Origin of the sequence: Caproicibacterium sp. BJN0003, from assembly GCF_026314295.1 — a bacterium.
Lineage (GTDB): Bacteria > Bacillota > Clostridia > Oscillospirales > Acutalibacteraceae > Caproicibacterium.
In genome coordinates, this window is the sequence record NZ_CP111108.1 from 2,360,787 (window position 1) to 2,417,339 (window position 56,553).

Genomic DNA, 56,553 nt, shown 5'->3' on the forward strand with positions numbered 1-56,553 from the left:
CCAAAAATCAATCGATCTCGGGCTAGTTGTTTTCCTAAAGCCTGAAATGCACAACGAGAGCAATTATGCAGTGCATTGCAAATGCGGTCATAAGTTTGACTTGATGCTAAAGCAAGCCGGGCAAAAAGCTGCAATGGAAAAGTACGGTTGGGACACACAAAAATTTATTGAAGAGTTTGGGAGGTCTTATTTGTAATAATGAAAACAATAAATTTGCTTGGAAAAAAATTCGGTAGGCTTACAGTAATTAGTCGAGCAAGCAACAATAAGCATGGGAAGGCACGGTGGCTATGCCAATGTGAATGTGGCGAAAGAAAAGTTATTTTGTCAGACAGCTTACTATCAGGGAAAACAAAAAGTTGCGGTTGTTATAGAAAAGAGGTTACCCCACATAACCATTTGCCTAAGCATGGAATGTCTGGAACACGGCTTTGGACTATTTGGTGCGGTATGAAAAGCAGATGCTATTATCCTAAAAACATTGCTTTCAAAAACTATGGTGGACGTGGAATAAGAGTTTGTTCTGAATGGAAAAATAATTTTTTAGCGTTTCACGAGTGGGCTTTAAATAATGGGTATGCTAGCAATCTTACGATTGACCGTATCAACTGCAATGGAAATTATGAGCCAAAAAATTGTAAATGGTCTACATATGAAGAGCAAGAAAACAATAGAAGAGACACTGTTTATTTAACAATTCAAGGGCAAACGCTTTCGATCTCAGAATGGTCGAAGAAAGTCGGAATATCCGCTGCTACATTGCGAAACAGGATTTCAAGTGGATGGAAAGAAAGTGAAATGCTTTTGAAACCAGATTTTAACAACAAGAATATTAGGAGGAATTTATATGCTTAATTCTGTGAATCTTCAAGGCAGATTTACCGCAACGCCGGAGATCAGGAAGACTTCAAATGATATATCAGTCACTTCTTTTACTTTGGCAAACGACATTGGGTATGGGGAGAAGAAAAAAACTGCGTTTATAGATTGTGTTGCTTGGCGCGGTACTGCGGAACTGATTTGCAAGTGGTTTAAGAAGGGAAGCATGGCTATTGTGCAAGGAGCTATTCAGACTCGCTCTTATACAGACCGCGACGGAAATAAGCGCAAGGCATTTGAAATTGTGGCAGATAATGTGCATTTTGCAGAAAGCAAACGTGATCGTTCTGACTATCAGCCAGCAAATAATCCCGGATATGATAATGGAAGCAATGAAAAATTCGAAGATATTACAGATGACGATCTCCCGTTTTGAGGTGAAATATGGAAATTGAAAGCTATTTGCATATAGGCAAAGAAAACGCAATCTCTCGCAATGAACTATCTCGCTTGACCCATAGGGCAGATCGTGAGATTCGGAATGACATCAAAGAAGCCAATATTCGCTTAGAAAAATTCAGTGATTACAGAATCCTGTCTTCCTCTAAAAATCGTGGCTATTGGCTTACGAATGATGTTTCTGAAATGGAAGAGTACATAAAAGAGAGCGAACACAGAATTAGCCAGCAGCGCAAAAACGACAATCCTATTTATAGCCTAGTTGGGAGGTGTAAAGGTGGCTGAAAAAAGAATGTTTGCAAAAAGTGTAATTGATAGCGACATATTTCTTGACATGCCATTATCAACACAAGCCTTATATTTTCATTTATCAATGAGAGCAGATGACGACGGGTTTATCAATAACCCCAAAAAGATTCAGAGAATGATTGGGTGTTCTGACGACGATATGAGGATTCTGTGTGCCAAAAGTTTCATAATCCCTTTTGAGAGTGGAGTCGTAGTAATTAAGCATTGGAAAATACATAATTACATTCAAAAAGACAGGTATAAGGAAACAATTTATCTTGAAGAAAAATCTTCGCTTAAAGAAAACAAAAACAAGGAATACGAGAGGGTTCAAGACCCTTGTACACAGAATGTATACAACATGGATACGCAGATTAGATTAGATAAGATTAGATTAGATAAGGTTAGTGTAGAGGGAAACGCTCCCCAACCAAAAGCCATCACATCAACACATCAATTCAATCCTCCCTCTATCGAAGAAGTGAAATCCTATTGTTCAGAAAGAAAGAATGGGATTGATGCTGAACGGTTTATCGACTTCTATGCTTCCAAAGGTTGGCTGATTGGAAAAACCAAAATGAAAGATTGGAAAGCTGCTATTCGGACATGGGAACGGAGAGATAAGAGCAACGCTCCAAAGCAAAGCAATTTTCCCGATTACAGTAACGACGTTCCGGATTTCTTGGGGAGGTAGACTTGGACGACATTTTGAAAGCTATCGACGGAATAGCAGAAAGACAGCGATCAGCTTATCCGGAGGCTGAGGGCGATTACAGGGTTGACGGAATTCTATATTGTGGCAAATGCAAAACGCCAAAAGAAAAAGAATACGCCATACCGTGGACAGGCAATAAAAAGATTCTTCCGGTTTTGTGCAAATGCCAAAAAGAACAATATCAATCCGATCAGGAGAACCTTAAAAAGACGGATTTTGAAATGCGGGTTGATCGGTTGAAGCGAGAAGGAATCACAGATAGCAAGTATCTATCCTGCAGCTTTGAAAATGACGACAGCCCAAAATCAAAGAATTCTGTGATTTGCCGGCGGTATGCTAGTAAATTCAGCGAGATTGAAAAAAAGAATATTGGGTTGTTGCTATATGGGGACGTCGGAACCGGGAAAACCTTTTATGCCGCATGCGTTGCGAATTATTTGCTAGCAAAATGTATTCCTGCTTCGATCACAAATTTCCCCGACCTCCTGTCATTGATTTTTAAGGACAAGGGCGCGATCGCAAAGCTGCAGTCCTTTTCCCTGCTGGTGATTGATGATCTTGGTGTTGAGCGAAATAGCGATTATAGCATGGAGCAAATATATAACGTGATTGATGCCCGCGTGCGTTCCGGTAAACCAATGATCGTCACCACCAATTTATCAGCAGCAGAATTGATTCACCCTGCGGATTTGGCACATAAGCGAATTTACGATCGGATAATGGAAGCTTGCCCTGTAATGCTCAAATTCGAAGGAAATAGCAGACGTGGCGTTAAAGCATACCAGAAAGCCGCAGAAGCAAAGAAAATTTTAGGAGTGTAATTCATGGGTAAAGGAGAAAACGAGCTAAGAATCGAAAAATTAGCGAAAAGAAAGCTATCGTACATAATTAGTCGATATGGTGATGATAATGGCGAGCGTTTAAAGCCTTATTACCTTGATGACATCAAGGCCATGATAAGAGAAGGTGAAGCAATATGACCTTTGTAATTCCCGGTACGCTCCCGGGGCTGAACGAATACATAAATGAAGAACGCTATCACAGACAATGTGCTGCAAAAATGAAAAAGCAAACGGAACACACGATCATGCTGATCGCTAGATCGCAGCACCATAGGGCGCATTTTGATAAACCCGTTTTCATGCGGTACACATGGGTTGAAAGAAATCGAAAGCGTGACAAGGATAACATATCGTTTGCACGAAAATTTGTTCAAGATTCATTTGTAAAATGCGGAATTCTTGAAAATGACGGCTGGAAAAACATAGTCGGGTTTTCAGATCGGTTTTTGGTTGACCCAAATAATCCGCGCGTGGAGGTGGAAATCGTTGAAAGCAAAGAAAGCTGAATTGCCACCAGACCCCAATAGCCCGAACGAAGTAGCAAAACGGTTGAACGCGGTAGCAAAAAGCTATAGCGCTAATATTTCAGAGTTTTCACCCAACCAGAAAAAATACATTTGGGGCGTTAGAAAAATTTATGAGAAATATTGCGCTGGAAAGATTGATGTTCAACAGGCAGAAATTGAGAGGAAGCAATATCAGCTTGCTTATTTGCAAAACGGAAATGAACTTTAAGGAGGAAAGCCATGAATGAAAAAGAAAGAATTCTAATCAAATATATCTGTGATGGAGATATAAAAAAATCCCAGCAACAAGCAAAAATTATTTTAAATGGAATTTCATCTAAACAAGATGAAACATTTAAGTCAAACATGATCAGAAAGCTTGAAACTAAATCAAATATGATTGAGCTTCCGTATAATTTGCGTGAACTTCTTATTGCAGAAGATGTTTCTAATTTTCCAGAAAAGCGTTTTGTTTTAAGGGCAGAAGAAGAAAAAACGGTAAAATTAGTTATTTCAGCGTTTAAAGCATCTAAACGTTTATCTGAGCTTGGAATATCTTATGTTCCCGCATTAATGCTTTATGGGAAAAGTGGCGGTGGAAAGACAATGCTTGCTAGATATATCGCTTATAAAACAGATCTGCCATTTGTTTATGTGAGATTTTCTAGCATTGTAAGTTCTTATCTTGGAAGTACACAATCAAATATTGCAAAAGTATTTGATTACGCAAGGACGACTCCCTGTGTGCTGTGTTTTGATGAAATAGATTCAATAGGAATGGCAAGAGGACAAAAAAACGACATTGGAGAGATGAACAGAATCGTTATTGCACTTATGCAGGAAATGGACAGACTTCCAAACAACGTAGTTGTAGTTGGGGCTACAAATCGTTACGACAGATTAGACCCGGCATTAGTACGAAGATTTCCTATAAAGCATGAAGTTGTCCCAATGGAATTATCAGATATTAATATTCTTGCAAAAAAGTTTTTTGAAAATGTTGGAATTAATACTTTTGATTGGATTGATAACTGGTGCAAAACAAATTTTGAAAGAGCAGAACCGGCTTCAACTGTTATTGAAAAATGTACATCTGTAATTGTAGATAAGATCATTAAAGAAAGTAATAATGATTTTAAAAAAGTTGGTAAAACCAATGAATGATGAAGGAAAAAGCACATTGAATAGTTTGAGTCGCTGTGTTCCACCACCTGATTATTACATACCGCCGCCACCACCTGTTTATAATCCGGTCAGCAAAAAAGATCGCAAAGAGATCGAAGCAAACGCCATTCTGACTTATGGAAAACAGATGCAGGAAGATATGGCTATTGAGGAAATGAGCGAGCTTATAAAAGTGCTGATTAAAAATCGCCGGCTATCTGACAAAAAAGCCTTAGGTAACGTTTTAGAAGAAATGGCAGATGTGCAGATCATGCTAGAGCAATTAAGATTGATTTTTGGAAGCACGAAGAAAATTGAGTGGTACAAGCTTAATAGGCTGAAAAAAAGATTGGAGGAAAAGAAATGAAAAAAGAAGATATTGAAATTGATGATCTCACACCAAAAGAACTTTCAGATTCTCTAAAAGAAGAAGCAGATCAAGAAATGAAAATTTTTTCAATGTTTGGGATTGATTTTGAAGCCAGAGAGAAAGTTAAAACCTATATCTTGGCTGCTTCCTATCTCCGCAAAATTGCAGATGGAGAGTACAAGCCTGTAATTCATGCACACTGGGAATATGATAAAAACTCATGGCCAGTTTGCTCTAATTGCAAAAAGCCAGCGCTTAGTGATGGAAGTAATGAAATATGTTCCGGGCATTGCCCTAATTGTGGAGCTAGCATGGACGGAAACAAAAATAATGATTGGCTTAATATGAAGTATCGTAACAAACCTATTGAAGTGGAAGCCTTTTGTTTGGACTTTAGAAAACCAATGCCAGAGTGGTTTTTTAATAAGGTTAATGAAGGCGCTATTTCTTATAAAGTTCGCGCAGGGGCATGTGGAGAAAGAGACATAAGTGCAGATATAAAAACTTTAGAAGGCATTATGCACGCAAGCCGAGGGGATTATATCATCAAAGACGTAAATGGTGAAATCTATCCTTGCAAGCCCAATATCTTCAAAAAAACTTATGAGCCTGTATCAGACGAAAGCGTGAATCAAAATGAATGAGTTGATCGATCAGCAAACGGCATGTGATGCCTTAGACGATTTGGCAGACCATTATAACCGCGATCTGCACGAGCCTATTATGGCAAATGGAATTATGGAAGCGAGAGCAGAAATTTCAAAGATGATTCCTGCGAGAAATAAGGAGGGAAACAATGACTATTGATGACCTTCGAAATTATCACGAATGGAAAGCAAGGCTTAAAGTATTAGAAAAAACGATCGTTACCGATACGGTGATCGCGTCATCTGATGAGTACCCTTATACATCTCACCCGGTTCCCCTGCATGGCGTTGCCTGTGATGATAAGTCTCTCAAAGAGATTAGAGAGCTGCAGGAAAAAATAAACGCGGTAGACAGCTACATAGACACGATTGGTGATGTGCGGGCAAGAAATCTGCTAGATTTGCATTATCGGAAGTGCCATAGTTGGGCGAAGGTAGCCTGTGAGACAGGACGGTCAATGGATTCAAATAAGAAATATTTAAAAAGATTTTTTAAGTGTCCCCATTTGTCCCCTTTTGTCCCTATATAATAGAAAGTGGAGAATAAGTCCACATACTTAACTTCCTTTAGTTTTACTTCCTTTTTACCGCAAAGCAGTCGGCGGTATATAAATACTGTGAGTACCGGGCAAAACCGGTATTTCATGTTAGTAAGAGCGCACGAACTCAAAGCTAACACAAGTCAAGAGACAAAGAACTAAGTATTTTGTACAGGGTACTTAGTTCTTGGGGGGGAGACCTTCCTTCCGTGAAAGTCGGACGTTATGACGGGCAACGAAACCGTCTATTTCATGCGGATAGACTGATTCATAGGGCATTGACAATAGAGATGGCGTTATTCTAGTGCGACAACAGCGATTCGTTCGCGGTACTGTGGAATTCCTGATCGATTCTAGATGAGCAGTGACCCGGCAGGCTCATCACCTGCTATTCGCTACAACTGCCGCTTGCCGGACGCGACTTATAAATTCCGGCTTGAAAATTTGGAGACGCAGTGAATTCGTTATGGGCTGCGAATGTTGGTTGACTGGACCGCGGACAATACCAACAAATTATGTAGCAGCGTGATTGCACCACAAAACATGTGGTATGAGGTCGCTCCTCATATGCTACACCAAACAGAGACTGCAACACCTCTTCACAATGTGTCCCAATGCAGTCCACAGGCGTCCAGCAATGGGCGTCTTTTATTATGCTTAGGAGGTGGCATGATGCTACCATGCGATCATTGTCCACAGAGTAACCAATATAAAACAGGTATACCATCATGTTCATTACCTTATTGTCCTATAAGCCTACAACGTATGTACAGGACAAGCACGCTTATAAGGGCGCTAGAGCATAAAGCAGACAGGAGCGCCGAGGAAGAATCAGAGCTAAAGCAGTTAAAGGCTGAACATAAATCTGACCTAATGCTAGTAGGTAGATACCGTGGCTAAGAGATTCTCGAAGCGGTTCTATAATTCCAATGCGTGGAAAGCATGCAGAGAAACATATGTAGCAAACAGGATAAAGATTGATGGCGGTATGTGTGAGATGTGCCATGAGTTTCCGGGAGAGGAATTACATCATAAGATTGTACTGACCCCAAAGAATATCAAAGATACAAACGTTACATTAAACCCGGACAACCTAACATATCTATGCAGGGACTGCCATTTCAAGGTACATAGGGAACTTATCTTAAAGGGGTTTAGGAACAAGGCGTACAGAACGATATTGCATAATGGATATTACTTTGATAGATCGGGACAGATGCAACCAATGAGAGTATACGTTGTTTATGGCGCTCCTGCGTCCGGGAAGAACACATACGTTGAAGAACACAAAGACGATACAGATATGGTAATAGACCTAGACAAGATACAGGAAGCACTAGGAAAGACTGACAACAACAGTAACTTTCTTAATGCTTCCCTTTTTGTTAGGGATTGTTTATACGAGAAGATAGCAAACAGAGACAGCATGATAGACTGCCACAACGTTTGGGTTATAGCAACGTTACCAAAGAAGAAGGAACGCAATGAACTAATAGACAGACTTAGTGCTGAACCTATATACATACAGGCAAGTCAACAACAGTGTGAAGATAGGACAAGACATGACGACAAGAGGAAGGACAAACAGCTAGAGCTAGCAATAGTTGAGAAATGGTTTGAGGACTATGAGCCTTGACTCCCCCCCTTAAAATATTCACGCTTTAAAGTGCTAAAGACCGTTGGCAAAATAACAAAGACTTAAGTGCGCAAAAAAACTGCAAGGAGGTGTTACCTGATGGCAAATAAGAAAAGTAGAAACGATATGACAAAAGATGAAAGAATCTGTGACGAGATAGACCGGCTCCGTGGACTCTTCAAAATCAAAACAAAAAAAGAAGAACAATCCAGCCCACCAAAACTTAGAGTCGCAATTCCTCTTATCAATCGGGCAGCATGGTTGCGCGCTACGATTGAAGATTTGGAAAAAAAGATTGATGAAGAGGGTTGTGTGGAAGGATATAAAAACGGAGAAAACCAGCATGGGATTAAAGTATCTGCTGCCAGTAATGCGCATGACAGCAAAGAGAAATTGTATAACACAATCATGAAGCAACTTTGCGAATTAGCCCCTGAAAATTCTGACAAGGACGAATTGCAAGACTTTTGCAAACTAAATAAATGAACTACATAGAAGAGTATGGAACCGCTGTGCTGGACGGTAAAATTTTAGCGTGCGAAAAGATAAAGAGAGAGTATGAAAATATCCTAAACGATTTGGCTTGCCCTAACAAATATCATTTTGACGAAGAGCGTGCGAACCGCCCGATTGAGTTTATCGAATCTTTCTGTAAACAATCACAAGGCAAATTAGGTTCGTCACTGAAACTCGAATTGTTTCAAAAATCAATGCTGCAGGTGGCATATGGATTTGTTGACGATAACGATTTGAGAAGATACCAGGAAATATTAGATATTGTCGGACGAAAAAACGGGAAAACCACATTGCTATCGACGATCGCGCTATATATGAATTTGGCAGATGGTGAAGGATCGCCGGAATGCTATTTTATTGCGACTGCAAGAGATCAAGCAGCAAAAGGATTTAATGAATGTTGGAACATGATAAGGCAATCCCCTCTTTTGAGAAAGCATATCAAAAAAAGAATTTCGGATTTGTACTGTCATGAAAACTTAGGATTTATTAAAGCCCTTGCCAGTAATACAAATAGCCTTGATGGACTGAATGGATATTGCATCATCATAGACGAATTGGCAGCTATTAAAAATCGTGACATATACGATTTGATGAAGCAGTCAATGAGTGCTAGAAGTCAGCCAATGTTATGGTGCATCACGACTAATGGATTTGTTAGAAATGGAATCTTTGATAGCCAATATGATTATGCTTCAAAAGTAATCAGCGGACAGATCAAAGACAGTGAACATTTTCTCCCGCTTATCTATGAGCTGGACAAGCAAGAAGAATGGTTAGACCCTAAATGCTGGATAAAGGCCAACCCCGGAATTGGTACAATCAAGAAAAGACAATTTTTGTCTGACTGTGTTAATAAAGCAAAAAACGATTTGGATTTTAGGCCAACTGTTTTTGTGAAAGATTTTAACCTTATAGCAAATCAATCTAGTGCTTGGCTAAAGTGGGAAGAACTGAATAACGAAGAAAAATTCAGTGAAAAAGAAAAGTTTAGATATTGCATTGGAGGCTTTGATGGCGCTGACAGCATAGACCTAAACGCTGCAAAGGCTATTTGCAAAAAGCGCGGAGATAACAAGCTGTACATAAAGCAAATGTATTGGATTCCACAAAGGAAACTCGACGATATGAAAAACCGAGTCAGTCAAGATGACGCGCCTTATGACATTTGGGCGTCACAAGGGCTGCTTAGAGTTGTCGAAGGGAACAAGGTAAATAAGCGAGTTATCCTTGATTGGTTTTTGGAATTGAGAGATAAGGAGGATATTTACCCTCTGTATATCGGATATGACCCTTGGCACATTGACGATAGTTTAAAACTATTGTTTCAACAGGAATTCGGAAAAACAACTATGGTCGAAGTAATTCAAGGAACGAAAACTTTAAGTCAGCCAATGAAAGACCTAAAAGCAGAGTTTCAAGCCCATAACATTATTTACAATAACAACCCTATTGACAAATACTGCCTAGCAAATACATACGCGAAAACAGATATAAACAACAATATACAACCAGATAAAGGCGCAAACCATACCCATAGAATAGATGGAACCGCGGCTTTGCTTGATTCTTATGTTGTATATCTAAACAAGCAAGAAGAGTTTGATAGTTTAATTTAGCGAGGTGAAAAAATGGGATTTATAAAAAGATTTAGGAACTTTTTTAATCGATCGCCCACCATAACCAGATACCAGATGATGGAGGATCGCGGAAATGGATTTTTTGAGTTTGATGGAACCTTATATCAATCCGACATCATACGGGCATGTATAAGGCCAAAAGTAAAAGCAATCGGTAAGCTTGTAGGAAAGCATATCCGAGAAACGTTTGACGGAAACAGTAAAGAAGTTATTGCGGTTAACCCTGACGTAAACATTAGGTTTCTGCTAGAAGAACCTAATCCGTTTATGACCGGTCAAATGATGCAAGAAAAGCTTGCCACTCAACTGTGCCTTAACAATAATGCTTTTGCCGTGATTATTAGGGACGATAACGGATTACCAATGGAAATATATCCGGTTTATGCGACCGGCGTTGAAGCAATTTATAATCAAAATATGGATTTGTCGCTTAGATTTACGTTTAGCAACGGACGTCAAGCGACTTTTTTATATTCTGACGTAATCCATTTGCGACAGGATTTTTATGAAAATGATATTTTTGGAACTTCTCCTGCCCTAGCTCTAATCCCGTTAATGAACGTTATAAGCTCTATTGATAAAAGCATTGTTAGTGCAATCAAAAATTCTTCCGTTGTTAGGTGGCTCTTAAAATTTACTTCTAATATGCGCCCGGAAGATTTGAAAACACAAGCGAAAGATTTTGCAGATAACTTTTTGGAAACTGAAAAAGGAACCGGGGTTGCGGCTATTGATGTTAAAACAGATGCAACGCAAATACAGCCTAATAACTATGTTCCAAATGCCGCGCAGATGGACAGAACAGTCGATCGGATTTATTCGTTTTTCAACACAAACAAAAAGATCGTGCAAAGTGATTATAACGAGGACGAATGGACGGCGTATTTTGAAAGTGAAATTGAACCACCAGAAAGAAATCTTAGCGAAGAGTACACGAGAAAAATCTTTAGTAGGAAGCAAAGAGGATTTGGAAACAGAATTTATTTTGAAGCGTCCAATTTACAATATGCTTCCATGCAGACAAAGCTTGCTATGCAAGCAATGGTAGACAGAGGAGCAATGACACCAAACGAATGGAGATCAGTAATAAACATGGCTCCTATTGATGGCGGAGATACTCCGGTCCGTAGACTTGATACCGCCCCAATTAATAATTGATTGGAGGTGAAAGAATGGAAATCGAAATAAAAGGCGTAATTATTCCAAATGACGACAAACCGGTTTATGACTTTTTAGGAAGAGATTCAACTTGTCCCAATGATGTTTTAAAAGCAATAAAGAATAGCCCCGACAACCAGGTGAATGTAAACATAAGTTCCGGAGGAGGAAACGTGTTTTCCGGGACTGAAATCTATACGGCACTTAAAAATTGCGGGAAGCAAGTAAACATTAACGTTAATTCCATTGCCGCTTCTGCTGCATCAATAATCGCTATGGCTGGGAAATCCAATATGTCCCCGGTCGCTATGATTATGGTTCATAACGTAAGCTCTTCGGTAGATGGAGATTATCATGATATGGACAAGGCAAGTGAAACATTACAGCAAGTCGGGAAAGCGATTGCAGCAGCATATGTAGAAAAAACCGGAATGTCTGAAAAAGATGTACTTGACATGATGGATGAGGAAACGTGGTTGACGGCAAAGCAAGCAAAAGATTTAGGATTGGTTGATAATATCATGTTTGAAAACCAGCAAGAACCTTTTGTTAATTCCGTAATCAACATGATTCCAGAATCCGTAATTGAAAAAACAAAGAAACAGTTAGCGAATCAGCGGGCAGAACAGCCCGCTGATTTTTTACGCACAAAAATTAATTTATTAAAGGTAAAGGTGATTTAAATGGACAAAAAAGCATACTTAGAAAATCGAAACAAATTGATTTCCGAAGCAGAGAACTTTATCACTTCCGGGAAGTTGGAAGATGCAGCCGCTAAAACAAAAGAAGTTGAAGCTTTGGACGCTAAATTTGACAATGAAGCACAGGCTTTGGCAAACCTTAACGCATTGAAGGATAACCACAAAATCCCGGAATTCTATAAGGCCTTGAATTCAAATGCTGAAAACGTAATTGGAAACTTTGAAATCAATGGTGATGCAAAGGAAAACGACGTTTTGGACAGCGCCGAATACAAAAAGGCTTTTATGAATTATGTAATCAGCGGCAAGGAAATTCCAAAAAAGTTTCAAAACGTTGATACAGTAACTAAAACCGCAGATGCTGGTGTTGCTATTCCAACAACGACCGTCCAGAAGATCTATGAGAAGATGGAAACTCTCGGAATGGTTTTGCCGCTTGTAACAAAGACAAGCTATAAAGGCGGCGTTATCGTCCCAATTTCCTCCGTAAAGCCAACTGCGACCTGGGTTGCAGAAGGCGCAAGCTCGGACAAGCAGAAAAAGACTATTGGCAACATTGTTTTTTCCTATTACAAACTTCGCTGTGCTATTTCAATGGATTACGAAGTCGAAAACATGGCTTACCCGTTCTTTGAAACGCAGTTTGTGCAGAATGTATCCGACGCAATGGTAAAGGCAAAGGAAACGGCTATTATTAACGGTTCCGGTTCCGGACAGCCGAAAGGAATTTTGAAAGAAACCCCTGCAGGAAATGTAGATATTACAGCCGCTGCCACTGCTATTACATACAAAGACTTGTGCAACGCAGAAGCAGCCGAAAACTATGATTCCGCTGTATGGTGCATGACAAAATCCACATTTATGAGTCAGATTGCCGGAATGACCGATAAAAACGATCAGCCAATCGCCCGTGTGAACATGGGGATTAACGGAAAACCCGAATATTCCATTTTCGGAAGAAACGTAGTTTTGGTTAACCCTGATTACATGAGCAGTTTTGCGGCGACCGTAACTTCCGATACGATTGTTGCTTTCCTTTACCGGTTCGAAGATTATATTTTCAATTCCGGCGTTGGAATGATGACTAAGAAATATGAGGACAACGACACTGACGATACCGTTATCAAAGCGATTGAAATTTGCGACGGTAAATCCGTGATTAATGATTCACTGGTAACAATCGTTAAGAAATCCGCATGAGGTGATCGCTTATGATGGCGACTAGTTTATTGCCGTCTGCCAGAAATTGGCTCCGAATCACATCTAACTCATTAGATGATGAAATTTTGCAGACAATGAGCGCTTGCATCATTGATTTACAAAATTCCGGAGTCAATAGGATTGACACGGAAGATTTTTTGATTCAACAGGCTATCAAACTGTACTGTAAATCTCAATTTGGATATGACAAAGACGCTGAAAAATTCTCACAAGCTTATGAGCATTTGAAGGCGTCTCTTTCATTATCCGGAGATTATAACAGCACAAGTTAACCTAAAAAGCTGTGCTATCAAGGCTATACGGGCGTTCGGGTGATTTTATGTACTTTTCAGATGTTATCTCTCTCGTAAAGCGCGTGTACACAGACGGAAATCCGTCTGAATCCAGTAGAACGGTGTTTTGCGACATGACTAGTATATACGGAAACGAGGATAGCAACGCTCGGCAGAACGGCATTAAGGCGTCTGCACGGGCGATTATAAGGGCAGAAGATTATGGAGGGGAAACAATACTCGACTATTCCGGAGGAAGAAGCACGGAAGCTGTAAGGTACACAGTATACCGCACCTATCTTGACAGGGACAATATCGAATTGTACTTATCGAAGAAAAAAGGTGAGCAAAAATGAGCGATCTTATAAAAATAGATGATTTAGAATCAGCAATTTCTGCAGAACTGAACGCATATTCCGACGTAGTGATTGATGGAACTAAAAAGTTGGTGAATAAAGTCGCTAAAAAATGCTGTGAAAACATAAAGAATGACTCTCCAGCCAGAAAATCAAGCGGAGAAAAGTATAAAAAAGGCTGGAAAGTAAAGAAAACGGAAGATAGTCCATTAAGAACTGTCTGTACAGTGTACAACTCAAAGCAACCTAGCTTGACTTACCTTTTGGAAAACGGACATGCAACCGTTAACGGAGGGCGTACAAGAGCAATCCCCCATATAAAGCAAAATGAACAATCCGCCAATGAAGAACTAGAAGAAGATGTTTCGGAGCTGATTAAGAATGGACATTAAAGAATGGCTGGAACAAGCCGGTGAACCAGTGGCAGATACATGCTTTGTTCCCGACGATTGCCCCCCTCTACCCTATATTTGCTTTTTGGACAAGTCACAAAACGAAGGTGCAGACTTAAAAAACGATTTGGTAAATCACGGGTTAACGGTAGAGCGATATTCCAAAACAACGGACGACAACAAAGCTCTTGAAAATCTATTTGGTGACGAAAATATCAAATATTCAAAAGAGCGAATATGGGTTACAGAAGAATCCGTGTTCGAGACAATTTACAATTTTGACCTATTAGAAAGGATTTGATAAAATGCCAGAAGCAAAAAATAAACATATCCCGGTCGGTTCTTGTCATGTTTATTGCGCTAAATTTTTAAATAACACGATTCCGGAAGATTCCGAAATTGAAACCGAAACCAATAAACTTGGTTACGTTGAAAAAGGCGCAGAAGTCACATACAAGCCAACCGTAAAGACTTTTAAAGATGATTTTGGAATGACAACCCGAACAGTGGTAACGGCAGAGGAAACGACTACAAAATTTTCACTCATTTCTTGGAGCAAACAGGATTTTGCTAAGTTTTCTCCGACTGCACGAGTTGACACTACCAGCAAACCCGGCCATAACATTATTAAAATTGGTGGCATTGGTTTTGCAGACAACAGCCCCTATCTATTCCGTCTTGTACATAATGATGCAGAGTACGGAGATTTGCGTGTAACCATTGTAGGCACTAACACCAGCGGATTTAAACTTGACTTTAAGCCGGATTCTTCCGGAAACATGGACGTTGAGGTACAGTCTCAGTCTCTCGACAGCGAAGGCACACAGATTTTACTTGATGAGGAATTACCTGGCTCGGCTGCAGCGGCAAGCGGATTGTCCGTGTCTTCTACAGCTGGTACAGTATCGGGAACAACCGCCTTGACCGTGACCCCGTCTAAAGGCAGCGGCAATACATATCGCTATAAACTTGGGGCTTATATCCCGAACGTTGGCGACGATTTGAGCGCTTGGAGTACATGGGACGGTACCAGCGCAATCACGGCAACGACCGGCAGCATTATCACGGTGGCAGAGGTTGACTCTACCAATAAGGCAGTTAAGGCTAGCGTTGCGACAGTAGTTGCGAAGGTGTAATAAAATGTATGATATTTTAAGCGTTACAAAAAGAACATTTGCGGTAAAGCTGCATTGTAAAGATGAAGACGGAAACGATCACGCGACCGAACTTGAAATTTTCCCTCCAAAACTGAAAGCCCTGCGTGAAATCGTAGCTTGCAAAAACGATATTTCAGACATGCAGGAAGCAGTTAAAAAAATGTTGAGCAATAACAAAAGCAAATTTGTTGTACCGGATGAATATATCGAAGAAATGAATTTTGATGAATTATCCGGGTTGCTTACAGCCTATTTCCAGTGGGTGGCAGACACAAAAAAGAGTTAGCCCCTCCGTCTTGCCCGGATGATGAAAGCCCGGAGGGGCATTATTTGCCGGAACTGTCCGGCGAAAAAATAGTATACCGATATACAGGACTTAATTTTCATCAAATAGACAATCTTAATGTCTTTGTATATTGGATTTATTTTAGGGACGCTGTCATACATTACGCTATGCGGACCGAAAAAGGCCAGGACTGGCTTGATGAATGCTGGGCGCGTAATCAGACGGAACCCGATAGAAAAGCACTAAGAGAATTAGCGAGAAAATAGTCGTCATGCACTCTTCCATTTTGGGAGGGTGCATTTTTTATGTCATAAGAAAGGAGGGCAAAAATGGCAAACAATATCAAAGGTATTACCGTTGAAATTGGCGGCGATACTACAAAACTTGACACGGCCTTAAAAGATGTAAATAAAACTTCTAAAAGTCTGCAATCGGAACTTAAAGAAGTCCAAAAGCAGTTAAAGCTTGACCCTTCCAACACAGAACTGCTTTCACAAAAATCTAAAATCTTAAAAGAAGATATTCAGGCGACGTCTGAAAAGCTAAAAACCTTAAAGGACGTTCAAGGGCAGGTTGAACAGCAGTTTAAAAATGGAGATTTAGGAGAAGAAAAGTACCGCGCATACAACAGAGAGCTCGAAGAAACCAAAATTAAGCTCAAAGATTTAAAAGATCAGCATAAAGATTTTGGTAGTGTAGTAGGACAACAATTTCAAGTTGCCGGCGACAAGGTAAAAGGCGTAGGAGATAAGATAACAGGAGTAGGACAAAAGCTTACACCTGTTTCTGCAACGGCGACTGGGCTGATTGCCGGGGCTGTAAAGTCGTTTAATGAAGTTGATGAAGGCATGGACACCATTGTCAAAAAGACAGGCGCAACCGGTGACTCTTTAGACGGCTTGCAGGGTATTGCCAAAAATATTTTTGGGTCAATGCCGGTCGACATGGACAAAGTCGGGATTGCAGTTGGAGAATTAAATACAAGATTTGGATTTACTGGTGACACTTTGGAAAAATCGTCTGAACAGTTTTTAAAATTTGCATCAGTTAATGGTGTTGATGTAAATAATGCTGTCAGATTAGTTTCCCGCGCAATGGGTGACGCCAATATTCCAGCAAGCGAGTATAACACGATACTAGACCAGCTTACCGCTGCATCTCAAGCAAGTGGGATTTCGATCGATTCTTTGACAGAGGATATTACAAAATACGGCGCCCCTATGCGAGCACTCGGATTTGATACACAGTCGAGCATTGCAATATTCAGCCAATGGGAAAAAGCCGGAGTCAATACGGAAATCGCTTTTTCCGGCATGAAGAAAGCGATTGGAAACTGGACTAAAGCAGGTAAAGATTCAAAAACTGAATTTGAAAAAACAGTTAAAGGAATACAAGACGGCTCAATATCCGCAGAAAAAGCGATCAGTATATTTGGAACTAAAGCAGGCCCCGATATGGTTGATGCAATTCAGCAAGGAAGATTTAGTTATGAAGATTTTATGAAAGTAATTGAATCTTCAAAGGGGACAGTATCAGATACGTTTTCCGGTACCGAAGATGGCGTTGACAAAATCAAAACGGCTTTAAACAACGGGAAGCTTGCATTCGCCGATTTTGGACAAGTGATCTCCGATTCCCTAGCCCCTATATTAGATAAAGTGATTGGGTTCATCAAGGACTTGACCGATAAACTAAAGGCCATGAGTCCGGAACAAAAAGAGCAGATTGTAAAAATTGTAGCGATTATCGCAGCAGTAGCCCCTTTGCTAATTATAGGTGGGAAAATAGTGTCTTTAATTGGTGGAATAATAAGTGCTATTGGCTTTTTGATGTCACCTGTTGGGCTTGTCATTCTTGCGATTACTGGGATAATTGCCGCTGCTATTGCCATTAAAACTCACTGGGAGCAAATAGGAAAATTCTTTTCTGATTTATGGAGTGGAATACAACAAACATTTGCACCCATTGGCGCATGGTTCCAATCTGTTTTTTCTGCTGCTGCACAGGCTGTTCAAACCGCTTGGGGCGGAATTACCGGCTTCTTCGGTGGCATCTGGAACGGAATTGTCAATATATTCAGCGTAGTTGCTGGGTGGTTTGGCAATATGTTTTCTACAGCGTGGAATGCAATTCAAACGGCGTGGAGTGGAGTAATAGGCTTCTTTGGTGGCATTTGGAACGGAATAACCGGAGTATTCGGTGCGGTTGGTGGGTTCTTTGGTGACATTTTTAACGGAGCCGTTAATATTATTCAAGGCGCATGGGGCGGTATAACAGGGTTCTTTGGGGGAATTTGGAACGGTATAACCGGAGTATTCGGTGCGGTCGGTGACTGGTTCGGACAAGTATTTGGCGCTGCAGCAGACGCGATTCAATCGGCATGGAGCGGAATAGCTGGTTTCTTTCAAAATATTTGGGACACCATAGGGAATGGATTTAGAGGATTTATAAACTTCTTTGTTTCCGGCTTGAATTCTGTGATCGGTGCGATTGATTCTATTCATGTTGATATTCCGTCGTGGTCCCCGATTGGAGCCGGTACAACCCTCGGGTTTAACATTCCAATGGTTCCTTATCTTGCAAATGGCGGCATTGTTGACAAGGCAACCCTAGCAATGATCGGTGAATCAGGACGTGAAGCGGTTGTTCCTTTGGAAAACAATCTGCAATGGATAAAGGAACTTGCAGCAGAGCTTGCGAACGCACTAAAAAACGTTATACCCGATTTCAGCCTTACAAGCATACAAATAAGCACAGCATTGTCTGCGGCTTATGGAACGGCGGCGGAATCGGCGGGAAGGGCGCAAATTGGAACGACTGGGAACCAGGTCCAAACTGGCGCGAGAACAGTTTTTAAGCAGACCGTAAACAACTACAGTCCCGAAGCATTATCACCGTCAGAAACCGCACGGCAGACACGCAACGCCACACGGAAATTTCTTTTAGCAGTGAGGTAACAAATGATTAGGATTGTATGTGAAAATGAACAGGGGCTTCAAATGGCGTTTTCTTACGGCGGAGACCCGATATGCCTTGTTGCGACGGATGGATTTTCGGATTCTGACTATTTAGTGAATACATCAAAGAATAGTGGGCAGGACGGAGAAACATACAACAGTGCTACGGCGCAAAAGCGTAATCCCGTTATTACGGTTGAAATCATGCGTGACTTTGTGGCACAGCGAGAAAAGCTTCATAGTTTTTTCCAGCCGCGCGCACTGGGTACAGTCTATCATTATGATGGCGACACGGGGCGAAAGGCAAATTATTATGTTGAGAAAATTGACATAGTAGAAAGCGGAGCCACAAGGTCCGCAACAATATCGCTTATTTGCCCCGACCCGAAATTCTATGATTTAACGGAAAGCATCACCGCACTTGCGGTATGGAAAGGCTGCGTCAAGTTCCCGCTACATATTCATGAACCGTTTTATATTGCAAAAAAGATTAATACCCTGATCGGAAATGTTGCAAATGACAGCAATGTTACACAGGGTTTGACAATCAAATTTACCGCGACGGGAACGGTTGTGAATCCGTCGCTGTACGACGTGAACCGACATAACAAAATGCAAATCAATATAACAATACATAGTGGTGATACGGTTATCGTAACGACAGCAACCGGGAATAAGCGTGTTCGGCTTGTCAGCGGAGGCGTGACGACAAACATAAATAACCTTATGGCGTATCCCCCCGTATGGCTTCAAGCTTACCAGGGTGACAATTTATTTAGGTATGATGCGGATAGTGGCATAGACAGTTTAAGCGTATCAATCCTGCACACGAAGGCATACTGGGGGGTTTAATATGGACTTGCTAATTTACAGCCCCGCGATTGAACATCAAGGCACAATCGACCAATATTCTTCCCTACGGTGGCGACGGCGCTATTTTGGACCGGGGGAATTTGAATTGCACTGCGCGGCAACGGACTACAATAGAACGTTGCTGGCAGCGGGAAACATTGTTCACCGCCTTGATCGAAAAGAAGCTGGGGTGATCGAAGGCAGAAACATAAAAGGAACTGACAACGGCGACGAATTAACAGTAACCGGGCGTTTCCTTTCCTCAAAACTTGGGCAGAGAATCGTTGCGCCAACTATTAATTTTAGTGGGACAGTGGAAACAGCTATGCGAAAAATCGTTTCAGATAATGCTATTACAGCCCGCCCGATTAGGTGGCTTGTACTGGGCGCGCTGAACGGTTTCAACAATTCATGCGCATTTCAGGTCACGGGGAAAAACGTTCTTGACACGCTGACAAAAATTGCAAAGTCCAGCAACACCGGGTTTCGCGTAAGGCTAGATGTGCCAAGCAAAGCGCTTATTTTCGAAACCTATCAAGGAATAGACCGGACAGTTGTTCAGAAAGCAATTCCTTATGTACTATTTTCGGATACAAACGGGAATATTGATGGTCCCGAATACACCTTTAGCGAAAAAAGCTTTAAAAATTTTGCATATGTTGCGGGCGAGGGCGAAGGCACGGCCCGAATGACTGTTACGGTTGATCAAACAAATGGAGAAGATCGGCGGGAATTGTGGGTTGATGCCCGCGATCTGCAAAAGGGATCGCTTTCTGATGCTGATTATCAGGCGCAGCTAAACCAACGTGGACTTGAAAAATTGGCAGAAGCGGTCCGATCGGAAAGCTTTGAAGCTATGGCAATCAACACGGGAAACTATGAATATTTAACCGATTGGGATTTAGGCGATATTGTTAGTTTCGAAAAATGGGGAATATTGCTTAATCAAAGAGTAACAGAGGTTGAAGAGGTAGACGAAAATGGATATTTGAAAGTAACGCCTACATGTGGCACACCGCTGCCGGAAACACTGGATTTAGGAGATGATACATAATGTCAGAAAAAAGCATGTTCTTTCCCGACGTAGACGGCGACCGGGGATATGACGACACCGATCTTGCGAATTATATTCACAGTTTCATTTCGAATGGTGTTTACAATTTGGAACTTTCCATTGCCGCTGGTGAAAACATGCAAATCATTGTCCCACCGGGGCGCGCGTGGATTAACGGGTATTATTACCGGAATGATGGAAACCTTGCCTTAGCAATCGCAAATGCGGACGGAGTTTTGAAGCGAAAAGATACCGTCGTTTTACGCTGGGACATTAACACCCGTAATATTACAGCGCAAGTGCTTACGGGCACTTTTGCAAGCAACCCGGTAGCGCCGGCGATCGTGCGTGGTGCTGAACAGTACGATCTAAAATTGGCCGAAATTGAAATACCGGCAGGGGCCACGGCCATAACGCAGGCCAATATAACCGACACGCGGCTTAATACCGACGTGTGCGGCATTGTGGCGGGAGTATTGCAGCAGATTGACACAAAAACAATTGGGAAACAGCTTGATAACTTTTTTGAACTTTACAGGCAACAAATTGTAGCAGAATTCACCGTGTATTTAAACCAGCTTTCAAGCAACGAAACAGCGGCAACCGGCAAATATAATTCGCTTGCGGCCCTTATGGACGCTTATCAAAGCAAAGCAAAAAGCGATTTTGAAACATGGTTCAACGGAATCAAAGGACTACTTGGTGCTGATGAAGCGGGAAATTTAGCGAACGAATTAAATGCGCTGAAAGCCCGCATTTCAACACTGGAAACCACATTGTCAAACAACCTTTTGTTTTCCGCTGCGGCATGGCTGGGAAATTCGTATTCCGGCTGCGCCTATCTTTCGGAATCGTAAATTTGAAAGGATGATATTATGAAAGGCTTTCCAAAAACAATAGGAACCGGGCAGGATTTGTTTAATTGTCTTGCAATGGTACAGGCCGGGGAATTGGCGGCAGTAGACCTAAAAAATGCGATTGAAGCAATAGAAGCACAGGCGTACATTCCTTGCCCTATCGGTTCAATCAGTGAGGACAGAAAAACGGTGACAATAAATTATTGTCCCGAAGCGCAAGCATCACAGGCAATAAATACAGCTACGTCTGGCTGCACCGTTTCAGCCGTTGAACACAAAAAAGTGAGCGGCGGGACGGAAGACGCGGGAAGCGAAACCGGCCCAAATCAGACGATTGTAACGCTTTCCACCGCACTTGGGGTCGGTGAAACCGTGCTGAAAATTCCGGCACCGACAAGCCCATATGCAGCGCTGGGAATCACGCAAGAACAGATCGATTCAATAAAGGTGGTGCTTTGCCATGAGTAGATTTTTAACGGATGATTTTATCAACAAAGACCCTCGTGCATTGCTGAATACTAGCAAGATTGCAACGCTTTCCGACGTTGTCGCACCGTCAAAGCAGTATATAAATGCTACTGGCACGGCTGAACTTACTATTGATGCGGATTGCATCATTGCCATTGCGGGCGGCGGCGTTTTCAAGACCGCCCTTACCCGCATAAACGCAAATAGCCTTGACACGGGTTCATTTTCGGTCGGAAAAGATTATTATATTTATATTTGCGATCCTGGAAACAACAACGACGAAATCTATCTTATTTCCCTTAATAGCACATACCCGGAAGGGTACAACGCAACGAATTCTCGCAAAATTGGTGGCTTTCATTACGGCAAGAACCGCAGCATAAATAGTGCGCTGCGTCCCGTTAATGCGTCTGGCTCTGAATTTGGCACGGGCTGGGAAAGCACCGTTTATGATGGCATTGTTCCCCGTTCCGTTTGGACACTGGGGCACCGCCCGAAGTGCGCGCCGGAAGGAATGGTTTACCTTGCAAATAATTTTTGGTGTGACATTTATCTTTCTTCAGACGACGGTGCTGGCGGGCTACAAAGCAAATTCAACGCAACGCCAATGACTGGCACAGAAGGTATGAACTGGTATTCGTTCAACGAACGGGCCGCGAAATCCGGGAAAAGGCTGCTTGATTATAGCGAGTTCTGTGCGGCTGCATTCGGTTCCCCGCAGGGCTTGACAGATTCCAATACGAACGCATGGAGCGCTAGCACGAACACGGGGAGGCAGCTTACCGGGTATGTGGCGAACGCCGTTTCTTCCGTTGGCGTGCGTGACGCGGTCGGGAACGTGTGGAAATGGTTGAATGAACTGGTTACAAAGGCCGAACACACCGTAATTACCGGGGCCGGGACGTTTGACGCAAGTGACGGAAGCCGTGGCGACAAAAACTTTACTTCCGGAAACGGACACGGAACTACCGGTAAATGGGGCTGGGACACTGTTTCACCATTTGACGGATACGGAAATATTTTCGAATTTTACGACTATTCCATCGTCGCTCTCTTGGGCGGCGGCTACTGGAACCATGCCGTGAACGCGGGTTCGCGTACCGTGAGTGCCCACGCTTTCCCGTGGAATGTCAACGTGGTCTTCGGGGCGCTGCTCGGCTGTGACGGTCTGTAATCTGTTTAGGCGCGACTATTATTTCGTAAAATAGGGGGAATAAACTATGATTGAATTAACGGTTACAAAGACATCTGAAAACCCTTCCGTATTTACGCTTTCCCCATCTTCGATAGAAATAGGCGGTAAAGATTCCAGCCTTATCGACTCGTTACATATCAGCATTCCGGACGAATGGCAGGGAAAAGTAATCCGCGCTACGTTTAACCAAAGCACGCTTTACGGTGGTAATACAATCCCAAAAATTCTAAATGCAGACGGAATCATTGAATTAAAAAATGATGTCACGTTATGCAGTGGAGATTTAGTGATTGATGCTGTAGGTGTTGATGGCTCTGTATCGCCTAGCACTGGCTGTAAGTATACGGTATATAGTCACCCCAAATTTGGAGGGACAGAACAAGACGTCACCCCTAGCGAATATCAACAATTTGTTGCAGAAACAAAGGGATATAGCGACTCGGCGCAAGCTAATGCGACGGCAGCAGATGCAAGTAAAACAGCGGCTGCATTGTCAGAGCAGAACGCTAAGAACAGCGAAACCGTAGCGCTAGCAGCACAGCAAGCGGCAGAAACGGCAAAAGAAACGGCAGAAACCAATGCGACAGTTGCACAACAAAGCGCAGAAGCAGCGGCACAGTCGGAAGCAAATTCAAAGACCAGCGAGACAAATTCTAAGACTAGCGAGATAAACTCTGCTAACAGTGCTATAACCGCTTCTGGAAGTGCAACCTCTGCGGAAAACGACGCGGCAGCAGCGGCAGGAAGTGCTACAGCAGCACAGGCAAGTGCAAACAAAGCAATCGAGTATACTACAGTTTTCCAAAATTCCGGTTATCATAACAGTATTTACCGTGGCAAAGATATTAGTGCAAATGAAGCTGACGGCTCCATGTATACCAATATTGCAAGTGGAACTTTTGATGATGTTTTTGTTGGGGACTATTTTCATAAAACAGTAAACGGGCAAAATTATGTGTTCCAAGTTTTAGGCTGTGATATAAAAATGAATCGAGGAAGCACACCGTTAACTGCGCATCATATCGTTGTAATGCCGACTACAAGCTTTGGCTCTTACAAAATGAATGATACCAATACAACAGATGGTGGATATGTAGGCAGTAAAATGTATACTGACGTTTTGCCGGTATGGGCGGGATATCTTGGTGATGCGTTTGGCTCACAGTTAATCACAAGCAAAGAATTATTAGTAAATGCCACTTCTTCCGGTTCCCCTTCTGGTTGGTCTTGGTTCGATTCTACCGTTAATCTTATGACCATTGAGGAAGTTTTGGGTCATGGAACAATTGGGATAAGTCATTACGAATATTATTTCAATATCGGAATTTCTTACGGTCAATTTCCACTATTTCAGCTTTCTCCTGATAAAATCTGCAAAAGACATACATATTGGCTGCGAAATATTCCACAATCCACGTTTTTTTCGACAGTTAGCAGTGAAGGGTATGTACATATTACGTCAGCGTCTTACAGTGCAGAATTACAACCATGTTTTCTTTTAGGATGATAAGGAGGGCTTATGAAAATTTTAGATGAAAGCGGGAATCCGATTACCGGTACGCCTGATTTCAGCACAGGAAGGTATTTGCAAAATTCTGACGGCGATTTAGTTTTTACAAAATATACGGATGCAGAATTAGCTGAAATAAAAAAGCAGCAGGAATCAGACCCAGAATATCGAATATCTTCACTTGAAACACTTGTTCTGCAACTCGGAGGAATTATATGAACGATATAATTTTAGAAATTCTTAAACGTAAAATATCGTCTGGTGAAATTACTGTTGACGAGATAAAAATTGCAGAATATAAAACCGCCATTGAAGAATGGGTGGCAGAAAACGGAGGCACAAAATGACACAGCAGGAATTTGAGATTGTAAAAGCACTTGCTTATGGGGAAACAAACGATCAGATTGCGGCGGCAGAAGGAATCACGGCAGACGAAGTCCAGAAAATCCGCACAGATCATGCGGCAGACATTGAATCCGCTAAAACTGATTTGCAGAAAGCGGGGTACATAAAATGAGTATGAGAGGGATTGATGTATCGGCGCACAACGGACTTATAGACTGGCAAGCCGTAAAAGATGCTGGAATCCAGTTTGCTCTTATTCGTGCCGGCTACGGTAACGACATTAGTCAGAAAGATCAATACTTTGATCGTAACATTCAAGGCGCACTTAATGCCGGGATTGCAGTTGGTGTGTATTGGTTTAGTTATGCGACTTCCGTAACGGACTCGCAAAAAGAAGCAGAGACTTGTAAAACGGTCATTGCCCCGTATAATGATAAGATTACATGGCCGGTATTCTTTGACTTTGAATATGATTCCGTGCGCTGGTGTAGACAAAATGGTGTAAATCCCGGTCCGCAACTCGTAACTGACATGGCGCTAACGTTTTTGCAGACAATGCAAGCGGCAGGGTATAAGGTTGGAAATTATGCTAATTTGGATTATTGCCGGAACTGGTTCCAAATGGAACGGTTATCTGACTTCCCTTTATGGTTCGCACAGTATGGCGTTGATTCGCCGGCGGTTTCCTGCCCTATTTGGCAGTTTGGAGGGACAAGCGTCCCCGGTTGCTCCGGCAGCATTGATACTAATATTGCCTATGCTGACCTTGGCGGTGGAACCGTTCCGGTAGCAACTCAAACAGTCGCTTCGGTGGTAGCTCCAACCCGAGACATTAGCGCCGCATATCGAGTGCACACAGCAGAAAACGGATGGCTCAGCGAAGTTTGGGACGACAATGACTTCGCAGGTGTTGTCGGTCATAAAATTACTGATATTGCAATCGGAGTCACAAAAGGAACCGTTAAATACCGTGTCCATGTATGCGGTGGAGATTGGCTCCCATATGTAACCGGATATGACATCAGCGACAGTAATAATGGCTACGCTGGTAATGGAAAAGAGATTGATGCGCTGGAAGTGTATTACTCTACTCCTGATGGCATAACTACTCATTACGCAAAGTACCGCATTTCACCAAATTTGCAGTCTTATTACGGCTGGCAGATCGACGATCAGACAGGCGACGGTATGGACGGTTACGCTGGACAGTTTGGAAACACCATTGATAGATTCCAGTTGGAAATTACGAATTGAGGGGGTAGTGATCTTTGGGAACTATTGAGATTTCGGGATTGATTGCAATTATCGGCTGTGCTATCGGTGTATTGGGCTGGTTGTCTGGAAAAGACAAACAGGCAACAAATGACGGGCATTGGAGAGGCACGGTAGACACAAAGCTTGACGATATTAAGCACAGCGTGGGAGAGACCGGAAAACAGATTGCCGGACTAAGTGCAAAGATTGATAATCACGCTGACCGCATTAGAGCGGTAGAAGAAAGCACAAAATCAGCGCATAAGCGCATTGACAGGCTGGACAATCTTATTCAGCCGGAAAGTGAGGAAAATCATGAAAATTAATTGGACGGTACGAATGAAAAACAAGGCTTTTTGGATCACTGCTATTCCGGCGGTGCTATTGCTCCTCTCACAGGTGCTAGGACTGTTTGGAATCAGTTTAGATTTTACCGGACTAAGCAATCAGCTATTGGCAATCGTCGGGACGGTGTTTGGCTTGCTTGCCCTTTTGGGTGTAGTTAATGACCCGACCACCTCCGGCACGTCTGACAGCGACCAGGCGCTACAGTACACGGAACCTAAAAAATAATACATAAAGTAATAAGCCTATCGAGGATTTCTCCCCGGTAGGCTTATTTTTTTGCCCTTTTATGTGAAAAATATTCACTTTTGTACTTGACTTGATTGCCATTTTAAGATATATTCAGCTTGCGGTAATTGGCTTTTGTTGCTACGCGGTTGCTACGTATTACTCAAAAAAATCGCATTGGAAAGCCATTTATAAAATTAAAATCTTGACTACGAATCAAGAGGTCCTGGGTTCGAATCCCCGTGGGCGCACCAAAGAATTTTAAGAAATCCGCATTGGAAAGCCATTTGTTGGCTGTCTGGTGCGGATTTTCTTTTCTCTATTTTTGCTTTACTGTAATAATGATCATGAAGGTAAATTTTACGAATGGATTAAAAGGTCCGCCCCCGTAAGGCGGACCTTTTATTTTTTAACCTCATGGCAAAATAGGAAAGCCAGTCACTCAAACACTTTTTATCGGCTATAAAACTCCCTTAGATTCACATCCCGCATCTGTTCTTTCAAAAGCGCCATAAAATCTTTCATATAAGAAGGTACTGTGGCTTTTTTTCGAAAAGCAATACTCCACTTAATATTTAACTTTGGGTCCCCCACAAAAAAGCATTTTGTCGGTTTCGGATAACTAAAATAGCGGTAATAGCTTTCCATTGTAAATGCCGCTCCCAGATTTTCCGCCGCAAGCTGACACCCCAAATCAATATTACTCACCTCTTGCACATGGGCAGGATGAATCCCTACATAATGAAACGCACTTTCGGCAATCAGCCGTACAGAATGCGGACGCGGCAAAATATAAAACAAATCGTCCTGCACCGCTCGCAGGTCCAGATACTGCATATTGCGTTCCCATTTTTCGTGATGTCTTAGTTTGGCGGCTCTGGCGGCACCCAAAACCATCCCCAGACGATCTTCATAAATGGGATGTACAGAAAGCGATGGATTCTCCACCGGCTGGTTCGTCAGTATTAGATCCAAATCGCCATCTTTCAGCATTTTTTCCAAATCTGTTGGACTGGAATCGTGCAAAATAACCTGAATTCCCGGATGAACATTCTGAAAATTACGGATGAGACGTGGAAACAGATACAGATTGCGGTGACGCATGCTGCCCACATGCAGAACCCCTCGATCTTCCCGCACAAATTGAGAAAGCTTCTTATCGAAATCCATCTTCATCAGTTCCATCTGATGCGCACAGGCCAAGTACTCGCGCCCTGCAGCCGTTGGCACCAGCCTTTTTCCAACCCTTTGAAACAGCTGGACCCCCATACTTTTTTCCAGACGATTGAGAAAAACGCTCAGCGTCGGCTGGGTAATCCATAGCTCCTGCGCGGCACCTGTCAGGCTGCCGTGACGGCCAAGTGCCAACATATATTCCTGCTCTTTTAGATTCATCTTGCTCGTCCCCTTCAGGATCATAGTTTTTATCAATGATATTTATAAAAATAATTGTTTTGTTTTTCTTTTTTCACTTTATTATAATTGAGAAAACAGGTGATAGCAAGGCTCAATACAATAAAAAAGGAGTTAGAATCATGTTGGAAAAAGCGGAAAAAACAAAGCCCAAAAGATCTTTTCAAATGCCTCATACCTTTGTCATCCTGCTTATCATCATCTTGGCAGCGGTACTTTTGACTTGGATTATTCCCAGCGGTAAGTACGAACGGTATGATAATGGCAGCGGCATAAAAGTCGTAAATGCAGACAATTTCTCTTATGTGGAGAATACATCGGTCAATCCGCTGTCCATTCCTTTCACCATTGTCAAATCCTTTGTTGACAATGCAGATCTGATCTTTGTAGTGTTATTCAGTGGTGGTGCAATTTACATGCTTACCAGTGCGGGAGCCTTGCAGGCGCTGGTTGCCAAAGTTGCACGCAAATACAGTCAGCGGGTAGAAATTTTTGTTCCGCTGCTGATGCTCGTATTTGCTCTGATCTGTACCACGCAGGCGGTAAATACATTTATTGGATTTGCCCCCATTATGGTCATGCTTTCTCTCAGCCTTGGGCTAGATAGTATCGTAGGCGTTGGAATTATTTTGTTAGGCGGCGCCATTGGCTTCTCCACCGGCACTCTAAATGTCAGCACCACGCTGGTGGCACAAAAGATTGCCGGGCTGCCCCCTTACAGCGGCATTGGCTACCGCTGGGTTTGCTTTGTGGTATTTTATATTATCACTTGCTTCTGGTTGGTTCGTTATGCAAAAAAAATCCAAAAAGATCCTACCCTCAGCCCCATGTACGACCTGGATCAACAGAGCGAATTTAAAAAAGCAAACCTCGATGACTTCGGCCATATGGACGTTCGTAAAAGTCTTTCTATTGCAGCTCTGATCGTTGCACTGGGAATCATCGTCTATGGCTGCATCAATCTAAATTGGAGCTTTTCAGAACAGTCGGCCGTATTTTTGGTACTGGCAGTAGTAATTGGCATTCTAGCTGGATTTAGCGCCAATAAAATCTGCACTGAATTTTTGGCTGGCTGTAAAAAGATGCTCGGTGCGGGCTTTATCATCGGCATGGCCCGCAGCATCGGTGCGATTTTGACTGCCGGCGGCATCACAGATACCATCGTTCACAGTCTGACAACCATGCTTGGTGGTCTGCCCCCAACACTTCTAAGCGTCGGGATGTTGTTTGCCAATACCCTGATCAACGTGGTTTTGACTAGCGGCAGCGGCCAGGCAGCAGCGGTCATGCCGATCATGGCTCCCCTGTCTGATCTACTTCACGTCACCCGGCAGACCTGCATTCTGACGTTCAACTTCGGCGATGGTTTCTGTAACTACATTCTCCCCACCTCCACTGCGTTGATGGGCATTTTAAGTGCCGGCAATGTTCCTTACGACCGTTGGATGAAATTCATGTGGAAACTGTTCTTGGTATGGTTTGTCGCAGGTAGCGTATTAGCCGTTATCGCCCAAATGATGAATTATGGTCCAATGTAATTGTCCAAATATTTTATTTAAAGGAAGCCCTATAAAATGAAAGAGACTCTCTATAGACTTATTGATGAACAACGTGACAATTTGTTTGATATGGCTGATTTTATTCATGACAATCCGGAATACGACGGGCATGAAGAAAAAGCCTGTACACTGCTGACCGATTACCTAAAAAAGCATGGCTTTAAAGTAGAAATTGGTTTGGGTGAATGGCCCACCGCCTTTCGCGCTGTTTATCATCACGGAAACGGTGGCCCACGTATTGGACTTTTGTGTGAATATGATGCTCTGCCAGGCATGGGCCATGCCTGCGGCCATCATCTGCAGGGCCCCGGCATCTGTGCCGCCGCCATTGCGCTAAAAGAAGCGTGTCCAAGTGAAAACTTCTCTCTCGTTGTATATGGCACCCCCGCAGAAGAAACACGCAGCGCAAAAGTTAGTCTACAGGAAAACGGATATTTTTCTGACATCGATGTAGCTCTGATGATGCACGGCGGTCCAGATACCTGTGTCGATATAAAAAGTATGGCTTTGACCAATTACACGGTCACCTTCCACGGCGTCAGCGCACATGCGGCACTTGCTCCGGAACGCGGCCGCAGTGCGTTGGATGCACTTCTGCTGAGTTTTCAGGGCATAGAATTTTTACGCGAGCATGTAAGAGACGACGTACGGTTACACTACACGATCGGGCAGCTTCCAGGCCCCGCAAATGTTGTGCCGGACCATGCGGTCGGTATTTTCTGTGTGCGCAGTTACAGCACCGATGTCATGCAGGAAGTCTGTGGGCGGTTTGAAAAGCTGATAAAAGGAGCCGCCATGATGGCAGATGTGAGCTGCGAGTTCGTCAAGACCAAGACGTTGATGGGCAAAATTCCAGCTTTGCGGCTGAATGATCTTGTAATGGCCAATGCGGCAGCCTGTCATGCACCGGGGATCGCCCCCGCCCGTGAGAAAACCGGCAGCACCGATTTTGGCAACGTAATGAGCAAAGTTCCTGGCTGTTGTATTCGTGTGAAATTTGTTCCTTCCGGTACCAGCAGCCACACTCAAACCTTTGTGGACTGCGGTAAAAACGAGGATGCTCATTTGGCCATTTTGATCGGAGCAAAAACCCTTGCTGGAACTGTCTATGACATTCTCACTACTCCCGATCTTTTGAAAGAGATTCAAACTGATTTTGAACAAAACCGGTTCAAGGTTTGATTATATCCATTACCAATACAAGATAACTTCTTGGTAGGCCATTTTACTACCTGCCGATTTTTCCTCTATTTTTTGCAAAACTGCTTTAACGAGCAAAAAAGGAAGACCGATTAAAAATCGGTCTTCCTTTTTTATTTTTTATTAAAAGCGCTGAAAGGCAGCATAGATACAATATACTTTAAGGTCTTCGTATTAGGATCGCTATCAGCGCAATTCCAAGGCAAATTTTCAAAGACAATATAGAACGTCTGACCCATATATCCTGCTTAAACTTTTCCCGCTTTTCTTTTGTGCTTGCTGCTGCTGGTGCTCCTCCTATTATAATCCAATATAAAATGACACCAATTAAGCCAATTACCATTCCAATTTTCCCCATTGGGATAGAGATCGAATACATCTTAAGCGTTACAAGGATCGCACTACACGCAAAAATAAGCCCACAAAGAAAGCCGAGCAGCGCACATAGATACCATAGACTTTTTGTCTTATTTGATTCTTGTTGCATGGGATTCCTTCTCTCTACTAAAATCAAGTTTTCATAACAGCCTTCTCTATGACAACAATGATTAATGCAGGTAAGGTTCTGTTAATAAAATCGCTAAAACAATAAACCCCAAGCTTTCATTTATCAGATCCAAAATTTTTATTGATTTTATGTTTTCTTCTTGCGTCTGTTTTTTCTTCTGCTTCTGTATTAAAAAAAGCGAAAGTGCAAAATAACTAACAAACGCTGCTATCACCCACGGATTTCCAAATAATTCCACCGCGGACGGCCATAAAAGGAAACTAATCAACACAAGATTCAAAACAAGCAGACCAATCGGAAAAATAAAATTTGTTATTCTTTTTCCACTCATAGGGACTCCTCCCTCTATTCAATGGTTGATGGTATAAAAAACATATTTTCCTAACAGGAAAAACTCGATCGTATAAAGAATTGACAGCACCATCATTGTACTATCGCTCCATAAATCAAGGGTCCAATAACTGAGCCCTGTTTTATCATGTAATTTCTTATTTGGAAGCAATGTTGCAAATATTCCAGCCATCATCAAAATTCGAAGCCAACGCCGTTCTCTAAAAAAGTCTGTTCCATAAAAGTGATCTATTAAAAAAGCAAAAATTGCCAAAGCCGTACATGAAATCACAGAAATTGCGACAGACTTTTTCCATTGCCGCATAAAACTCGGTTCTAAATCAGACTCCTTCATAAATCCCCACTCCTAAAACAAGATATTTAAAAAGAACCATTTTTGATACTCAACGGACTCACTCCTTTCGGCAACGAAAAGATTATTCTAATTGAATAAAATGTTTTAACAATTTATTTCTTAATTATAATAATAATCCATATTTTTTAGATAGTAAATACCATTATAAATGATTAAAGAGAAATATTCCATGTTTTTCTAATTAAATCATTTGTTGTAAAATTCTTAAATCCGTTACTGGTGCCGAGCATTTTCCATTTTTGCAAAGATAAAAGGTGGTCCCTTCGGCTGGAATCGGATAATTTTCGGTATAGGGAACCACATCCATTAATTCCTGCTGATTTGCCCTTGTCTTAATTATGCTGAACGGAAGTTGTTTTTGATAGCGGTGCAGAAAAGAAAGCAGCTCAGAAGACGCCTGATGATCTGAGGTCACGCAAATCAGTTCTTGAGAGGGATATAGTACTTTTGTCAATACACATAAAGCTGCACAATTTCCTGCAGGAAAATCAGAAAGATCACTCGAATAAAATATGGATTGCTTTTCGAAAAGCTGCTGCCACGTAACATCTCCGGTAAGATTAAAAAGCCAAAGCAAAATAGCCAAAGCAGCCGAATTTCCCGAAGGAATTGCCCCATCGTATATTTCTTTTGGACGGCCAATCAATGATTCGCTGTCCTTTGCATACGAATAGAAACCTCCCTCCTCGTTGTCAAAAAACAGATTGACCATCTGTTTAGAGTATTGGACAGCTTCCTTTAAATAGAGCACCTCAAAAGTAGCCTGATAAAGTTTAAGCAACGCAAAAATATAAAATGCATAGTCGTCTAACTGCGCAGCAATTCCAGCTTCGCCCTTGCGCCACCGGCGATATAAACGACCTGTCTGATGATTTACAAGAGATTCCGAAAGAAATTGTTGCGCATCTTGCGCCGCTTTCAGGTAACTAGGCTCTTGCAATATGACAAAAGCATCTGCCAAAGCTGATATCATAAGTGCATTCCAAGCAGTCAGAACTTTATCGTCTTTATGAAGTTTTGTACGTTTTAAGCGATAATCATAAAGGAGTTTACAATCGGCTTCCATCTGTTCATTTTCTTCTGCATATCTCGAATTCGCAATTAAGTTTGGAACATTCTTTCCCTCAAAATTTCCCGTTTCGGTAATTCCGAACCATTTACAAAATTGAGTTGATTTTTCTTTCCCTAATACTGTATTGATTTCATTCGGTGTAAAAAGATAGTATTTTCCTTCTTCACCGTCACTGTCTGCATCCTGCCCGCAATAAAATCCGGACTGCTCATCTGTCAACTCGCGAAGAACATAATTCAGCACCTCTTTCGCAACATTCCGATAAAGGGGATCACTCGTTTTTTCATATGCTTCAAGATAAACCTGAGAAAGCAGTGCATTATCATAAAGTGTTTTTTCAAAATGGGGAATCAGCCATTTTTCATCTGTAGAGTACCGTGAAAAACCGCCCCCGATATGATCATAAATTCCTCCTCTATACATTTGATCCAGCGTATGCTGAACCATTTTTAGTGCATTCTCTTCGTGTTCTGCCGTCGAATAGCGCAGCAAAAAAAGCAAATTAAACGGAGTTGGGAATTTCGGCGCCGCACCAAATCCTCCCCAATCGGGATCATAAATTTGTTGAAACCATTGGAAAGCACGTATAAATACTTCTGTATTAAGTTCAGCCGCCGGGCGCTTTTTTGTTTCCTGCTGCTGCAGCTGCTGGACCGCATTTTCTCCCGATTCAATCAGTTTTTCTTGATCCGTTTTCCATAACTGCGAGATAGAAGTTAAGAGGTCCAACAATCCCATATGCCCATACTGTGAAGCTTTGGGCAAATAAGTTCCGACCCAAAAAGGCTTTTGCTCCGGCGTCATGATAGCAGTCAACGGCCATCCGCCGGCTCCATGGAACGCCACGCATACAGACATGTATACTGCGTCTATATCAGGGCGTTCTTCGCGGTCTACCTTAATCGAGATATAGTCTCGATTTAAGAGTTCTGCCACTTGTAAAGATTCAAAAGACTCATGAGCCATCACATGACACCAATGACAAGTAGAATAACCGATGCTTAAAAAGACAGGCTTATTTTCCTCTTTTGCCTTTTGAAATGCCGCCTCTCCCCACGGAAACCAATTTACAGGGTTGTGGGCATGCTGCAACAAATAAGGCGATTTCTCGTGAATTAACTGATTGGTATATTCTTTGGCTGCCATAAATTGTCACTCCTAATAATCATAATATTATAAGTATTAACATGCCCATTTATTTAAAGTATCATGATAAAAAATCCTATTAAAGGATTCAAAAAAGGGGCCTCACAGAAATTTTTCTGCAAGGCCCCTTTAATTAGTTTAAATCTTTTCATCTTTTCTCAATGGAATCTTTTGTTCTTCTGTGTTATCGTCGAGAAGCGTTTCGATCTTAAAACGCGGACGTCCTTTTACTTCGCTGTAAATTTTACCGACATAAGTACCAACTACACCAAGGCACAGCATCTGAATTCCTCCGAGCAGCCAGATAGAACAGACAATTGCCGTCCAGCCGGAAACAGCATTCCCTGTAAAGTGGGAAATCAGTGCATAAAGCAGTCCAAAAATACTCAAAACCGAAACCAAGATACCTAAGTTTGAAATGATTTTCAGCGGCTTTACGCTAAAAGAAGTGATCCCATCCACCGCGAACGAAATCATCTTTTTCAGCGGATATTTACTCTCCCCTGCAAACCGCTCATGGCGATCGTAGTAGACATAATCACTCTTATACCCGATCAGAGGCACAATTCCGCGCAGGAAAAGATTAACCTCTTTATACTCGGAAAGCGCTTCCAATGCCCGGCGGCTCATCAAACGGTAATCTGCATGGTTAAACACAATATCTACGCCCAGCTTCTGCATGACCTTATAAAAGCCTTCGGCCGTCGTCCTTTTAAAGAAAGTATCCGTCTCGCGCTTATTGCGCACACCGTAAACCACATCACAGCCTTCCAGATACTTTTGCACAAACTGCGGCAGAACATTTACATCGTCCTGCAAATCGGCGTCAAGACTGATTGCACAGTCCGCTACTTCTTTCGCTGTCATTAATCCGGAGAGCAGCGCATTTTGATGTCCGCGGTTATGAGAAAGCTTTAGCCCGCTCACCCAATGGTTTTCTTCATGATAGCTAGAAATCAGCTCCCACGTTTTATCGCGGCTGCCATCATCTACAAAGAGCATTCGGCTCTTTTGGTCTGCTAATCCATGTTCTTCCATTCCTTCTAAAACTTTTGTCAGTTCTTTCACCGTCTCCGGCAAAACTGCTTCTTCGTTATAACATGGAATTACAAAATAAACCGTTGGCATTTTTAAACTCCTTTATCTAATTTTCTTTGTTGTTCGATCCATCTTTTCCTTTGACGACTGCGAAAAACATAAACCCCTAAAATTAAAAATCCTGCAATCGAAAGAAAAATGCCAATCTTCAAACCGGGTGTTTCATAATTAAATCGAATCTGTGCCTCACCGGCTGGTACTTTAACCGCCATAAACCCAACATTGACTTTTTCAATTTCAGCCGGTTGACCGTTTACGGTCACACTCCATCCGCTCTCATAGGGAACACTAAAGAAAATTAACCGGTCGGCATCCGATTGGGCAACCGCTGAAAATCCATTGTTATCGGTTGTAAACGATGTACAGGCTCCTGCCGCACGCTCGACGCAGTCTTTAAAATAGCTCTGCTGAGAGAAATCCGCCAGCTGAGGAGAATCCAAATGTGTAAGCCCGCTTTGCTCGGCAATGGCCGCCGCTTTATCATTTGGCAGGACAATCGCCTTTAAAAGGACCAGGCAACGCTGTGATTCTGAAAGTTCATTATATTCCGCGCGTGTGATGAATTTTTGATAACTGAACCCCATTGGAATAAAATATTCATTTTCATAAATATTGCTGCCGTTTTCGTTCGTAATATAAGTCCAGCCCGGCATGCGAGTTTGATTGGTTGCAGGATCTACAAAATTCTGTCCGCGGGTAGTCGGGTCAAACAGCCAGCGACAGCTGGTAAAACTGCGCAGCGCATAAACTTTTGTATCCGGACGGCTGGCAACATCGCGCTTGACGCCGATCGTGGGATAAAAGTCCATCACGCTGCCCGGCACAATGCTGTGAAAAGCCTGTATGGTCGGCATCTGCCAATACATCGGCAGATTATCCATTCCGTCATAAACATCGATCCGAGAAAAAATATCCGAATAGGGAAGATCGATGTCTTTTCCTCCATTTAAAGCATAGGGAATCAGTTCATTATGGGTATCATCGCCCTGCGTTTTCCCAGTTGTGATAAAGAACCAGCCATAAACAACCGAAATACAAGCGGTCCCAAAAATCGCCATTCTCATAAAGCGACGACGGTTTTTCCGATACTCATGGAAAATGAGGAGCAGCAAAAGCAGGCTCAACAGTGCAATCGCTACATACGGCCAGAATCGACTCGGATATTTTTCCAGCCCGTAGCTCCAAGTGGTTTCTTCCCCGCTGGTAACTTTCTTCACCATAAATCCAATCGGCAGTGAAATTCCCAGCGTGATGCCGATTGTCCACTTGATTGCTCTGAGCCAGTCCACATCGGAAAGCTCCAAACTATGCACAGTCGCAAGGCTCATCATCAGGGTGATCATATAAAACCAACGGGCATAATAACTGCTGTTAAAAAGTTGAAATGCGCTGTTGAGTACTGGCACCATTGTCATGAAAAAGAGAACAAGGAGCAGTGTTTTAAGCCAATTTTTCTTTTTTCTCTGTAAAAATGCAATAACCCCGGTCATACTAAACAGCGGAAGCCACGCGCCGAGCGAAGCCCATTGGCTATTGGAATCCGGCGTAAAGTTCGCGCGGGCAGGAAGATCCGGAGGGAAGAAAAAGCAAGAAAGAATATGCAGATACCGCTGCTCATTATCATAAAGCAGCGCATACCACCCCTGCGAAGGGCTATCGACACGCGGATTCTGAACAATGCAAAGGATAGTGGGCAAAAGGATCGCACAGGCACAAAGAACGCCCAAGACGGCCTCAAGTGCCAAAAATCCAAAGTCTCTTGCAGAAATCCGCCAATCTTTTTGAAAGAATCGGAGCAGCCAATAAATCAAAAGGAAAGTGACCATTCCCACAAAGAAATAATAATTAATGAAAGCCGTAACAAAAACGAAGAATGCAAAGACGCCGCGCCTACGATGGTACATGTATTCGTCCAAAGACCACAGAAGCAGTGGGAAAAAGACGATTGCTTCATGAAAATGGTTGAAGAACACATTATAAATGGCAAATCCGGAAAAAGCATACAGCATTCCGCCAAGGATCGCGCCTTCTGAGGAATGGACATATCGACGTATGTAAATAGAGCCATTCATTGCAGCGCAGCCAAATTTCAGGATATAAAGCGGCCCCATCAAATATGGCACCGCTTCGCTCGGGAATGGAATGGTCAGCCAAAAGAAGGGGCTCCCCAAAAGATAAAAGCTATAGGAACCAACAAAATTAGCTCCAAGATCGGTTGTCCAACTCCATTTAACATTTCCGCTGCGAATCGCATCGTGGCACATTTGATAAAACGGCACTTGCTGTACATTAAAATCACCATAAAATAAAAAATATCCCTTATCATAAATGATAAATGGAAGAAAAAGCACTGCCGCCGTCAATATCCCATAGAGCAGCGCACGCAGAAGATAGGGCTTCTGTTCTAAACTCAAGCGCTTCAAAGGCTTAATCCTCCCTTTGCAAGAAATAATCGATACCGGAATATTATAGCACATTTTAAAGGAAAAAAAAGTGTTGTTTCCGGGAAGCTTTTGTGAAAATCCGGGTCCTTTTCCTCTGCCTTTTTAGGCCAAAAGCATTGCCAAATCGGTTCCATTGGTGGTACCATAAAAGCGCCCGCTTTAAGCGGAATTTTTTCGACAGGAGGAATCCTTTTGTTCCATTTTTTTGCGATGCTTTCCCGTATGAAATATATTCACCGCTGGGGTTTAATGCGTAACTCCCGCCCCGAAAATCTCTGTGAACACAGTTATGAAACCGCTGTTCTTGCTCATGCTCTCTGTCTTCTGCGCAACCGGCGCTTCGGCGGTCATGTCAATCCGGAGAGGGCCGCTGCACTGGCGCTTTTCCATGACTGCACCGAAATTTTAACCGGGGATCTTCCGACGCCGGTAAAATATGGTAACCAAAAAATTCAATCTGCTTATAAAGAAGTCGAGCATGATGCCGCTGGAAGACTTCTTTCTCTTCTTCCAAAAGAGCTGCAGGGAGACTACCGTACGCTCTTTCTGCAGGATGCTCCGGGAGATGAGGAACTGCGTCCGCTGGTAAAAGTTGCCGACAAGCTCAGCGCTCTCATCAAATGTACAGAGGAAACCGGAACCGGCAGTCTGGAATTTAGCACAGCAAAAGAAACGCTGCTCTCTTCGATTCACGCCATGCACCTGCCGGAAGCCGAAGCTTTTCTGGAGGAATTTTTGCCAAGCTACCGACTCACACTGGACGAATTGGAATCCCCGGTAGAGGGCAATCCTCAAAATTGATTTTTAGAATTCCCTGCTTATTTCGAAAGGAGCTTTAAAGAATGGCTGATTCTCCCTTTTATAACGCATTACGCCGTCATCTTTCTCTAGGACGGTCGTCTTTTCATACGCCCGGCCACAAAAACGCTTTTCTTCCAAAAGACCTGCTTTCTCTTGATTTAACGGAGCTGCCGGATACCGACAGTCTCTATGACGCCTGCGGCCCTATTCTGGAAGCCGAGCAGAACGCCGCCCATCTCTTTGGCGCAAAGCGAACCCTTTTTTCGAGCGACGGCTGCACACTCTGTATTCAAACGATGCTTCACCTCGCCTGTCCGGAAAAAGGCAAGGTTCTTTGTTCCCGCAGAATTCACCGCTCCGCAGTAAACACTATGGCTCTTTTAGGGCTGGAACCCGTATGGGTAAAGCCCCAAGAACTGCTGCTCTATCTACAGTCTCCGGTACAGGTAAACGCCTGCTATGTGACCAGCCCGGATTATTATGGCAGAGTGCTCGATATTCCGGCTCTCGCAAAAGCCTGCAAAGAAAAGGGGATTCCGCTCCTTGTGGATAATGCCCACGGCTCTCATCTGGCCTTTACTAAGCCCGATCTGCACCCTCTTCATCTGGGCGCTTCGATGACCGCCGATTCCGTCCACAAGACGCTGGGTGTTTTAACAGGCGGTGCTCTGCTTCAAATTGGAGATGAGCAATTTTTAAAGAACGCCAAGAGCGCTATGGCACTTTTTGGCTCTACCAGTCCTTCTTATCCGATCATGGCAAGTATCGACCTCACTGTAAAATGGCTCTTTGAGCATCCGGATGCTTTTGGACCTGTAGAAGGATCTATCTTTAAACTAAAAGAGAAAGCCGCTTCTCTTTCGATCCCTTCGATCGGTGATGATCCAACCCGACTGACACTGGACGCTTCTTCCCACGGTTATTCCGGCGAAGAGCTTGCCGAGTTTCTGCGGAAAAATGGGGTCGAACCAGAAATGGCAGACAGCCGCTACTGTGTGCTGATCGCAACCCCGTGGAACCAACCGGAAGATTTTGAGCGAGTCGAAAAAGCACTGAAATTGTTTTCAGAACTCCCTCAAAAAGAGACGCTCGCTTCGAATTCGGATCTGCCTCAATTAGAAGAGCTTCCACCGGTCGTGCTGCCGCTTCGCGAGGCAGTCTTATCCGAAAATCACGAGCTTCCGGTAGAAGAATCGGTCGGCGCTATCTGTGCCGAGGCAGCTTGTCCCTGTCCGCCCGGAATTCCGATCGTCATGCCCGGCGAATTAATTCTGCCTGAAGCTGCTTCTCTTTTAAAGGACTATGGCTTTTCTACTGTAAAAGTGTTATAATATTACTAGGTTTTTTAACATAAATTTTCAGAGAGATACGGAGGGTATTTTAAATGAAACTGATTCTGGCTATTGTGAGCAATGACGACGCCCCTGCAGTAAACCGCAGTCTAACCAAAGAGCGCTTTCAGGTGACAAAGCTCTCGACAACCGGCGGATTCTTAAAAGCGGGAAATACCACTCTTATGATTGGTACAGACGACGATAAGGTTGATCATGTGATCAAGCTGATTGCTTCCCAGAGCAGCCGCCGCACGCAGCTTGTTCCCAGCGCTACCACGATGGACGTTGGCATGTACTCTTCCTTCCCCATCGAGGTTACAGTTGGCGGTGCGACCGTCTTTGTACTCGATGTAGATCGTTTTCAAAAGGTCTGAGCAGCCTTTATGAAGCTGCTTCTTCCGGAAAGCATCGGTTCCCAAAGGTTTCGGCAGGATTTAGAAGATGCTTTTGAAAACGGCCGATTCCCTCACGCAGTCCTTTTAGAGGGGACTTCGGATTCTACACTGCCGATTGCAAAGCTGCTCGCCGCTGCCTGTGTCTGCACGGATGATACCGCGCGTCCATGCGGCCACTGCGCCGGATGCAAAAAGGCACTTTTGGACTGTCACCCGGATATTTCCCTGCTCTCAGGGGAAGGCGGTGCGCGGTCATTTCACAAAGAATCTATTACATTTCTGCGCTCCGATGCTGCAATTCGTCCTAACGAGGCTGCCTGCAAAGTCTATATTTTGGCAGACGCCCAAAATCTGAGCGAGCAGGCACAAAACGCGCTTTTAAAAACGCTGGAAGAACCGTTTTCTGCGGTCCAGTTCTTTCTGACTGCAGAAAATGCTTCTGCACTTCTGCCCACCATTCGTTCCCGCGTACAGACTTTCCGTCTGGAAGCAAAAATTTCCCAGCCGGATCCACTCAGCAAAACGCTCTGCGAAAAGATCTGTCATGGCGATGAATTTGGATTCTTGTGCGAATGTGCGCAGCTTTTTCGAGATAAACCCCATACAGATACCATTTTTCATGATATGATCCTGCTTTTTCGGGATGCTTTGATCCTAAGATGCGGCGGAAAACCGCTCTGTGATATGGAAAGCGCAAAGCTTCTCTCTAAAGGGTTGACAAAAGCAAAGCTGTTCTCTTTTGTTCGCATTGCACAGGAAGAGCAGGATGCGCTGCACCGCAATGCAAATGTTCCTCTGTTGTTAACTCATTTTGCTTCTTTGATTTTTTCTGGGGAAGAATAAAATCGAGCATCTCAGCAGAAAACAATTTTTAAAAATTGATTCCGGTGATATCCGGAAAAAGGAGAATTTATGGCCGAAGTAATTGGCATTCGCTTTAAAAATCAGGGAAAAATTTATTATTTTGACCCAGACGGACAAATTGTTCATCTGGGAGACATGGCAGTCGTAGAGACTACCCGCTGCACCGAATGCGGGGAAGTCGCCATGGAAAACCGACATATAGAGGATTCTCATGTGGTTCAGCCGCTTAAAAAGCTGATTCGTATCGCCACAAAAGAGGATCTTGAACATCAGGAAGAAAACCATCAAAAAGAAAAGGTTGCTTTCGGAATCTGTGAGAAAAAAATTGCTGCTCACAATCTTGAAATGAAACTGGTCGATGTTGAATATACTTTTGATAACAGTAAAATTCTTTTCTATTTTACTGCAGACGGCCGGGTAGATTTTCGTGAACTTGTCAAAGATCTGGCGAGTGTTTTCCGCACGCGGATCGAATTGAGACAGATTGGCGTACGTGACGAGGCTAAAATGTTAGGCGGTCTCGGAATCTGCGGCAGACCATTCTGCTGCAGCCAATTTCTCGATGGATTTCAACCGGTTTCCATTAAGATGGCAAAAGAGCAGGGCCTTTCTTTAAACCCCACCAAAATCAGCGGGACCTGCGGCAGACTGATGTGCTGTTTAAAGTATGAGCAGGAAGCCTATGAGGATCTTCTTCATTCCACCCCCTCTCAGGGAAGTTTGGTCGCAACACCGGATGGACGCGGAATGGTTACCGGAGTAAATCTTCTCTCCGGAATCTTACAGGTTCATCTTGATTCTGCTGCTGCGGACGCCGCTTCGGTGGGATACTCTGTGAAAAACTGTAAAATGCTGCGCCCGCCGCTCCCCCGCCAAAAGCAAAAAAAGAACCCGCCAAAAGAGGATTCTTCCCCTGCAAAGGACGAATAACAAAAAGGGCGAAAGCCGGCACTTTTTGTTAAATTTTTGCTAATTTATGTATTGTACCTTGCTTTTTTAGAAATGTATGGTAGAATAAAACTAATTTAGAATTGAATTGGAGGTGGATCCCAATGGCATATAAAATTACGGACGCTTGCATTTCCTGCGGCACCTGCGCTGGTCAGTGCCCGGTCGGAGCGATCTCTGAGGGCGACGGTCAGTTCGTTATTGACGAAGGTACCTGCATTTCCTGTGGTTCCTGCGCTGGCGCATGCCCTGTTGGTGCAATCGAGGAAGGCTAATTTTCCGAGATCTTTCGGGTTGAGTCTTTCAACAGAATTTTTTTGAGGCGGAGCGAATAAGCCCCGCCTCAAATATTTTATACGGAGGTTTCTTATGGATTCCATCCTGCTGCCCGGCGAAAAGCTGGAACCTTTCGGAAGTGGAAATCAAGTGATTGTAAGCGCCGTTCATCACTTTAGCACGGATACTATCCTGCTTGCAGATTTTTCCATGCCCAAAAAAGGATCTCGCTGTGCAGAATTTGGCACCGGCTGCGGATTGATTTCTCTTCTCTGGTGTCAAAAAAGTGCTCCCGAAAAAGTTTGGGCGATCGATTTTCAGGAAGATGCCTGTTCGCAAGCAAGACGCAGTGCCTCTCTTAATCATTTTTCAGAAATGAGTGTTCTTTCACTGGATCTGCGCAAAATTTTGGAACTGCCCGCGAAAGGGCTTCCTCTTCCGCTCAATCTTGATCTTGTCGCCTGTAATCCACCTTATCAGCCGACAGATGCAGGGCAGCACAATCAAATCCAAGGAAAGACCTCCGCCCGCCACGAAACAGGCTGTACCTTTCGAGAAGTTGCTTCTTCTGCTGCTCGTCTTTTGCGCTGGGGTGGACGTTTTTGCTGTTGTCTTCCCCCGCGGCGTCTTGCAGAATCTTTTTCCGTTTTGCAAGATGTTGGACTAGAACCAAAAAAGATGCGTCTTGTACAGCATCGTGCCCAAAATCAACCATTTTTATTTTTATTGGAATCCCGACGCGGTGGAAATTCCGGCATGGAAGTTCTCCCCACTTTAACTTTGGAAGCAGAAAACGGAAGCTGTTCTCCGGAAATGTTCAAAATTTACGGCGATTATAAAAACAAAAGCAGCCTTTCGGAAAATCCGTCGGCATCTTTAAAACAACAAGGAGGTTCCGTATGAGCGGAGTTTTATATATTGTAGGCACCCCAATCGGAAATTTGGGCGATTTTTCCCCTCGTGCAGTAGAAATTCTCTCGTCCGTTGACTTCATCGCCGCCGAGGATACGCGAGTTACGCTGCATCTGCTCAATCATTTTGGAATCAAAAAGCCCATGATCAGTTATTTTGAGCATAACAAATATGAGCGTGGAGAAATTGTTCTGAATCGAATTGAAACAGGGGAAAACTGTGCGCTGGTAAGCGATGCCGGCATGCCCGCGATCAGCGACCCCGGTGAGCTTCTGGTAAAACAGGCCGCCGAACATGGAATTGAAGTTTTCGCAGTTCCAGGACCCAGCGCTGTCGTCACTGCATTGGCAGTATCCGGTCTTCCAACTGGACGGTTTACATTCGAAGGCTTTTTAAGCGTCAACAAAAAAAGCCGCCGCGACCATCTGGAAGAAGTCCAAAACGAAACACGAACCATGGTTTTTTATGAAGCGCCGCATAAACTTCTTGCCACTTTGCAGGACATGTATGCCTGTTGGGGCGACCGACCGATCGCTCTTGTGCGGGAGCTGACCAAAATTCACGAAGAAGTGTTGCGCACAACGCTCAAAGAGGCGATTGCTCACTATGAAGAAACGCCGCCCCGCGGAGAATTTGTTTTGGTCATCGGCGGAGCTGCTCCACAAAAGGAAACAAAAATCACGCTGGATGAGGGAATTCGGATGGCAAGAGCCTTAATGGAAAAAGGATCTTCTCAAAGTGCGGCAGCAAAAGAGGTTGCCCATAAAACCGGTCTTCACCGCAACAAACTTTACGAAAAGCTAACGAAAGAAGTATAAAATCTGCTGAAAAATCAAAAACCATTTGCGGAATTACTTTTCGCAAATGGTTTTTTGTTTTTAAAGAAAGATAAATTATTTTTCATCCGGATAAAAGATCAGTCCTCCGCCTAAAACAAAGCAATCGGAATCATAAAATACGACTGCTTGTCCCGGAGTCACTGCACGCTGAGGTTCCTCAAAATCCACCCGAACGGTATTATTCTCCTCCGGCGTAATCGTAGCTCCGGCAGGACGTGCCTGATAACGAATTTTTACCTGTACATGAATGGGGCCTTCCGGTTTTTCAATCGAAACCCAATTGACCTCTGACGCGTACGTAAATGAGCGATACTGGGTGCCCTCCGGTCCTAAAACGACCTGATTTTTAGAAGGAATCAACGCATCGACATACATCGGCTGTCCAAATGAAATTCCCAACCCTTTGCGCTGTCCTACAGTATAATGAGTCAGTCCAAGGTGGTGCCCAAGAATATTCCCTTCGCGATCAATAAAATCTCCGGGCTGAGAATCATGCCCCCGGTATTGTTTTAAAAATGCGTGATAGTCATTATCCTCTACAAAGCAGATCTCCTGACTGTCCGGCTTATGTGCCACCCGCAGCCCTGCCTCTTCGGCAATCGTCCGAATCTGCGGTTTCGTATAATTTCCCAGCGGCAAAAGCAAATGCTGCAGCTGCCCTTGTTCCAGGCAATAAAGCACATAACTCTGATCTTTATCTGTCGGTGCCGCTTTTAAATAATAACGGCCATTTTCTAGCTCCCCTGTCAGCGCATAATGTCCGGTTGCGATATGGTCGATTCCAAGCTCTCTTGCACGCTGAAGCATTGCTCCCATCTTCAAAAAACGATTGCAGCGAATACAAGGATTCGGCGTGCGTCCATTTTCATATTCTGAAGCAAAATTTTCGATCACAGATTTTGTGAAAAGCTCAGTAAAATTAAAGACCAGATGGTCGATTCCAAGCTGATAGCAAACCATTCTAGCATCCTGCACATCGCGAAACGAACAGCACCCACCTTCGCGTGGGGGCGCGTCCGGCGGATCAATATGCAGGCGCATGGTACAGCCGATTACTTCCCAGCCTTCTTTTTGCAATAAAAGAGCGGCAACGCTGCTGTCCACGCCGCCGCTCATCCCCAGTAAAACTTTTCGATTCACGCTTTGGGCTCCTCCGAATCCTTCTGTACTTCGTCTTTATTTTCCTCTGCTTCTGTAGGAACACTCTCTGCTTCCGGTGCTGCGGCTGCCACTTCCTCTGCAGCTTCTTCAGCTGCCTCTTCGGCCGCTTCTTCCGACACCTCTGCCGGGTCCACCGGAATATCTTCATTTGCATAATATTCGCAGTCTTGGCAAGAGTCTTTTTCGCATCCGGCGCAAACATCCTCTTCATCTGCTCTTGCAAACTCTTCGCGCAGTGCATCCAGCTTATCAAAAGCACGTTTTAAGCGAGCTTCGCTCTCTTCTACAGCCCGGCAAAGCTGCTCGGTGTTTCCGTTTTCCGGATCGCGAAGATGCTCAAAATAATATTTTCCCAGAGCGGCATAGGTACGTTCGGTATTTTCCCGCTCATTTCGAATCACAACTCGTATCCGACTAATCATTGCTTTTCGGCGGTTTGTTTCGATCATGGAATCAACTGCACTGGAAATCGTTTTCCCTGCATAGGACAAAGCTTTTCCGAATTCGTTCAATACATCCATTGAAATACCTCCCTGCCGCACTTTTAAGCTTTTGTGCGGGATTTTCTTTTAATACGATTTTCTGGCTTTATTATATCGCATTTTTAATAAAAATAACAGTATTTTTTCTGAAAGTAGGCAAAGCACGGATTTTGTGTTATAATAAACGATAACTTCTTGAAAAAAATCGATTTTTTTCCTTATGGGGGTGTAAAAAGATGTCGACAAAAATAACAAAAGAAATCATCTGCCCTCCCTGCGGAAAATCTGATTCTATTGGAATGTTTCAGAGTATCCGCTCGGACGACGAAGAACTGCGCAAAAAGATTATGGACGAAACGCTTTTCGACTGGAACTGCACTCACTGCGGATTTTCGGCGGAATTTGTGTATCCGTGCCTCTATCATGATATTTCACATTATTTAATGGTTTATCTGGTCCCCGAAAAAGAGGAAAAATCTTTAAAAGATGTAAAAGTCGCTTCTGAGTTTCCGCAGCTTTCCGAACTCAGTAAACGGACCGTTACGACTTTGCAGCAGATGAAGGAAAAAATTCTGATTTTTGAAAGCGGTCTCGATGACATCGCCATTGAAGTTGTCAAGGCAGGCATGAAAGCAGCTGCAGAGAAAAAATACCAAAAGCCGGTTGAAAAGGGATTATTCTGCTTTTCCGATCCAAAAGATCAGCGTATCGGCTTTCAATTTTTCCTCAAAGGACAAGAAGAGCCCCTAAAGCGTGCAGTAAGCATGAACACTTACAAAACCGCTCTTCATATCGTCAACTCTTGCTATGAATCAACCAAGGACGATTTTATTCAGGTGGACAACCATCTGGCAGAAAAGATCCTGAAACGTTACCAAAATGAGGAAGCTTCTTCCTCCAATCAAGAATCAACAAATGATTGATAAAATCTCTTTTTAGGAGGATTTTTATTTTATGTGCGGATTGACAGGTTTTACCGGAGAAGTACTTGATTATAATGAAGTTATCGGCAAAATGACCGATGTAATCACCCACCGCGGACCGGATTCCAGCGGCGTTTATACAGACGACGGCGTTTGCATGGGATTTCGCCGTCTCTCCATCATCGATATTGCCGCAACCGGCGACCAGCCGATTTACAACGAAGACAAAAACTTAGTCATTACTTTTAACGGTGAAATTTATAATTATCAGCAACTGCGCGAAGAGCTGATTGGCCTTGGCCATCAGTTCTACACCCATACCGACACTGAAGTCATTCTTCATGGTTTTGAAGAGTGGCAGGAAAAGGTTTTGGATCGGCTGCGCGGAATGTTTTGTTTTGCAATCTGGAATCGTCAGGAAAAAAGCCTTTTTATGGCCCGTGATTTCTTTGGCATTAAACCAATGCACTATGCGATGGTCGACGGTCATCTTGTTTACGGCAGCGAAATTAAATCGATCCTGGAATTTCCGGGATTCGAAAAGAAGCTGAATCTTAAAGCGCTCGACAGCTATCTTTCTTTTGAATATGTCGTGCCGCCTCAGACCATGTTCGAAGGAATCACTGTGCTTTTGCCCGGCCATTATCTCTGGTATAAAGATGGAGAAGTCACCACGACCCGCTACTGGGAACCGAAATTTGAGGAAGACAACTCCATCACCGAAGAACAAGCAGTCAAGATGATTGAAGATGTCTTTGAAGACAGCGTTCAAGCGCATCGAATTGCCGATGTAGAAGTTGGCTGTTTCCTTTCGAGCGGTGTGGATTCCAGCTACGTTGCTTCCTATTTTGGCGGACAAAAATCCTTTACCGTTGGATTCGGCGAGGATATTCGCTACAATGAGATCAGCTATGCACAGGATCTTTCCAAAGAAGTTGGACTTGATCATCATTATAAACTGATCAGCCCGGAAGAATACTGGGGCAATATCAAAAAAGTTCAGTACCATATGGATCAGCCTGAAGCGGATGCTTCCTGCATTGCACTGTATTTTGTGAGCAAAATTGCCAGCCAGTATGTAAAAGTCGTTCTTTCCGGTGAAGGAGCAGACGAACTCTTCGGCGGATATAATATTTATCATGAGCCGGATGATCTGGCCCGCTATAAAAAGATTCCCCTCCCGATCCGCAAAGCGCTTGCAAAGCTTGCAGAAGCGATGCCTTTCCGCTTTAAGGGTAAGAATTTTCTCATTCGCGGCGCGCAGGATATTGAGGAGAGCTTTATCGGCAACTGCAGCATGATCACCATGAAGGAAAAGCGTGCAATTCTCCGCCCGGAGATTCCCGTATACCGTCCGCAGGAGCTCACAAAGCCGATTTATGATCGGGTGAAAGATAAAGATGACGTTACCAAGATGCAGTATCTTGATCTGCATGTTTGGATGGCCGGCGATATTCTTTTAAAAGCAGACCGCATGAGCATGGCAAACTCCCTAGAGCTTCGGGTTCCATTCCTAGATAAAGATGTCTGGGAAGTTGCCCGCCATCTGCCCAAAAAGCTGCGGGTCAATCCTCAGAATACAAAATACGCCATGCGTAAAGCCGCCGAGCGCCATTTACCGCAATCCACCGCTCAGAAAAAGAAGTTGGGATTCCCAGTACCAACTCGTGTGTGGCTGCGGGAAGAACCTTATTACACCATTGTTAAAAATGCTTTTCAGAGTGAGACTTCTAAAAAATTCTTTAACCCTGATGCATTAATTAAGCTGCTTGATGAGCATAAAGCCGGAAAAGTTGATAATAATCGTAAAATCTGGACAATCTTTGTTTTCCTGATGTGGTACGATGTTTACTTTAACGGTGCTTCTCATGAACCCGGCAGCGAACCTGTGATGTCAAAATAAGATTCCTAAAAAGCTAAAAAGTACCGCCTTTAAACTGGCGGCATTTTTTAATTTTATAGGGCTTTTCCTTTTAAATTTTGCAGAATCTTCAAAAAAGCTGCCTTTTTTTCTTCTTTTTATCTTTAGGGGTTGCTTTTTAAGAACTTTTATCGTATGATAGTCACGCTCTCTTTATAAGTTCTTTATAAAAGGAGCCCTTTTTACGGTATTTTACCGTTTCGGTCAGTCGCAATTCCCTGACCTAAATTAAAACACGGAGGGACTATTTCTATGCAAAAACAAAATCGTACCGTCTATTTTCTATGCCAAAGCGCATTGATTGCCGCTGCTTATGCAGTCTTGACCCTTGCCGCGGCTGCGCTCGGTTGGGCCTATGGTCCAATACAGTTTCGCTTTAGCGAAGCGCTCACCATACTGCCTGCCCTAACTCCGGCTGCAGTGCCGGGACTCGCTGTTGGATGCTTTTTAGCAAATCTCGGCAGTCCTTTAGGCCCAGTTGATTGGATTTTCGGGACACTTGCTACCCTTTTGGCAGCATTATGGAGCCGTTCTCTGCGCCATATTAAGGTACGCGGAGTCCCTGTTTTGGCACCGCTCCCACCGATCATCTGCAATGCCGCAATCATTGGCCTTGAGATTGCCTGTCTTGGAGATTCCGGCTTTTCAATGAGCGGATTTTCTCTGGCAGCTTTTTTACCCAATGCGCTTTACGTTGGTCTGGGAGAACTGGTGATCTGTTATGGTCTGGGACTGCCGCTTCTCTATATTTTAGAACATGTTTTGCAAAAGAACAGTCATTTAAAAACACTTTTCCCTCAAAATTAATCATTTTGAGAAGGAAGTTGCTTTGATTGAGGTGTCAACAAAATGTCTTCCAAGATTCGCTCCCCGTTCCGCAATACACCGCCAATCCGGCTGATTGTGCTTAGCTTTATGCTTGTAATTTTAACAGGGACTATTTTATTGATTTTCCCTTTTTGCAGCCGCAACGGCAGCTTTACTGCTCCGATTGACGCGCTTTTTGTTGCAACTTCTGCAACCTGTGTAACCGGCCTGTCCCCTTTCGACACTTGGACACACTGGAATGAAATCGGTCAGCTGGTCATTATTCTTTTGATTCAAGTTGGCGGCTTGGGATTGGTTACTTTTACGACGGGCGTTACCATGCTGCTGCGCCGTAAAATGGGACTTAAGGAACTGCGGCTTGCCGTAGAAAACACCAATGGAGAAAGCGGCTTGATCCGTCATTTAATTCGCATTACGCTCGGCTTTACTTTCTCTTGTGAATTGCTTGGTGCACTTCTGCTGATGATTCGCTTTGTTCCAATTTATGGTCCCTATGGAGTTTGGATTTCTGTTTTTACTGCAATCTCTGCTTTTTGTAATGCTGGATTTGATATTTTAGGACTTTCTGATCCTGGGCAGAGTTTGATTCCCTATGTATCTGATCCTCTGGTTTGTATCACTGTTGCGACACTTCTTGTTGTCGGCGGACTTGGATTCGTTGTGATCAGCGATATTTTCTATGCAAAAATTCGGCCGCACCTTCTGCATCAGGATCATGTACATCGCCTTTCTCTTCAATCAAAATTGGTTATTTACTGCAGTGCCGCTCTTCTTCTTGTCGGTGCCATCTTGTTCTTCTTCTTGGAAGATCACAACACCCTTGAGGGACTTTCTCTCGGTGCAAAGATCAACGCTTCTTTCTTTCAGTCCGCCAGCGCAAGAACAGCCGGATTTTCTTCTGTTCATATCGCATCTGAATTGGACATCACAAAAATTGTCACAATTCTTTTGATGTTTATCGGTGCTTCACCAGGATCAACCGGAGGCGGTATTAAAACAACCACTTTTGTTGTGCTTCTCTTTACTGTAATTTCCGTACTGCACAACAAATCATATACTGTTATTCAGCATCATCGGGTCAGTCAGCACATTGTCTACCGTTCTCTCGCAATCTGCAGTGTAGCGATTTTGACCATTATTTTGACAACTTGTGTCATTACGCTTTGCGATCCCATTAACGGTATCGATGCTCTATTTGAATCTACCAGTGCTTTTGCGACCGTAGGACTTTCGGCAGATGTTACTTCAAGGCTTACATTTTGGCCAAAGCTTGCACTCTCATTTACGATGTATCTTGGCAGAGTTGGCCCCGTCTCCTTGGGACTCTCCATGCTTTTGCATAGGCATAAGCCCCAAGATAAAGATATCATTCGAACGGACTGCATCATGCCGGAAGCTAAAATCAGTGTAGGATAAATTAAACTTTTGAAATCAGCAAAATAAGCTTTTTTCTCTGTGCTGATTCTTTTAAAAAAGGCTCCGACGTTGTTTTATTACAACGCCGGAGCCTTTTTATTTAATTGGGACTTGTTCAATTTATGATCTTTTTTCTCTGTGCACCGCTGAAACCTTTTTACAAAGATCCAACCATTGACATCCCGGACAAAATTCATCCAAGCGATCAAGAGCAAGCTCCCTTGTCCGATCAGAAAATTCTCTCCAACTAAGTTTCTCTCCAGGAGAAAGTTTTATTTCTTTGAGAACCAATTGATCAAATAACAACGGATGATCAGATTCACAGCGGCTGCCCCTTCGATTTGGACAATTCTTGCAAAGATCATCCACCCCCTCTGCAATCTCGATCTGCGTCTCCGGGTGTGCTTTAAGCAGTGCTGCCATTCGGCTCATATTGTTCGTAAATTCACCGCTGTAGCCTTCCCCGACAAAATTCAGAAGACACAGTCCATGGTGTGGCCGTAAATACATTTTAAGCCGCCGGATTACAGCGCGGACTGATTCTTTTGAGTGCCTTTTCCAACTGTGGCACTAAAACTGCTACTGCCGCAATTTTAACGGCATCGCCAGGCAGAAACGGCACAACACAAAGTAGTAAAGCAGAAAGCGGAGGCGTATGAGTAACAACAACAAACCAAGCTGTCCCAAATGCATACAGTACGATTGTCCCTAAAATCATACTCAGCACCATTCCTATCACTTTTTTTCTGCCTTGTGCGTTCTTCCCAAAGTGCTCATAAAGCGCCCCGCTCAGCGCAACCAGTGCAAGATATCCTATCAGATAGCCTCCCGTAGGACCTACAAGTTCCGCTACCCCAGAACTATATCCCGCAAAGACCGGCAATCCGACTGCACCGAGAATCAAATAAATAAGCTGACTCAAAGTTCCATATTTTGTTCCGAGCAAAACTCCCGCCAGCATAACAGAAAAAGTAGCCAGAGAAATCGGTACCCCGCTCGGCATCGGAATCGAAAGCGGCGCCAACACACAGGTAATTGCCGCACACATCGCGCAGAAAACTAAATTTTTGGTGGACTCTTTCATCATGATTTTCCCCCTCTTAAAAAGCAATTTTATTATAATCCTTCTCTTTTTAATTGTCAACAAATATTAAAAATATAGTTGACAATTAATTTTTTCGTCTTATAATAAAAACCATGATTTCGTAAGACAGAAAGGTTGGATTTAGATGGAACTAATTTACAGTTTAAAAAACCGTCTTTTAAGCGGTGGCTCAGAAGTCTGCCGCAAAGAGGCATTGGAATTAATAGGAGCTCCTTTAGAGGAACTTACAAGTGCTGCAAGAGAGCTGCAACAAAAGCTTTGCGGGACTTCTTTTCACCTTTGCACCATTATCAATGGGAAAAGTGGACGCTGCAGCGAAGACTGCGCTTACTGTGCACAGTCCTGTCGTTTTCATACAGGTGCCGACATCTACGGTGTTCTTCCGCCGGAGGAGATGGCTAAAAGTGCTCTCAATAATTATCAGCAGGGAATCCGCCGCTTTTCCATCGTTACCTCCGGCCGAGCGCTCACCGATCAAGAAGTTGACGAAGTTTGTGAAGGCTTTTCTGCCATTCGTAAATCATGCCCTATTGGGCTTTGCTCCTCTAACGGATTGCTTACCCTCCCGCAGCTCAAGAAGCTCAAAGCGGCCGGTGTAACCCGCTATCACTGCAATCTGGAAACTTCGCGCCGCTTTTTTCCGTCTATCTGCTCCACTCATACTTACGATGAAAAATTACAAACCCTGCGCTGGGCAAAAGAGGCCGGTTTGCAACTTTGCAGCGGGGGAATTCTCGGGATGGGAGAGACCATGGAAGACCGTATTGATATGGCACTGACTCTGCGGGAATTAGGCGTCGATTCTGTTCCAATGAACGTATTAAATCCGATCCCGGGAACACCTTTGGAAAATTGTCCGGCACTCCCTTATGATGAGATTCGCCGTACAGCCGCAATTTTTCGCTTCCTGCTTCCTAAAAAACAAATTCGCATGGCGGGAGGCCGCGCTCTGTTTCCCGACAAAGGACTTGCCCTCATGGAAAGCGGCCTAAATGCCGCCATTTCCGGCGATATGCTGACTACTTACGGAATCAGCCCTAAAGATGATTTTTCCTTAGCCGAAAAAGCAGGTTATCACACGATCCTTTCATGATTTTATTGTCAACTTATTTATAAATTTCAGTTTACAAATAAACAAAACACATCTATACTAAAAATTATTTGAACAGGAGAATTAACATGAAAATCAAGAATCACACTTATCTGATGGTGGTATCAGGGCTTTGCGTCGCTCTAACGGCTGTATGTGCACAGCTGATCGTAATTTTGCCATTCACTCCAGTACAGATCACATTATCTGTCTGTGCCGTTTACATGACGGGTGTTCTTTTGCCAAAGCGCTGGGCTGTTTATTCTCAGCTCGCTTATATTTTGCTCGGTGGAATTGGAATCCCGATTTTCGGAAAATTTTCTGGTGGATTAGGCGTTCTGGCAGGTCCAACCGGAGGTTATATTTTGGTTTATCCAATTATGGCGTTGATCGTTGCGGCAATCTTGGAAAAATTCTCAGAGCGCAATCCGCTTCACTATATGCTGGCAATGTTTATTTCTCTGGTCGTCTGCTACATAGGCGGCTCTATCTGGTTCTGCTTTGTAGCCCATGTTGATCTGATGAAATCATTGAGCCTAACTGTTTTGCCATTTGTTCCGTTTGATTTGGTTAAAATTGTTTTCTGCGGATTTTTGGCGCAGGCGTTAATAAAAGCTCTTTCTAAACAAAAACAACTATTTGCTTGATACAAAATTGCAACGGCAAAAAGGCCCGGATCTAAAAGATCCAGGCCTTTTTGTATTCTGTATCGTCAATTCATTAAAGGGTCCGTCCAATCGCTTCGGCCACTTTCGCAGCATGCTGAAAAAGTGCTGCATACTGTTCAAAAGTCAGCTGCTGCGCCGCATCGCTCATCGCTTTTTTGGGTTCAGGATGTACTTCTACAATCAATCCATCCGCTCCCGCAGCAACACCGGCTAAAGCCAAAGGCTCCACATAGCGCTGCTTGCCGGCCGCATGAGAAGGATCTATGATAATTGGCAAGCTGCTGCGCTCTTTCACTACCGGCACGGCAGAGACATCCAATGTATTGCGGGTAGCTGTCTCAAACGTACGAATTCCACGTTCACAGAGAACGACATTTGAATTGCCTTCACTCAGAATATACTCGGCGGCATCCAGCCACTCTTCGATCGTAGAGGCCATCCCACGCTTTAAAAGTACCGGCAGCCCACTGCGTCCAAGTTCCCGCAAAAGACGAAAATTCTGCATATTCCGGGCCCCCACCTGCAGCATATCGCAATATTTTCCCGCAACTTCAATTTGTTCGTAATCGGTTACTTCACTGATTACAAGAAGATCCGTTTCATCTGCAGCTTCACGAAGAAGGCGATATCCTTCATCTTCCAGCCCCTGAAAAGCATATGGGCTTGTTCTTGGCTTATATGCACCGCCGCGCAGAAATTGTGCACCAGCTTTTTTAACGCCCTGTGCTGCCGCTATAATCTGCTGTTCACTTTCCACTGCACAGGGACCTGCCATCATGACTAGCTCTTTTCCGCCAATGATTACATTTTTTATCTTTACTTTACGTCCTTCCGGAACCATCTCACGACTTGCAAGCTTATAGCTATGCATAATCGGCACACATTTTTCTACTCCGTCCATCAATTCCAGATTTTCAGTCTCCAAGCGACTTTTATCTCCAAGAACACCAATAATAGTTGCCTGACTTCCGGTAGAAAGGTTTGCTCCCAACCCTTTGTTTTTTAAAACTGCAATTACTTTTTGAACTTGATCATTCGTGCAGCCCTTTTTCATTAAAATAATCATTTAAAATCGCCTCTCTCTTAAGATTTTATGATTTAAAGCTTAGACTCGTTAAAGTGGCATTTGTAAAAAAACAACCACCCTATTGGGTGGCTGCTTTAAAGTGTTGGCATTTACCTATTTTCCCGGGCCGTTACCAGCCAAGTATCTTCGGCGCAAGTGAGCTTAACTTCTGTGTTCGGAATGGGAACAGGTGGACCCTCACCGCTATCTGCACCAACTGATGTCATTTCCTGACGACTTATTTATAATACCATACCCATTCCGAAAATGCAAGCTTTTTTTCAAATTTTTTTGACTTTTTTTAAAGTTCCATCTCTGTATTCTCCAAAATGTTTCTGCAAGCGGCAAAAATACCAATACTCACAAGAGCATTCCAAAGAATTGCAGGCAGCCCACAAACCCAACCTGGGATTTGGGGAAGAACCTCTGATACAAGATATCCGCTGGCAATAACCCCCGGCAAAACAATAATCATCAAGACCAGCAAATAAAAGATCACGATCAAGCCCTTATTTTGCACACGCCCAAAAAGGCGCTCAGACAAAACAGAAACAGAAATAAAGGCCATACCCAAGGTGCCCAGGCAGAGTGCACAAGAAATCGCAGTAAGCGGATTGCCCCGAAGGACAGCACACATTATGGTAAAAAGGATCACTGCATCTACAAACGGTTTAATGATCGATGTCAGCACCGCCCAAAGAAGTTTTTTAAATGGTTTTTCCGGCACCAAATAAATATATGGCTTTACAAGTTCCAAAGTCCAAGGGCCGGAAACCTGCATAAAATATTCCACATATCCCGCGATAATCAAGCAGATCATCATTAATGTCCCGGACGACATATCTTCTTCTGCGGCAAAATTTATCTGAATGATTTTGCTGACTACAAGACAAATTGCCAAGCAGGCAACGGTTGATTTTCCGACAAAAGGCAATCTATCCTTGCGGCGCATTTCTAAAAGATGCTTATAAAAAAAGGTGCTTGCTCCCCAACCGCCATTGAGACCGGTTTTATTGACACGAACTTTTCGGCTGCGCAAAGCAGCATTAGCAGAAGTACGCCCTGATTTTGCTGCACGCTGAATCGCATAATTATGCTCGGTCATATCGAGCACGTCTTCGTAATAATCTGCATCACTTTTAATAAACGCGATAATAATTCCTAGCAAAGCCAGTACAAAAACACCGATCAAAATCAACGCATGAAAAAAATTCTTTCCAATCAATGCAAAAATTGCGCCTTTGACCCAGCCTGCTATCGGAATCCATTCTATTTGTGGACCTGCCATTGCTGTGAGCATAGCATCCAGTGAAAATCCGCTCTGCCAATAAGCAAAGAGCAAGACCAACACTGCACAAACCGGAATCATCGTAATAAATCCCCGCGCAATCTGTACTTTACGGTCATCTTGATTGGTCACACTATAAAGCAGCAGTGACAGTACCTGCGCACTAAACGCCACTAACATTACACCGAAAATCATCAACAACATATCGACTGTAGAAATTGAAAAGTTCTGCATTAGCGTTGCAGAATAACAAACCAAAAACAGCATCGTAATAATTGTGCTGCCCATTTGTTTAATCAACCCATAAATCAAAATTCGCTTTGAACTCAATGGCGAAACAA

The 56,553-nt window shown here is 43.4% G+C and carries 68 protein-coding genes and 1 rRNA gene (2 of these 69 running past the window's edge); 55 read left to right on the top strand and 14 right to left on the bottom strand.

The features are described from left to right. The 39 genes from OP489_RS11750 to OP489_RS11940 form a co-directional block, all read left to right on the top strand. Positions 1-196, top strand: the 3' portion of a protein-coding gene (locus tag OP489_RS11750; RefSeq protein ID WP_266162172.1) for a hypothetical protein. It extends 98 nt beyond the left edge of the window; only the last 196 of its 294 coding nucleotides appear in the window; its start codon lies off the left edge, out of view; it ends in the stop codon at positions 194-196. Between the two features lie 2 nt (positions 197-198). Then, on the top strand, positions 199-855 hold the full coding sequence (locus OP489_RS11755; protein WP_266162173.1) for a hypothetical protein: 657 nt from the start codon (positions 199-201) through the stop codon (positions 853-855). Next, positions 848-1,255, top strand: a complete 408-nt coding sequence (locus OP489_RS11760; RefSeq protein ID WP_266162174.1) for a single-stranded DNA-binding protein — start codon at positions 848-850, stop codon at positions 1,253-1,255. The genes OP489_RS11755 and OP489_RS11760 overlap by 8 nt, the downstream gene beginning before the upstream one ends. A gap of 8 nt (positions 1,256-1,263) precedes the next feature. Beyond that, entirely contained in the window at positions 1,264-1,563 is a 300-nt protein-coding gene (locus tag OP489_RS11765) for a hypothetical protein (RefSeq protein ID WP_266162175.1), read from the top strand. Continuing rightward, positions 1,556-2,260, top strand: coding sequence for a replisome organizer (locus tag OP489_RS11770; RefSeq protein WP_266162176.1), 705 nt, complete (start codon positions 1,556-1,558; stop codon positions 2,258-2,260). The genes OP489_RS11765 and OP489_RS11770 overlap by 8 nt, the downstream gene beginning before the upstream one ends. A gap of 2 nt (positions 2,261-2,262) precedes the next feature. Then, the gene (locus OP489_RS11775) at positions 2,263-3,102 is read left to right on the top strand and encodes an ATP-binding protein (RefSeq protein ID WP_266162177.1); all 840 of its coding nucleotides are present in this window, start codon (positions 2,263-2,265) and stop codon (positions 3,100-3,102) included. A 3-nt stretch (positions 3,103-3,105) separates the two neighbouring features. Next, positions 3,106-3,261: a hypothetical protein gene (locus OP489_RS11780; protein WP_266162178.1), complete on the top strand. Its 156-nt coding sequence runs from the start codon at positions 3,106-3,108 to the stop codon at positions 3,259-3,261. Continuing rightward, complete coding sequence (locus OP489_RS11785; protein ID WP_266162179.1) at positions 3,258-3,629, top strand: hypothetical protein; 372 nt, start codon at positions 3,258-3,260, stop codon at positions 3,627-3,629. Before OP489_RS11780 ends, OP489_RS11785 begins: the two co-directional genes overlap by 4 nt. Next, the gene (locus OP489_RS11790; protein ID WP_266162180.1) at positions 3,610-3,858 is read left to right on the top strand and encodes a hypothetical protein; all 249 of its coding nucleotides are present in this window, start codon (positions 3,610-3,612) and stop codon (positions 3,856-3,858) included. Before OP489_RS11785 ends, OP489_RS11790 begins: the two co-directional genes overlap by 20 nt. Positions 3,859-3,869: 11 nt before the next feature. Further along, positions 3,870-4,793 carry an AAA family ATPase gene (locus OP489_RS11795; protein WP_266162181.1) on the top strand — a complete coding sequence of 308 codons (924 nt, stop codon included), beginning with the start codon at positions 3,870-3,872 and terminating at the stop codon, positions 4,791-4,793. Further along, positions 4,786-5,160, top strand: coding sequence for a hypothetical protein (locus OP489_RS11800; RefSeq protein WP_266162182.1), 375 nt, complete (start codon positions 4,786-4,788; stop codon positions 5,158-5,160). Before OP489_RS11795 ends, OP489_RS11800 begins: the two co-directional genes overlap by 8 nt. Further along, entirely contained in the window at positions 5,157-5,807 is a 651-nt protein-coding gene (locus tag OP489_RS11805) for a hypothetical protein (protein ID WP_266162183.1), read from the top strand. Before OP489_RS11800 ends, OP489_RS11805 begins: the two co-directional genes overlap by 4 nt. Further along, entirely contained in the window at positions 5,800-5,970 is a 171-nt protein-coding gene (locus OP489_RS11810; protein WP_266162184.1) for a hypothetical protein, read from the top strand. Before OP489_RS11805 ends, OP489_RS11810 begins: the two co-directional genes overlap by 8 nt. Further along, positions 5,960-6,340 (top strand): hypothetical protein, encoded by a 381-nt coding sequence (locus OP489_RS11815; protein WP_266162185.1) that lies wholly within the window; start codon positions 5,960-5,962, stop codon positions 6,338-6,340. Before OP489_RS11810 ends, OP489_RS11815 begins: the two co-directional genes overlap by 11 nt. A 901-nt stretch (positions 6,341-7,241) precedes the next feature. Next, complete coding sequence (locus OP489_RS11820; protein ID WP_266162186.1) at positions 7,242-7,985, top strand: HNH endonuclease; 744 nt, start codon at positions 7,242-7,244, stop codon at positions 7,983-7,985. A 99-nt stretch (positions 7,986-8,084) separates the two neighbouring features. Continuing rightward, on the top strand, positions 8,085-8,471 hold the full coding sequence (locus tag OP489_RS11825) for a hypothetical protein (protein ID WP_266162187.1): 387 nt from the start codon (positions 8,085-8,087) through the stop codon (positions 8,469-8,471). 26 nt (positions 8,472-8,497) lie between these two features. Continuing rightward, positions 8,498-10,120 (top strand): terminase large subunit, encoded by a 1,623-nt coding sequence (locus tag OP489_RS11830; protein WP_416232453.1) that lies wholly within the window; start codon positions 8,498-8,500, stop codon positions 10,118-10,120. 12 nt (positions 10,121-10,132) lie between these two features. Further along, positions 10,133-11,299, top strand: coding sequence for a phage portal protein (locus OP489_RS11835; RefSeq protein ID WP_266162189.1), 1,167 nt, complete (start codon positions 10,133-10,135; stop codon positions 11,297-11,299). 14 nt (positions 11,300-11,313) lie between these two features. Further along, positions 11,314-11,982 carry a head maturation protease, ClpP-related gene (locus OP489_RS11840; RefSeq protein WP_266162190.1) on the top strand — a complete coding sequence of 223 codons (669 nt, stop codon included), beginning with the start codon at positions 11,314-11,316 and terminating at the stop codon, positions 11,980-11,982. After that, the gene (locus OP489_RS11845) at positions 11,983-13,200 is read left to right on the top strand and encodes a phage major capsid protein (protein WP_266162191.1); all 1,218 of its coding nucleotides are present in this window, start codon (positions 11,983-11,985) and stop codon (positions 13,198-13,200) included. It abuts the gene before it with no gap. 11 nt (positions 13,201-13,211) lie between these two features. Further along, positions 13,212-13,493, top strand: a complete 282-nt coding sequence (locus OP489_RS11850; RefSeq protein WP_266162192.1) for a head-tail connector protein — start codon at positions 13,212-13,214, stop codon at positions 13,491-13,493. A gap of 134 nt (positions 13,494-13,627) precedes the next feature. Next, on the top strand, positions 13,628-13,849 hold the full coding sequence (locus tag OP489_RS11855) for a hypothetical protein (protein WP_266162193.1): 222 nt from the start codon (positions 13,628-13,630) through the stop codon (positions 13,847-13,849). Then, positions 13,846-14,241 carry an HK97 gp10 family phage protein gene (locus OP489_RS11860; RefSeq protein WP_266162194.1) on the top strand — a complete coding sequence of 132 codons (396 nt, stop codon included), beginning with the start codon at positions 13,846-13,848 and terminating at the stop codon, positions 14,239-14,241. Before OP489_RS11855 ends, OP489_RS11860 begins: the two co-directional genes overlap by 4 nt. Further along, positions 14,231-14,542, top strand: coding sequence for a hypothetical protein (locus tag OP489_RS11865; RefSeq protein WP_266162195.1), 312 nt, complete (start codon positions 14,231-14,233; stop codon positions 14,540-14,542). The genes OP489_RS11860 and OP489_RS11865 overlap by 11 nt, the downstream gene beginning before the upstream one ends. 4 nt (positions 14,543-14,546) lie before the next feature. Then, positions 14,547-15,377: a hypothetical protein gene (locus OP489_RS11870; RefSeq protein ID WP_266162196.1), complete on the top strand. Its 831-nt coding sequence runs from the start codon at positions 14,547-14,549 to the stop codon at positions 15,375-15,377. Positions 15,378-15,381: 4 nt separating this feature from the next. After that, the gene (locus tag OP489_RS11875) at positions 15,382-15,684 is read left to right on the top strand and encodes a hypothetical protein (RefSeq protein WP_266162197.1); all 303 of its coding nucleotides are present in this window, start codon (positions 15,382-15,384) and stop codon (positions 15,682-15,684) included. Between the two features lie 329 nt (positions 15,685-16,013). Next, positions 16,014-18,641 (top strand): phage tail tape measure protein, encoded by a 2,628-nt coding sequence (locus OP489_RS11880; RefSeq protein ID WP_266162199.1) that lies wholly within the window; start codon positions 16,014-16,016, stop codon positions 18,639-18,641. 3 nt (positions 18,642-18,644) lie between these two features. Next, positions 18,645-19,493, top strand: coding sequence for a phage tail domain-containing protein (locus tag OP489_RS11885; RefSeq protein ID WP_266162200.1), 849 nt, complete (start codon positions 18,645-18,647; stop codon positions 19,491-19,493). Position 19,494: 1 nt separating this feature from the next. Continuing rightward, positions 19,495-20,547, top strand: a complete 1,053-nt coding sequence (locus OP489_RS11890) for a siphovirus ReqiPepy6 Gp37-like family protein (RefSeq protein ID WP_266162201.1) — start codon at positions 19,495-19,497, stop codon at positions 20,545-20,547. Continuing rightward, positions 20,547-21,404 carry a hypothetical protein gene (locus OP489_RS11895; protein ID WP_266162203.1) on the top strand — a complete coding sequence of 286 codons (858 nt, stop codon included), beginning with the start codon at positions 20,547-20,549 and terminating at the stop codon, positions 21,402-21,404. Before OP489_RS11890 ends, OP489_RS11895 begins: the two co-directional genes overlap by 1 nt. An 18-nt stretch (positions 21,405-21,422) precedes the next feature. Beyond that, complete coding sequence (locus tag OP489_RS11900; RefSeq protein WP_266162204.1) at positions 21,423-21,872, top strand: hypothetical protein; 450 nt, start codon at positions 21,423-21,425, stop codon at positions 21,870-21,872. Then, positions 21,865-23,046, top strand: a complete 1,182-nt coding sequence (locus tag OP489_RS11905; RefSeq protein ID WP_266162205.1) for a hypothetical protein — start codon at positions 21,865-21,867, stop codon at positions 23,044-23,046. Before OP489_RS11900 ends, OP489_RS11905 begins: the two co-directional genes overlap by 8 nt. 46 nt (positions 23,047-23,092) lie before the next feature. Further along, the gene (locus tag OP489_RS11910; RefSeq protein WP_266162206.1) at positions 23,093-24,574 is read left to right on the top strand and encodes a hypothetical protein; all 1,482 of its coding nucleotides are present in this window, start codon (positions 23,093-23,095) and stop codon (positions 24,572-24,574) included. Between the two features lie 12 nt (positions 24,575-24,586). Continuing rightward, on the top strand, positions 24,587-24,796 hold the full coding sequence (locus OP489_RS11915) for a hypothetical protein (protein ID WP_266162207.1): 210 nt from the start codon (positions 24,587-24,589) through the stop codon (positions 24,794-24,796). Beyond that, complete coding sequence (locus OP489_RS11920; RefSeq protein ID WP_266162208.1) at positions 24,793-24,924, top strand: hypothetical protein; 132 nt, start codon at positions 24,793-24,795, stop codon at positions 24,922-24,924. Before OP489_RS11915 ends, OP489_RS11920 begins: the two co-directional genes overlap by 4 nt. Continuing rightward, the gene (locus OP489_RS11925) at positions 24,921-25,094 is read left to right on the top strand and encodes a hypothetical protein (RefSeq protein WP_266162209.1); all 174 of its coding nucleotides are present in this window, start codon (positions 24,921-24,923) and stop codon (positions 25,092-25,094) included. Before OP489_RS11920 ends, OP489_RS11925 begins: the two co-directional genes overlap by 4 nt. Continuing rightward, complete coding sequence (locus OP489_RS11930) at positions 25,091-26,176, top strand: glycoside hydrolase family 25 protein (RefSeq protein ID WP_266162210.1); 1,086 nt, start codon at positions 25,091-25,093, stop codon at positions 26,174-26,176. Before OP489_RS11925 ends, OP489_RS11930 begins: the two co-directional genes overlap by 4 nt. A gap of 14 nt (positions 26,177-26,190) precedes the next feature. Next, a complete protein-coding gene (locus tag OP489_RS11935; RefSeq protein ID WP_266162211.1) occupies positions 26,191-26,502 on the top strand; it encodes a hypothetical protein in 312 nt (103 codons plus the stop codon). Continuing rightward, a complete protein-coding gene (locus tag OP489_RS11940; protein ID WP_266162212.1) occupies positions 26,492-26,749 on the top strand; it encodes a phage holin in 258 nt (85 codons plus the stop codon). The genes OP489_RS11935 and OP489_RS11940 overlap by 11 nt, the downstream gene beginning before the upstream one ends. A gap of 453 nt (positions 26,750-27,202) precedes the next feature. On the opposite strand, the gene OP489_RS11945 is transcribed toward OP489_RS11940, so the two are convergent. Continuing rightward, positions 27,203-28,144, bottom strand: coding sequence for a LysR family transcriptional regulator (locus tag OP489_RS11945; RefSeq protein ID WP_266162213.1), 942 nt, complete (start codon positions 28,142-28,144; stop codon positions 27,203-27,205). A gap of 140 nt (positions 28,145-28,284) precedes the next feature. Between OP489_RS11945 and OP489_RS11950 the strand changes: the two genes are divergently transcribed. After that, positions 28,285-29,700 (top strand): YfcC family protein, encoded by a 1,416-nt coding sequence (locus OP489_RS11950; protein WP_266162214.1) that lies wholly within the window; start codon positions 28,285-28,287, stop codon positions 29,698-29,700. Between the two features lie 36 nt (positions 29,701-29,736). Then, the gene (locus OP489_RS11955; protein ID WP_266162215.1) at positions 29,737-30,903 is read left to right on the top strand and encodes a M20 family metallopeptidase; all 1,167 of its coding nucleotides are present in this window, start codon (positions 29,737-29,739) and stop codon (positions 30,901-30,903) included. 178 nt (positions 30,904-31,081) lie between these two features. Here the strand turns inward: OP489_RS11955 and OP489_RS11960 are convergent, their stop codons facing one another. The 6 genes from OP489_RS11960 to OP489_RS11985 form a co-directional block, all read right to left on the bottom strand. After that, positions 31,082-31,408 carry a hypothetical protein gene (locus OP489_RS11960; RefSeq protein ID WP_266162216.1) on the bottom strand — a complete coding sequence of 109 codons (327 nt, stop codon included), beginning with the start codon at positions 31,406-31,408 and terminating at the stop codon, positions 31,082-31,084. Between the two features lie 61 nt (positions 31,409-31,469). After that, positions 31,470-31,760 carry a hypothetical protein gene (locus OP489_RS11965; protein WP_266162217.1) on the bottom strand — a complete coding sequence of 97 codons (291 nt, stop codon included), beginning with the start codon at positions 31,758-31,760 and terminating at the stop codon, positions 31,470-31,472. 18 nt (positions 31,761-31,778) lie between these two features. Then, complete coding sequence (locus tag OP489_RS11970; RefSeq protein ID WP_266162218.1) at positions 31,779-32,114, bottom strand: hypothetical protein; 336 nt, start codon at positions 32,112-32,114, stop codon at positions 31,779-31,781. A gap of 202 nt (positions 32,115-32,316) precedes the next feature. Further along, a complete protein-coding gene (locus OP489_RS11975) occupies positions 32,317-34,353 on the bottom strand; it encodes a thioredoxin domain-containing protein (RefSeq protein WP_266162220.1) in 2,037 nt (678 codons plus the stop codon). 138 nt (positions 34,354-34,491) lie between these two features. Continuing rightward, positions 34,492-35,481: a glycosyltransferase family 2 protein gene (locus OP489_RS11980; RefSeq protein ID WP_266162222.1), complete on the bottom strand. Its 990-nt coding sequence runs from the start codon at positions 35,479-35,481 to the stop codon at positions 34,492-34,494. 2 nt (positions 35,482-35,483) lie between these two features. Continuing rightward, the gene (locus tag OP489_RS11985; protein WP_266162224.1) at positions 35,484-37,874 is read right to left on the bottom strand and encodes a YfhO family protein; all 2,391 of its coding nucleotides are present in this window, start codon (positions 37,872-37,874) and stop codon (positions 35,484-35,486) included. Positions 37,875-38,087: 213 nt separating this feature from the next. Here OP489_RS11985 and yfbR point away from each other — a divergent pair, with 213 nt between their 5' ends. The 8 genes from yfbR (at position 38,088) to rsmI (ending at position 44,243) form a co-directional block, all read left to right on the top strand. Next, entirely contained in the window at positions 38,088-38,696 is a 609-nt protein-coding gene (gene yfbR, locus OP489_RS11990; RefSeq protein WP_266162225.1) for a 5'-deoxynucleotidase, read from the top strand. A 41-nt stretch (positions 38,697-38,737) separates the two neighbouring features. Then, positions 38,738-40,027 carry an aminotransferase class I/II-fold pyridoxal phosphate-dependent enzyme gene (locus OP489_RS11995; protein WP_266162226.1) on the top strand — a complete coding sequence of 430 codons (1,290 nt, stop codon included), beginning with the start codon at positions 38,738-38,740 and terminating at the stop codon, positions 40,025-40,027. Positions 40,028-40,080: 53 nt separating this feature from the next. Next, positions 40,081-40,404, top strand: coding sequence for a cyclic-di-AMP receptor (locus tag OP489_RS12000; protein WP_180341875.1), 324 nt, complete (start codon positions 40,081-40,083; stop codon positions 40,402-40,404). Positions 40,405-40,413: 9 nt separating this feature from the next. Next, positions 40,414-41,268, top strand: a complete 855-nt coding sequence (locus tag OP489_RS12005) for an ATP-binding protein (protein WP_266162228.1) — start codon at positions 40,414-40,416, stop codon at positions 41,266-41,268. Between the two features lie 69 nt (positions 41,269-41,337). Beyond that, complete coding sequence (locus tag OP489_RS12010) at positions 41,338-42,219, top strand: PSP1 domain-containing protein (protein WP_266162230.1); 882 nt, start codon at positions 41,338-41,340, stop codon at positions 42,217-42,219. 122 nt (positions 42,220-42,341) lie between these two features. Beyond that, the gene (locus OP489_RS12015) at positions 42,342-42,512 is read left to right on the top strand and encodes a DUF362 domain-containing protein (protein ID WP_180341872.1); all 171 of its coding nucleotides are present in this window, start codon (positions 42,342-42,344) and stop codon (positions 42,510-42,512) included. A gap of 94 nt (positions 42,513-42,606) precedes the next feature. Next, positions 42,607-43,416 (top strand): tRNA1(Val) (adenine(37)-N6)-methyltransferase, encoded by an 810-nt coding sequence (locus OP489_RS12020; RefSeq protein ID WP_266162231.1) that lies wholly within the window; start codon positions 42,607-42,609, stop codon positions 43,414-43,416. After that, positions 43,413-44,243: a 16S rRNA (cytidine(1402)-2'-O)-methyltransferase gene (gene rsmI, locus OP489_RS12025; protein WP_266162232.1), complete on the top strand. Its 831-nt coding sequence runs from the start codon at positions 43,413-43,415 to the stop codon at positions 44,241-44,243. The genes OP489_RS12020 and rsmI overlap by 4 nt, the downstream gene beginning before the upstream one ends. Positions 44,244-44,318: 75 nt before the next feature. Here the strand turns inward: rsmI and mnmA are convergent, their stop codons facing one another. Both mnmA and OP489_RS12035 read right to left on the bottom strand, forming a co-directional pair. Continuing rightward, the gene (gene mnmA / locus OP489_RS12030; RefSeq protein WP_266162234.1) at positions 44,319-45,404 is read right to left on the bottom strand and encodes a tRNA 2-thiouridine(34) synthase MnmA; all 1,086 of its coding nucleotides are present in this window, start codon (positions 45,402-45,404) and stop codon (positions 44,319-44,321) included. Next, positions 45,401-45,946: a hypothetical protein gene (locus OP489_RS12035; RefSeq protein ID WP_266162236.1), complete on the bottom strand. Its 546-nt coding sequence runs from the start codon at positions 45,944-45,946 to the stop codon at positions 45,401-45,403. Before OP489_RS12035 ends, mnmA begins: the two co-directional genes overlap by 4 nt. A gap of 197 nt (positions 45,947-46,143) precedes the next feature. Here OP489_RS12035 and OP489_RS12040 point away from each other — a divergent pair, with 197 nt between their 5' ends. The 4 genes from OP489_RS12040 (at position 46,144) to OP489_RS12055 (ending at position 50,995) form a co-directional block, all read left to right on the top strand. After that, the gene (locus tag OP489_RS12040) at positions 46,144-46,830 is read left to right on the top strand and encodes a CpXC domain-containing protein (RefSeq protein ID WP_266162237.1); all 687 of its coding nucleotides are present in this window, start codon (positions 46,144-46,146) and stop codon (positions 46,828-46,830) included. A 31-nt stretch (positions 46,831-46,861) separates the two neighbouring features. Continuing rightward, positions 46,862-48,733: an asparagine synthase (glutamine-hydrolyzing) gene (gene asnB / locus OP489_RS12045; protein WP_266162239.1), complete on the top strand. Its 1,872-nt coding sequence runs from the start codon at positions 46,862-46,864 to the stop codon at positions 48,731-48,733. A gap of 270 nt (positions 48,734-49,003) precedes the next feature. Further along, a complete protein-coding gene (locus OP489_RS12050; protein ID WP_266162241.1) occupies positions 49,004-49,558 on the top strand; it encodes a QueT transporter family protein in 555 nt (184 codons plus the stop codon). Between the two features lie 42 nt (positions 49,559-49,600). Next, entirely contained in the window at positions 49,601-50,995 is a 1,395-nt protein-coding gene (locus OP489_RS12055) for a TrkH family potassium uptake protein (protein WP_266162243.1), read from the top strand. A gap of 120 nt (positions 50,996-51,115) precedes the next feature. Here the strand turns inward: OP489_RS12055 and OP489_RS12060 are convergent, their stop codons facing one another. Together OP489_RS12060 and OP489_RS12065 are read right to left on the bottom strand one after the other, a co-directional pair. After that, positions 51,116-51,505, bottom strand: coding sequence for a DUF1284 domain-containing protein (locus OP489_RS12060; RefSeq protein WP_266162245.1), 390 nt, complete (start codon positions 51,503-51,505; stop codon positions 51,116-51,118). Between the two features lies 1 nt (position 51,506). Then, the gene (locus OP489_RS12065) at positions 51,507-52,082 is read right to left on the bottom strand and encodes a biotin transporter BioY (protein ID WP_266162246.1); all 576 of its coding nucleotides are present in this window, start codon (positions 52,080-52,082) and stop codon (positions 51,507-51,509) included. Between the two features lie 142 nt (positions 52,083-52,224). Here OP489_RS12065 and bioB point away from each other — a divergent pair, with 142 nt between their 5' ends. Together bioB and OP489_RS12075 are read left to right on the top strand one after the other, a co-directional pair. Next, a complete protein-coding gene (bioB, locus tag OP489_RS12070) occupies positions 52,225-53,193 on the top strand; it encodes a biotin synthase BioB (RefSeq protein ID WP_266162247.1) in 969 nt (322 codons plus the stop codon). Positions 53,194-53,279: 86 nt separating this feature from the next. Next, positions 53,280-53,837, top strand: a complete 558-nt coding sequence (locus OP489_RS12075; RefSeq protein ID WP_266162249.1) for a biotin transporter BioY — start codon at positions 53,280-53,282, stop codon at positions 53,835-53,837. Between the two features lie 73 nt (positions 53,838-53,910). Here the strand turns inward: OP489_RS12075 and aroF are convergent, their stop codons facing one another. The 3 genes from aroF to OP489_RS12090 all read right to left on the bottom strand — a co-directional run. Continuing rightward, on the bottom strand, positions 53,911-54,924 hold the full coding sequence (gene aroF / locus OP489_RS12080; RefSeq protein ID WP_266162251.1) for a 3-deoxy-7-phosphoheptulonate synthase: 1,014 nt from the start codon (positions 54,922-54,924) through the stop codon (positions 53,911-53,913). Positions 54,925-55,025: 101 nt separating this feature from the next. Continuing rightward, positions 55,026-55,142, bottom strand: a 5S ribosomal RNA gene (gene rrf / locus OP489_RS12085). Between the two features lie 83 nt (positions 55,143-55,225). After that, positions 55,226-56,553 carry the 3' portion of a putative ABC exporter domain-containing protein gene (locus OP489_RS12090; RefSeq protein WP_266162253.1) on the bottom strand. Its footprint extends 283 nt past the window's final position, so only the last 1,328 of its 1,611 coding nucleotides appear in the window; its start codon lies beyond the right edge, outside the window; its stop codon occupies positions 55,226-55,228.

Coding starts and splice junctions, on each gene's coding strand:
- OP489_RS11755 (WP_266162173.1), top strand. CDS start 199: ATGAAAACAATAAATTTGCTTGGAAAAAAATTCGGTAGGCTTACAGTA.
- OP489_RS11760 (WP_266162174.1), top strand. CDS start 848: ATGCTTAATTCTGTGAATCTTCAAGGCAGATTTACCGCAACGCCGGAG.
- OP489_RS11765 (WP_266162175.1), top strand. CDS start 1,264: ATGGAAATTGAAAGCTATTTGCATATAGGCAAAGAAAACGCAATCTCT.
- OP489_RS11780 (WP_266162178.1), top strand. CDS start 3,106: ATGGGTAAAGGAGAAAACGAGCTAAGAATCGAAAAATTAGCGAAAAGA.
- OP489_RS11785 (WP_266162179.1), top strand. CDS start 3,258: ATGACCTTTGTAATTCCCGGTACGCTCCCGGGGCTGAACGAATACATA.
- OP489_RS11795 (WP_266162181.1), top strand. CDS start 3,870: ATGAATGAAAAAGAAAGAATTCTAATCAAATATATCTGTGATGGAGAT.
- OP489_RS11800 (WP_266162182.1), top strand. CDS start 4,786: ATGAATGATGAAGGAAAAAGCACATTGAATAGTTTGAGTCGCTGTGTT.
- OP489_RS11805 (WP_266162183.1), top strand. CDS start 5,157: ATGAAAAAAGAAGATATTGAAATTGATGATCTCACACCAAAAGAACTT.
- OP489_RS11810 (WP_266162184.1), top strand. CDS start 5,800: ATGAATGAGTTGATCGATCAGCAAACGGCATGTGATGCCTTAGACGAT.
- OP489_RS11815 (WP_266162185.1), top strand. CDS start 5,960: ATGACTATTGATGACCTTCGAAATTATCACGAATGGAAAGCAAGGCTT.
- OP489_RS11825 (WP_266162187.1), top strand. CDS start 8,085: ATGGCAAATAAGAAAAGTAGAAACGATATGACAAAAGATGAAAGAATC.
- OP489_RS11835 (WP_266162189.1), top strand. CDS start 10,133: ATGGGATTTATAAAAAGATTTAGGAACTTTTTTAATCGATCGCCCACC.
- OP489_RS11840 (WP_266162190.1), top strand. CDS start 11,314: ATGGAAATCGAAATAAAAGGCGTAATTATTCCAAATGACGACAAACCG.
- OP489_RS11845 (WP_266162191.1), top strand. CDS start 11,983: ATGGACAAAAAAGCATACTTAGAAAATCGAAACAAATTGATTTCCGAA.
- OP489_RS11850 (WP_266162192.1), top strand. CDS start 13,212: ATGATGGCGACTAGTTTATTGCCGTCTGCCAGAAATTGGCTCCGAATC.
- OP489_RS11855 (WP_266162193.1), top strand. CDS start 13,628: ATGACTAGTATATACGGAAACGAGGATAGCAACGCTCGGCAGAACGGC.
- OP489_RS11860 (WP_266162194.1), top strand. CDS start 13,846: ATGAGCGATCTTATAAAAATAGATGATTTAGAATCAGCAATTTCTGCA.
- OP489_RS11865 (WP_266162195.1), top strand. CDS start 14,231: ATGGACATTAAAGAATGGCTGGAACAAGCCGGTGAACCAGTGGCAGAT.
- OP489_RS11870 (WP_266162196.1), top strand. CDS start 14,547: ATGCCAGAAGCAAAAAATAAACATATCCCGGTCGGTTCTTGTCATGTT.
- OP489_RS11875 (WP_266162197.1), top strand. CDS start 15,382: ATGTATGATATTTTAAGCGTTACAAAAAGAACATTTGCGGTAAAGCTG.
- OP489_RS11880 (WP_266162199.1), top strand. CDS start 16,014: ATGGCAAACAATATCAAAGGTATTACCGTTGAAATTGGCGGCGATACT.
- OP489_RS11885 (WP_266162200.1), top strand. CDS start 18,645: ATGATTAGGATTGTATGTGAAAATGAACAGGGGCTTCAAATGGCGTTT.
- OP489_RS11890 (WP_266162201.1), top strand. CDS start 19,495: ATGGACTTGCTAATTTACAGCCCCGCGATTGAACATCAAGGCACAATC.
- OP489_RS11895 (WP_266162203.1), top strand. CDS start 20,547: ATGTCAGAAAAAAGCATGTTCTTTCCCGACGTAGACGGCGACCGGGGA.
- OP489_RS11900 (WP_266162204.1), top strand. CDS start 21,423: ATGAAAGGCTTTCCAAAAACAATAGGAACCGGGCAGGATTTGTTTAAT.
- OP489_RS11905 (WP_266162205.1), top strand. CDS start 21,865: ATGAGTAGATTTTTAACGGATGATTTTATCAACAAAGACCCTCGTGCA.
- OP489_RS11910 (WP_266162206.1), top strand. CDS start 23,093: ATGATTGAATTAACGGTTACAAAGACATCTGAAAACCCTTCCGTATTT.
- OP489_RS11915 (WP_266162207.1), top strand. CDS start 24,587: ATGAAAATTTTAGATGAAAGCGGGAATCCGATTACCGGTACGCCTGAT.
- OP489_RS11920 (WP_266162208.1), top strand. CDS start 24,793: ATGAACGATATAATTTTAGAAATTCTTAAACGTAAAATATCGTCTGGT.
- OP489_RS11925 (WP_266162209.1), top strand. CDS start 24,921: ATGACACAGCAGGAATTTGAGATTGTAAAAGCACTTGCTTATGGGGAA.
- OP489_RS11930 (WP_266162210.1), top strand. CDS start 25,091: ATGAGTATGAGAGGGATTGATGTATCGGCGCACAACGGACTTATAGAC.
- OP489_RS11940 (WP_266162212.1), top strand. CDS start 26,492: ATGAAAATTAATTGGACGGTACGAATGAAAAACAAGGCTTTTTGGATC.
- OP489_RS11945 (WP_266162213.1), bottom strand. CDS start 28,144: ATGAATCTAAAAGAGCAGGAATATATGTTGGCACTTGGCCGTCACGGC.
- OP489_RS11950 (WP_266162214.1), top strand. CDS start 28,285: ATGTTGGAAAAAGCGGAAAAAACAAAGCCCAAAAGATCTTTTCAAATG.
- OP489_RS11955 (WP_266162215.1), top strand. CDS start 29,737: ATGAAAGAGACTCTCTATAGACTTATTGATGAACAACGTGACAATTTG.
- OP489_RS11960 (WP_266162216.1), bottom strand. CDS start 31,408: ATGCAACAAGAATCAAATAAGACAAAAAGTCTATGGTATCTATGTGCG.
- OP489_RS11965 (WP_266162217.1), bottom strand. CDS start 31,760: ATGAGTGGAAAAAGAATAACAAATTTTATTTTTCCGATTGGTCTGCTT.
- OP489_RS11970 (WP_266162218.1), bottom strand. CDS start 32,114: ATGAAGGAGTCTGATTTAGAACCGAGTTTTATGCGGCAATGGAAAAAG.
- OP489_RS11975 (WP_266162220.1), bottom strand. CDS start 34,353: ATGGCAGCCAAAGAATATACCAATCAGTTAATTCACGAGAAATCGCCT.
- OP489_RS11980 (WP_266162222.1), bottom strand. CDS start 35,481: ATGCCAACGGTTTATTTTGTAATTCCATGTTATAACGAAGAAGCAGTT.
- OP489_RS11995 (WP_266162226.1), top strand. CDS start 38,738: ATGGCTGATTCTCCCTTTTATAACGCATTACGCCGTCATCTTTCTCTA.
- OP489_RS12000 (WP_180341875.1), top strand. CDS start 40,081: ATGAAACTGATTCTGGCTATTGTGAGCAATGACGACGCCCCTGCAGTA.
- OP489_RS12005 (WP_266162228.1), top strand. CDS start 40,414: ATGAAGCTGCTTCTTCCGGAAAGCATCGGTTCCCAAAGGTTTCGGCAG.
- OP489_RS12010 (WP_266162230.1), top strand. CDS start 41,338: ATGGCCGAAGTAATTGGCATTCGCTTTAAAAATCAGGGAAAAATTTAT.
- OP489_RS12015 (WP_180341872.1), top strand. CDS start 42,342: ATGGCATATAAAATTACGGACGCTTGCATTTCCTGCGGCACCTGCGCT.
- OP489_RS12020 (WP_266162231.1), top strand. CDS start 42,607: ATGGATTCCATCCTGCTGCCCGGCGAAAAGCTGGAACCTTTCGGAAGT.
- rsmI (WP_266162232.1), top strand. CDS start 43,413: ATGAGCGGAGTTTTATATATTGTAGGCACCCCAATCGGAAATTTGGGC.
- OP489_RS12035 (WP_266162236.1), bottom strand. CDS start 45,946: ATGGATGTATTGAACGAATTCGGAAAAGCTTTGTCCTATGCAGGGAAA.
- OP489_RS12040 (WP_266162237.1), top strand. CDS start 46,144: ATGTCGACAAAAATAACAAAAGAAATCATCTGCCCTCCCTGCGGAAAA.
- asnB (WP_266162239.1), top strand. CDS start 46,862: ATGTGCGGATTGACAGGTTTTACCGGAGAAGTACTTGATTATAATGAA.
- OP489_RS12050 (WP_266162241.1), top strand. CDS start 49,004: ATGCAAAAACAAAATCGTACCGTCTATTTTCTATGCCAAAGCGCATTG.
- OP489_RS12055 (WP_266162243.1), top strand. CDS start 49,601: ATGTCTTCCAAGATTCGCTCCCCGTTCCGCAATACACCGCCAATCCGG.
- OP489_RS12060 (WP_266162245.1), bottom strand. CDS start 51,505: ATGTATTTACGGCCACACCATGGACTGTGTCTTCTGAATTTTGTCGGG.
- OP489_RS12065 (WP_266162246.1), bottom strand. CDS start 52,082: ATGATGAAAGAGTCCACCAAAAATTTAGTTTTCTGCGCGATGTGTGCG.
- bioB (WP_266162247.1), top strand. CDS start 52,225: ATGGAACTAATTTACAGTTTAAAAAACCGTCTTTTAAGCGGTGGCTCA.
- OP489_RS12075 (WP_266162249.1), top strand. CDS start 53,280: ATGAAAATCAAGAATCACACTTATCTGATGGTGGTATCAGGGCTTTGC.
- aroF (WP_266162251.1), bottom strand. CDS start 54,924: ATGATTATTTTAATGAAAAAGGGCTGCACGAATGATCAAGTTCAAAAA.